Here is a 53,864-nt window from a genome sequence, read left to right on the forward strand (position 1 = left end):
GGCCCGCCGCTTCGCCGACCGCTGCCGGGAGGCGGGCTTCGACCGCGCTCTGGAGGAAGCCGGGGCCGGCCCGCGCCGCCTGAGGGAAGTCTTTCCGCCCCGGCTTCCGCCGGGCCCGCCGGGGGCTCCGCCTCTGGGGCCGGGCACGCTCGAGGCGATCCGGAAGCTTCAGCCGGGGGAGTTCACGGGGGTCGAGGCCGTCCCCGGGAATCTCTTCGCCGTCATCCGTTTGCGGGCGGCGCGGCCGGGCCGTCCGGCGCCCTACGCCGAGGTGCGGGGGGAGGTTTTCGAAAGCCTCCTTTCGGATCCGCCGGCGGAGGACGAGGGGCGCCGCTGGATCGACCGGGAGTTCGCCCGCCTCCGGGTCGAGTACGCGGCCCCGGGAGGGCCCTGAGGGACCCAAATTTTATGTATTTTTTTCATAAACTTTTGGCGCCCCGCATCGTCTATATAGACGGAGGGAGCCGATGACGAGGCTGATCCAGAAGACGATTTCCAAGCCCTGCCATCCCCGGTTCCTCAACGAGGTCCGGGGGCTCCTGAACGAGACCCTCGCGGAAGTGCCCCTCTCGCGCCGCGAAAAGGACCTCCTGATCCTGGCCGTGGACGAGGCGGTCAGCTCCGTCGTTCAGTACGGCCGCGACAAGGGCCTCCAGAATCAGATCACCCTGACCGTGGACATCGACGACGTGCGCTTCAAGGCCACGATCGTGGATTCCGCCAACGTCTTCGAAATGGGCCGGGGCCTCACCGAGACCCAGCTCGCCGAGCGCGTGTCCCGCGAGAAGGGCTACAGCCTCGGCATCTTCCTCATCCGGCAGATCATGGACGAGATCAGCTACGTCTACCGCAAGGGCTTCCAGAACGAGCTGGAACTGATCAAGTTCCTGTAACGCGCCGCTCCCGGAAACCCTCCTCCCTCGACTTGACGTCCCCGCTCCGATAGAATCCTGGCGCCCTTATGGAAATCCTGTGCCTCCTGGCCGGAGCCGCCGCCGGGGCGGCCGGCGCCTGGATCCTCGCCCGCCGGGCCCGCGAGCGCGCCGAGCGGCGCGCCCGCCGGATCCGCGAGCAGGAACAGGCCGCCCTCGTGGGAACCATCGCCAGCGGCATCGCCCACGAGATCCGCAATCCCCTCTCCACCCTCCGCATGAACCTCCAGCTCCTCCGCGAAGACTGGGCGGATCCCATCACCGAGCGCGAGCAGCGCGGCCGCCGGCGCATCGACGTCCTCCTGCGCGAAACCGAACGGCTGGAAAACGTCGTCTCCGACTTCGTCCGCTTCGCCTCCGGACACGCCCTGCGCCTGGAACCCACCAACCTCAACGACCTGGCCGCCGAGCTCCTGGATTTCCTCGCCCCCCAGGCCGAACGCGCCCGCATCCGCCTCCGCCGCGAGTTCGCCCCGGACCTGCCCCGCGTCGAGGTCGACCCCAACCTCATGCGCCAGGCCCTCCTCAACCTCCTCGTCAACGCCCAGCAGGCCATGCCCCACGGAGGCGAGATCACCGTCCGCACGGGATCCAACGGTGAGCACGTCCTCCTCCAGGTCCGCGACACCGGCCCCGGCATCCCTCTCGAGCACCGGGACAAAATCTTCAACCTCTATTTCTCGACCAAACCCGGCGGCACCGGCCTCGGACTCCCCATGGTCAAGAAAATCGTGGAGGAACACCAGGGCACCGTCGAGGTCGACAGCCGCCCGGGCGAAGGAGCCACGTTCACCCTATGCCTGAAAAAGTCCGCGTCCTAGTCGTCGACGACGACCGCGCCCACGCCGAGGCCGCCGCCGAAAGCCTCGAGCGCGCCGGCTACGCCTGCGCCGTGGCCTCCAGCGGCGCCGAAGGCGCCCGCCTCCTCGAGCAGGACAGCTTCGACGTGGTCCTCACCGACCTCGTCATGCGCGACCTCTCCGGCATCGACCTCGTGCGGCGCATCAAAAGCCGCGCCCCCGACACCGAAGTCATCGTCATGACCGGATACCCCTCCTACGAGACGGCCCTCGAGGCCATGGACGAGGGCGCCTACGACTACCTGAACAAGCCGATCGACCTCAACATCCTCCGCGCCAAGATCCGAAAGGCGGTCGAAAAACAGAAGCTCGTCCGCTCCAACGCCGAGCTGCGCCGCCAGCTCGACAAACGCTACGGCCTGGAGGGAATCGTCGGCAACAGCGAGGCCATGCAGACGGTCTTCGAAACCGTCCGGCAGGTGGCCCCCTCCAACGCCACGGTCCTCATCGTCGGCGAAAGCGGCACGGGCAAGGAGCTCGTCGCCCGCGCGATCCACGCGAACTCCCCCCGCCGCGGCAACCACTTCGTGGCCCTCAACTGCGCCGCCCTCTCCGACACGATCCTCGAAAGCGAACTGTTCGGCCACGAGAAAGGCGCCTTCACCGGCGCCATGTACACCCACAAGGGACGCTTCGAGTACGCCCACGGCGGCACGCTCTTCCTGGACGAGATCGGCGACATGCCGCTCACGGTCCAGATCAAGCTCCTGCGCGTCATCGAGTACGGCGAAGTGTTCCGCGTGGGCTCCAACGAACCCATCAAGGTGGACGTCCGCCTCATCGCCGCCACCCACAAGGACCTCCCCTCCCTCATCCGCGAAGGCAAATTCCGCGAAGACCTCTACTACCGCCTCAAGGTCGTGACGATCGAAATGCCCCCCCTGCGCGACCGCCTCGAAGACCTGCCCCTCCTCGTCCAGCACTTCCTGGCCGAGTTCTCCCAGACCTACGGAAAGAAGGCGCCGGAAATCACCCCCCAGGCCATGGAACTCCTCTACGACTACAGCTGGCCCGGCAACGTCCGGGAACTGCGCAATTGCATCGAAAGCATGGTCGTCCTGGACAAGGACGGGAAAATCGACGTCGAGGACGTCCCGCGCTACGTGCGCCACCCCGCTCCTTCCGAGGCCGGCTCCGCCGTCGGCGGGGTCAACCTCGAAGAGGGCGAAAAGGAACGCATCCGCAAGGCGCTCGCCCTCTGCGACGGCAACCGCGAAAAGGCCGCCCGCATGCTCGGCATCGGCGAGCGGACGCTCTACCGGAAGATCAAGCGCTACGGATTCAGCTAGCCGCCCATGCCCCGCTTCGCGATCAGCCGTCACACGGGAGCCCGCGAGGGCGACCACTACGATTTCTTCGTCGAACAGGGCGAGGTCCTCAAGACCTGGCGCCTGGAAACCCCCTCCCTTCAGCATCCCCAGAAAGCCCGCCAGATCCGCGACCACCGCAAGACCTATCTCGACTTCGAAGGCGAGCTCACCGACCGGCGCGGGCGGGTCACGCTCTGGGACTCCGGCGAGTGCGCCGTGGAGGAATGGACCCCCCGCCGGATCCGGCTTGCCCTCCGCGGACGCCGCACCCGCCTGCGCGTGCTCCTCGAGCGCGCCTCCTCCCCCGAAGGCTCCGCCGAGGAGCCGGCCTGGACGGTCGCCGACGCCTCCGCCGACGTGCGCCGCGCCGCCGCCGGCATCCTCGAGGCCGATCCCCTCGGACTGGCTCCGACCCCGGAGCTCGACCTCCTGCGCGAGGCGCTCCTCGGCGAGGAACGCCGGCTCATGGCTCAGGTGGATCTCTTCTCCCGCGGACAGGACCTGGAATGGGAAGCCGTCCGGACCGATCCCGACGTCCGCCGCCGCCTGGACGCCGAGGCCGCGCGATGGCAGCACCCGTGGCTGACGGCCGCCCGCGCCTACGCCGCCGCCCTCGACGGCCTGGCCCGCAAGCTCCTGGACCTGCGCCCCGTTCCCCTCTGACGCCGCCGGATCCTACCGGACGAGCGCCGCAACCGCCTCGCCCTCGACCCCCTCCATCTCGAGCCCCAGCCATCGCGCCACGGTCGGCGCGATGTCGATCAGTCGCATGCGTTCGATCACGGTCCCCGGCGGAATTCCCGGCCCGGCCGCCACGAAGCCCGTGTGAAGCTCCCGACGCCCGGGCCGCTGGCCGTGATTGGCCTTGACGCTGGGCGCCCCCTCGACGAGCGAGCCGGTCAGCGATCCCGAGATCGCCCAGCCGTCCGCCGGCTCCAGGGCCAGCGCGGCCTCCGGGTTGTATCCCAGGGCGTCCAGCTCCGGTCGCTCCAGCACCGTGTAGAGCCGTTCGCCGTCGAGCAGGGCCGACCGGCGGAACGCCTCCGCCACCCGCGGCACGTCCGACGGATCCTTGACGTACACCGCCGCCGAACCGCCGCTCGAACGCACGAGCGCCTTCCACGAACGAAGCTCCCCGCCTTCCACGTCGAGAAAACCCGCCGCGCGCAGAACCGCATTCGGATGAACCTGCCGGCGGACGTCGAGAAATCCGTGATCCCCCGTCACCACGAACGCGGTGCGTCCCTCCGCCCCCGCCTCCCGCACCGCCCCCAGAATCCGCGCCACCTGCGCGTCCTGCCGCCGCACCGCGTCCCGCACGCCCGGGCCGTCCCGCCCCTCCCGGTGCTGCGCCTCGTCCACCTGCAGCAGATGCACGAACTGGAGCGCCGGACGGTACCGGCGAAAGACGTACGCCGCCGCGCCCGAGACGAACGCGTCGATCGCCGACTTGTCCTCGGCGATCTTCTCCCGCGGCACGCCCAGCGCCAGGCAGAGCTCCAGGAGCAGCCCCGGCGTCGCCGCCGCCTGAAGCCGCGCCGCCGTTTCCCGGCCCTCCGGATCCCAGATCTCGCCGAGCACCCAGTCCGCCCGCGCCCCCACGCTCACCGGCCAGTACGTGATCGCGGTGGGCACCCCCTTCTCGCGCGCGGCGTCCCAGAGCGTCCGCGCCCGCAGATCCCGCGCGTGCCAGTGCCAGTCCCGCGTCGAGCCCCGCTCCGTCCAGAGGGTGTTGGCGTAAATCCCGTGCTTCCAGGGACGCACCCCCGTCACGATAGACGCGTGGCTCGGATAGGTCACGCTCGGGAACACCCCCTCCACCCCGCGGGCGTGCGCCCCGCGGCGGACGAGCTCCCGGAGCGTCGGCGCCTCGTACGCCTCGTCGAGATAAAACTCCGGCCGCAGGCCGTCGATCGAGATCAGAACCACCCGCTCGATCCGCCCTCCCGGATCCTGGGACGCCCCTGCCCTCGCCCCGAACGCCAGGGCGGCCGCGGCCAGGAGCCCGAGCCCCCCCGCGCGCCTCACCGCAGCCGCTCCAGAATCTCGTCCGCCCCGCTCACCCATTGCACCTCCGGGAAGGTCCGGAACCACATCGCCTGGTGGCGCGCCAGCCGCATCGTGTTGCGGTTGATCAGCCGCTCCATCTCCGCCGCATCGTATCGGCCTTCAAGGTACCCGATGACCTCCCGGTATCCCACCGCCCGGCGTCCCTCGGCCCCCCACGGCCGCTCCCGAAGCCGACGCACCTCCTCCACGAGCCCCTCTTCGAGCATCCGCCGCGTCCGCGCCGCGATCCGATCCCGCAGGTCCTCCCGCCGGATCGCGAAGACGTCCGCCTCCAGCGTCCGGCGCGCGAACTGCGTCTGGCGGGCGCTGATGGGTTCCCCCGTCTTGCGGTAGACCTCGACGGCGCGCACGAGCCTTTTGAGATCGTTCGGATGAATCCGCGCGGCCGCCGCGGGATCCACCCGCCGCAGTTCCGCATGAAGGGCCGGAGCGCCCAGCGCCACGAGCTCCTCCCGGAGCGCGGGATCGGCCGACGGCCCCTCGAAAAGACCGTACGCGAGCGCCTTGTAGTAAAGCGCCGTGCCGCCCACGAGAAGCGGACGCGGCCCCTCAGCCATCGCGGCCCGGGCATCGCGCACGAAGCGCCCCGCGTTGTAGCTCTCGGAAGGATCGCAGATGTCGATCAGGCGGTATTCCGTCCGGCGCCGGGGCTTGGCCGTCCCGATGTCCATGCCCCGGTAGACCTTCATGGAGTCGATGGAAATCAGCCGGCACCCCAGGCGGTCGGCCACCCGCTCGGCCGCTTCGTGCTTGCCCGAGGCGGTCTGCCCCAGAAGGATGATCGGACGCTCCACCGCCGGCGCATTATAGCAGCGCCCCGGACGGCGTTCAGCGCCGCGGAAGCTCCAGCTCCACCGCCTCGATGCGCGGCGGGCTCGAATCGATCTCGAACGCCGCGGAACGGACCTCGCGGCCGCCCGCCTCGAGGATCACGCGGCAGTCCTTCGCGTCCACGCGCGGCACCGTCCAGGAGAAGCTTCCCGACGCCGGGAGGTCCCGCGCGATCGTTTCCGAGCGGCCGCCCGCGACGAAGGTGAGCGTCGCCTTCGCCGCCGGCTCCCCGGACGTCCAGCGCAGGTCCACCGTGCTTCCGCCCTTGAGCGTCGCCGGCAGTTCCGTCCAAAGGACCGGACCCGCCGCCGCCGGCGGCGGGGCGGACGGCCCCTCGCCCCGCACCCGCACGACCGCCTGCGGCCGCGCCCCCGGCGCGGGCGGATCCCCCTGCAAACCCGCCGTCGTCCGCGCCACGAGGAACAGGCCGTATTCGCCCGGCCGGGAAGGCGCGAATTCCACGGGCTTCGACGGATCGTACGTCTGATGCAGCTTCCACGTGCGTCCGCCGTCCTCGGTGACGTAAAGAAGAAGCTGCTGCGCCGTCGAGACTTCCGACGTGTGAACCTTGTACTCCAGACGCACCGGCGCCGTCCGCTCGCCGGAAGGGACCGTCACTTCCGCCACCGGCCGCAGCGATTCGATCGCGAAGTCCCTCTCCGATTCGTCCGAAATCTCCCGGCCGCCCGCGTCGCGGTAGGTCACCCGCAGGCGGCACCGGCCGCTCGTGACCGACGGAACCGGCCTCCAGAGAAGACCGCCCGCCACGGGAGTGAGCGCCTCCCGCGGCACCGGCTTCCACGTCGCCCCGCCGTCGGCGGAGAACGCCACTTGGAGATCCGAAAGCGGCGCGGCCGTGCGGAGCTGAAGGACCTGCCCCGTGCCCCCCGCCACCACCTCGCCGCCGCGGAAGTTCAGAAGCTTGAGCCCCGCCGCACCTTCCGCAGCGACGACCTTGAGCCTGACGTGCGAAGATTCGTACTCGCGGCCGTCCGGCGCGGTCACCACCGCGCGAAGGACGTACTCCCCGGCCACCGCGGGGGCCAGGAACGTCACGTCCGGCCCCTTGGGCTCGTAGATCGGCCGCCACGACGCGCCGTCCTCCGAGAACTCCAGCCGCACCCCTCGGGCGGAGCGGAACACGGCCTTCGGCTCGATGAGAACCCTCATGAGCTTGCCGGCCTCCACGGAGGGATACGTGATCAGCCGGACCGCCTCGACGCCGGTGACGACCTCGAAGGCCACGTAGTTCGAACTGATCGGGCGGTTGACCGAGTCGCGCGCGGTGACCCGGGCGTGATAGCGCCCCTCCCGGTCGGGCAGCGTCACCCGAAGGGACGACGTGCTCATCGAGGCCCAGAGGCTCCACGTCCGTCCGCCGTCCTTCGAAATCTCAAGCGACGCCTCGCGGATCGTCCGGTCCGCCGACGCCCACACCACCTGGACCTGGGCGCCGAGGGGATACTGGCGCCCGTCCTCCAGACCCCGCAGCGTGAGGCTCGGCGGCGGGATGTCGCCGGGATCGAAGTCCGCCGTCAGATCCTCGCCCTCGTTTCCCGCCTCGTCGATCGCCACGGCGCGCAGCCGATACCGCTTTCCGGGCAGAAGGATCGTCCGCAGGTCGGCTCTTCCGGTGTTCGGATGCCGGGCCGCCGCCACGAACCACGTCCGCCCGCCGTCGGCCGAATACTCCAGCCGCACCGCCAGCCGCTCGGACGGCGAGAACGTGTCCGAGGCGGTCCACTCCACTTCCCAGTTCGCGTTGAGATACGTGCGCGTCCCCTGGGGGAGCGCGAAGCTGCGAAGCTCGATCTTCGGAGCCGTCCGATCGAACCCCACGACAAAATCGGGTTTCGGGACGCGCTCGGGCTCGACCGAAGGATTCCCCGCGCCGTCCACCGCCGCCACGAGGAATCCCCACAGGCCTTCGCCCGGAACCTCGGTCTCGATCGTCCCTTCCGCCACGCGGCTTTCCGCCAGGACCCGGTACGGCCCGCGGTCCGAAAGGGGCTTCCCGTAAAGCGTGACGCGCTCGACGCCCGAGGTGAGATCGGACGCCTTGTACTTGAGGGAAAGCCGGCCCGCGCGGGTGATGCCGGACGGGCGCTCGGGAAGACTCACCGTGGGAGGCTCGGCGTCGATCGTGAACGGCCGCTCGGATTCCGCCTGGGCGCGGTGGCCGAACCGGTCCTGCGCGACGAGCCGGATCTTGTGGCGGGCGCCGCCGATCGAGGGCACGACCCAGCGATAGGCGCCGCGCGCCGGGTCCACATCCGTGACCACGACGTTCCAGGTGCCGCCGCCGTCGGGGCTGTGGAAGATCGAAAGCCCCCGGGTGTCCGGATTGGCCTCGAGCATCCTCCAGATGATGTCCGCCGCGGTTCCGGCCCGCACGTATCCGCCGCCCGCGAAGGTTTCCAGCGTGATCTGAGGAGGCGTCGCGTCGATCGTGAGCACGAGCTGCGGTTCGGTGCCCTCCTCCGGCGGCCGCTGCGCGGGTCCGCCCTGGAGCCCCTGCTCCGTGGCGCACGTGAGGTAGATCGCGTACCGGCCGTCCGCCTTGGCGAAGAGCATCGGCGACTGTGCGTCCGGATCGTCGCCGTACTTGAGCCACTCCTTTACGTTTTCCGGCCGGTAGTAGAGGGTTACCCGCCGGATCGGCGCGGTGCCGCGGTTCTTGATCTCGTACAGGATCTGGACGGAATGGCTTCCCGACCGGTCCGGCCCCACGGCGCGCGCTTCCGGAACCGCGGCGTCCAGACCGAAGCGGTCGCTGACCGCTTCGCCGACGTTGCCGGCGAAGTCGGCGGCGGCCACCTTGAGGCGGTAGGCCGTCCCTTCCGCCTTCGGAGGCACCCAGCGGTAGACGCCTTCGTTGAGCAGTCCGCGGGCGACCTCGCGCCAGGTCTTGCCGTCATCCTCCGAAAGATGCACGGAGACCCCGTTGGCGGGCATGTCGAGGTTGTCCCGGGCCGACCAGCGCACGTCGAGCGGAACGCCCCCCAGATACCCTCCCCCCTGGGGCGAAAGAAGCTTCACCGAGGGCGGCGTTCGATCCAGAACGAGCGTGGCCGCCGGAGGCGTCCCCGGAACGGGGGCCGGCGGGGCGTTTCCCATCCGGTCTTCGCCCACCAGCCGCAGCCCATACACCCCGTCGAGATCCTGGAAGAGAAAGGGCGATTGCAGGTCGTCATCGTCGCCGTAGTGTTTCCAGGTTCGGCCGCCGTCGCGCGTGACGTAAAGACTCACGCGCTTGAGGCCGGCGCCGCCGGCGTCCCCGCCGCTCCACTCCAGGCGCACGGGAACCTCGCGCGCCGCCGCGGGGCCCTCGATCTTGAGGTCCGGAGCCAGGCCGTCGATCGTAAACTCGCGATCCGAAACATCCGCTCCCTCGTGGCCCGCCAGATCGCGCGCCACGACGCGGACGCGGCAGTGCGAGCTGGTGACCATCGGGAGATCCCAGTGGTACGTCCCCGTGTTGGGAAGATCCTTCGCGACGGCCATCCAGGGTCCGCCCGCTTCGGTGGAGACCTCGAGGCGCACGCCGGCCGGGGCGAGATTGGCGTCCCGCGCGGTCCAGCGAACGACCGTGGAACGCCCCGCCCCGAGAATCTCTCCGCCGTTCGGGGCCAGGACCTCGACCACCGGAGGAGCGGTGTCCACGACGACCCCATGTTCGGGGCGGTCGCCCGCCTTGGGAGTGAATTCGCGGCGTCCGTCCGGCCCCACGGGCACGACCAGGAAGCCGTAGCGGCCGTCGGCCGGGGCCTGGAAGGCCGCCGTGGGCCGCGCGGGGTCGATCGCCCCGTGGTTGGTCCAGTTCTGACCCTGGTCCGTGGTATACCAGAGTTCGGCGCTCCGCGCTCCGCCCAGGCGGGCGCGATCCACGGGGACATCGAGAAGGCGGCGGGGGCTGTGGACTTCGCGGCTGTCGGGGGCGGCGGGCGGCTTCTCGGAGGCCGGCGGCGTGTCCTGCGCGGCGGGGGCGGCGGGCGGCGGAGCCTGGGGCGGGGGCGCCGGGGCGGCGCAGGAGGCGCACAGAACCAGGAGCGCCGCGGGCCGGAGCGCGATTCCCCGGGGAAACGTCATAGGAGGTTCCTCTTCACATACTCCCTGGCGTTCAGGAAGAACTTGAGACCGTCGGGCTGGATCTCCAAACCTCTCCTCGTCCACCGCGGATGGTTCACCGCGTCCTGGAAGCGTTCCGGATGGGGCATCAGGCCCAGCACCCGTCCCGTCGGGTCGCACATCCCGGCCACGTGGCCGGCCGAACCGTTGGGGTTCCAGGGATATCCGGCCTCGCGCCCCTCCGGATCGACGTACCGGAGGACCAGCTGACCGGCCCGGTCCCAGCGGTCCAGGAGCGCCGAATCCCGCGGGAGGAACTTCCCCTCGCCATGGGCGACGGGCAGCTCCAGGATTTCTTCCGCTTTAAGGAATTCGGACTTTACGGACGAAACCTTGAGGAAAATCCAGCGGTCCTCGAACTTCCCGGAATCGTTGTTCGCCAGCGTGAGCTGCGAAGAGGAACCGTCGTCGAACGGGTCGGGGAGCAGGCCCGCTTTGACCAGCACCTGGAATCCGTTGCAGACTCCCAGGACCAGCTTCCCGTCCCGGATGAAAGACCGGAACTCCGGCATCAGCTTCGTTTTGAGTTCATTGGCCAGCACCTTTCCCGCGCCGAGGTCGTCCCCATAGGAGAACCCCCCCGGCACGAAGAGGAAATGATAGTCCTTGAGCCGCTCGGGCCGAGCGAAAAGGCGATTGACGTGGACGACGTCCACCTGAAAGCCGACCTTCTCGCAGGCGGCCCTGGATTCCTGGTCGCAGTTGGTGCCCGCGGCGCGCAGAAGAATCGCTTTCGGAGTCGTCATTTCGATTCGGGAGGAGGAAAAGTCTTCCGGTGCAGTTCATAGATCCGCCGGAGCTCGCGGATCGGCTCCGGATGATCGTCCACGCGCAGGTCGCGGTAGCGGTCCGTAAGGCCTCCGTAGCCCGCCCGCTCCCGAACCACCAGGAGCGCCGCCGACTGCTGACCGCGGGCGTCGCCGCCCGCCGCCTGCCCCGCCTCGAGCGCCGCCAGAAGCCGCTCGCCCAGGTCGCCGGCGGTCTCCCGAAACGCCCGGGCCATGGCGCGCACCACCTCTTCTCCGGCGAGAATGTTGCCCAGGCAGGCGAAGCCCTCGCCCGCGGCCGCCCCCGCCCACGGCAGGCATTCCTTGCCCGTATGCACCGCCGCGCGGCCCTGGGCGTCGAGGATCGCCACCTGCCGGCGTTCCCGGCCCGGGTCCTCCTCGAGCAGGCGCGCGAGCGCCGCTTCCGGCGTCTCCCCGCGCGCCAGGAGCTCCAGTCCGCGCGGCCCGAAGGTCGGATTCGCCCACGCCTGGGTGGCCACGGCGCCCACGCCCGCGCGGGCCCACGGCACGACGGCTCCCACCGCCAGGAAGCGGGACTGCACCGCCACGCCCAGCTCGCCCGTGCGCGGATCCCGCGCCACGATCGAGAACGTGGCCACGGGCGGATCCGCCGGGCCGGCCGCCGGCACGGAGCACCCGAGCGCCGCCAGGACGGGAAAAAGGCGCTTCACCATCTCAACGGGGCCTGCCAGGCTTCCTTGAGCGCGGCCACCGGCTCGTCGATCACCGGACGCCCCTTGCGGCCGAAGACGACCAATCGCCGGTCCTCGGTCACTTCCCCGAGCCGTACCGCCGGAACGCCGTCCAGGAGCTTCGAGAACCGGGCGGCGTCCGCCGCGCGAACCTCGACGAGAAACCGCGAGGGCGTTTCCGAGAAGAGCGCCTGATCGTCCCGGGAAACGCCGTCGACGCCGGCCAGATCGATCCGCAGTCCGAGATTTCCCGCGAACGCCATCTCCGCCGCGGCGACGGCCAGGCCTCCTTCGGAAAGGTCGTGACAGGCGCGGAGGAGCCCCTCCCGGATCGCGCGGTGGACGGCGCGGAAGATCTTTTTTCCCAGAGCGGCGTCCACCCGCGGCACCCGGGCTCCGCGATGGCCGTGCAGCCGGTAGTAGTGGGAGCCGCCCAGCTCATCGCGCGTGGGCCCCACGAGGTAGACCAGGTTGCCCGGCTCCTTGGCGTCCATGCTGACGGCGCGGCGGACGTCTTCCAGAAGGGCGATCGCGGAAATGAGCAGGGAATGCGGGATGACGATCCGCCGCCCGCCGGCCCGGAATTCGTTGTTGAGGCTGTCCTTGCCCGAGATGAACGGCGTTCCGTAGGCCACCGCCACGTCGTAGCAGGCGCGCGCGGCCAGGACGAGGGCCCCGAGGTTTTCGGGATCCTCGGGGCTGCCCCACGAAAAATTGTCGAGGATCGCCGTGCGCTCCGGATCCCCGCCCACGGCCACGACATTCCGGACCGCCTCGTCGATCGCGTTGGCGGCCATGTCGTAGGGCGAAAGATCGGAATAGCAGGGATTCATGCCGCAGCCGACGGCGAACCCCTTGTAATGCGTCAGCACCGGCCGGACCACGGCGGCATCGCCGGGTCCGTCGTGAAGAGCCCCGACCAGAGGCTTAAGGACGCTTCCCCCCTGAACCTCGTGGTCGTACTGACGGACGATCCACTCCTTCGAGCAGACGTTCCAGCTCCCCAGGATCCGTTTGAGGTCGTCCCCGTAGGTCTCCTTCTCCGGAAGCGAAGGCTCCGAGAGGGCCGGAGGCGTATAGGACGCGGAGCGCTCGAACCGGGGGATTCCGTCGTGCAGGAACTTCATGTCGAGCTCGCCCACGAGCCTGCCCTCATAGCGGAGGGTGAGCTTTCCGTCGCCCGTGAAGCGGCCGATGACCGTGGCCTCGACGTCTTCGGCGGAGAAGACGGCGCGGAGCTCCTCCAGGCGGTCCGGAGGCACGGCCAGGACCATGCGCTCCTGAGCTTCGCTGATCCAGATTTCCGTATAGGAGAGTCCCTCGTACTTAAGGGGGACTTTTTCAAGGTCGACTTCGGCCCCGAGTTCCGCGCCCATCTCCCCGACGGCGCTCGAGAGTCCGCCGGCGCCGCAGTCGGTGATGGCGGTGTAGAGCCCGCGATCGCGGGCCTGGAGGACGGTATCCAGAACGCGCTTCTCGACGATGGCGTTGCCGATCTGAACGGCGCCGCTGGAGGTCTTCTCGGACGTCTCGTCGAGCTCGGCGGAGGAGAAGGTGGCGCCGTGGATGCCGTCCCGGCCGGTGCGGCCGCCCACGACGACGACCAGATCCCCGGCCCGGGCCGCCTTGAAGGACTTGTCCCGCGGAAGAATGCCGACCGTGCCGCAGTAGACCAGGGGATTGCCGGTGTAGCGTTCGTCGAAGTAGACGGCGCCGTTGACCGTGGGGATGCCCATTCGGTTCCCGTAGTCGCGCACGCCAGCGACCACGCCCTTGAGGAGCCGCCGGGGGTGGATCGTGCCGGGCGGGATCTCGCGGGCGTCCGGGAGGCCCACGCAGAACACGTCGGTGGAGCAGACGGGCTTGGCCCCCAGGCCGCAGCCCAGAATGTCGCGGATCACGCCGCCGAGACCGGTATTGGCGCCGCCGTAAGGCTCGATGGCGCTCGGGTGGTTGTGGGTTTCGACCTTGAAGCACAGATTGTGCCGTTCGTCGAACTCGATGATGCCGGCGTTGTCCTGGAAAACGCTGACACACCAGGGCCGGGCGAGCTCGCGGGTGGCGCGGGCGATCGTGGATTTGAGGAGGTTCCGGATCGTCTCGCCGCCGAAATGGATGTCTCCCGTGAAGGTCTTGTGCTTGCAATGCTCGCTCCAGGTCTGGGCGAGCGTCTCGAGCTCGACGTCCGTGGGTTCCCGCCGGAGATCCCGGAAGTGCCGGCGGATGGCCTGCATTTCGGCGAGATTGAGCGACAGGCCCATCCGGCGGCTGAGGGACAGAAGTTCCTCGTCCGACGCGCCCGTGAGGGGCACTTCGACGCGCCGGAATCGATAGGGGGCCCCGAGCGCGATCCGTTCGAACCGGCGTTCGCCCACCTGCAGCTCGTCGACCGCCTCGTTGGCCAGGACGCGGGCGGCGGCCTCCCGGAGGCGCGCCTCGGAAACCGGTCCGCGGACGAGATAGCGCATCCCGGTCCGGACGCGGGAGGCGGAAAGACCCAGGTCGGCGATCGCCTTGAGGGCGCTGGCCTCCACGGGGTCCATGACGCCGGGGCGCTTGAAGACGAGGACGGCGCGGAGGCCCTCGGGGACCTCGGGCGGCTCGGCGGCCGGGCGCAGGGCGTACGTCTGGGCGACCGGATCGTGGAGAAGTTCGCGGGCGACGCGGTCGGCGGCGGCGCGGTCGAGGTCGCCCTCGAGAAGGTAGACCTGTTCGGCCCGGACGTCCTGAACCTCGGCCAACCCGTACTCGCGGAGCGCGGAAAGGGCCCCCCGGGAGGCGGGATCCACGAGGCCGTCCCGGGTCGCGACGTCCACACGCCAGAGCATTGCCGTGCGGGGACTCTAACACAGCGTCCGGGGGGAGTCAACGGACGGGACCTCCCTGCGGCGGGCGAGGAAAGGGTTCTCCTTGAAATGCCGATCTACCCCGGGGATAATCGGAAATCCCTTCTATGTCCGACGCTTCCAGCGAACGCGATTTCGAGCGGCCGATCATCGAAATCGAGAAGCGCATCGAGGAACTCGAAAGCTTCTCCCGCAAGGCCGGGGTTGACCTCTCGGCGGAAATCGAGAAGCTCCGCGCCCGGGCCAACCAGGAGAAGCGCGAGATTTTCGCGCGCCTGAACGCCTGGCAGCGGGTGCTTCTCTCGCGGGACCCGAATCGGCCCGACCTGGGCGACTATCTCGCCATGGTCTTCGAGGACTTCGTGGAGCTGCACGGGGACCGGGCCGTGGGGGACGACCGCGCGATCGTGACCGGCCTGGCCAAGGTGGGCGGCATCAAGGTGCTTCTCGTGGGCCAGCGCAAGGGAAAGACCACCAAGGAGCGGATGGCCTACAACTTCGGAAGCCCCAATCCGGAAGGCTACCGGAAGGCCATCCTCAAAATGAAGCTGGCCGAGAAATTCCGGCTGCCCGTCGTGACGCTCGTCAACACGCCGGGGGCCTACCCGGGCATCGGAGCCGAAGAGCGCGGCCAGGCCTTCGTCATCGCCCGCAACCTCTACGAGATGTCGCGCCTGCGCACGCCCATCATCTCCGTCGTCATCGGTGAGGGCGGCTCGGGCGGCGCGCTCGGAATCTGCGTGGCGGACAAGCTGGCGATCCTGGAGAACGCTTACCTCTCGGTCATTTCCCCCGAGGGATGCGCGGCGATCCTGTGGCGGGACGCGTCCAAAGCCCCGCTGGCGGCCCAGCTCCTTCGCCTGACGCCTCAGGAACTCAAGCAGCTCGGAATCGTGGACGAGATCGTCCCGGAGCCCCTCGGCGGGGCCCACCGCAATCCCAAGGAGATGGGAGACCTCCTGCGCGCCGCGCTCGTGCGCTACCTGGACGAGGCCCTCGCGACTCCGCTCGACCGCCTGCTCGAGCGCCGCTACGAGAAATACCGCCGCATCGGAGCCTTCCTGGAAAGCGAGCAGCAGAAACTCGTGGCCGGCGGCATTCCCGGTTCCGCCTGAGACGGGCGCGCTCAGGGAGCGTCTCCGAGCAGCCGGGCGACCCGCTCGACGAGATCCGCTCCTTTGAACGGCTTGGTCATGAAATCGTCGGCCCGCGAACGCTCCCTCCAGTACTCCTCCCCTTGGCCCGAATCGCGCGTGGCGGCCGTGAGCATGATCACCCGAATGCCGCGGGTCCTCTCGTTCCCCTTGAGATCCGCGCAGAGATCGAACCCCGACTTGCCCGGCAGCATCGCGTCCAGGATCACCAGATCCGGCTGGAACGCGGCCACCCGCGCCTGGGCGTCCGTCCCGTCCCCCGACGTCTCGACCTCGTATCCCCGCCCCCGCAGAAGATGGGCGATGATCTCACGGATGCTGCGGGTGTCCTCGACGACGAGGATTTTCCGGGGCATTCGGCCGATTATAGGGTCCCCCGCAGGACGGTCAACTCCGGGCCGGCCCAGCGACCTCAAATAATCCCTTGACCGGGCCCCGGCGGCGCCCCTACACTCCGCCGGAACATGACGGGGACGCCCCACCGGACGCCGCTTCACGAGTCCCACGTGCGCCTCGGCGCGCGGATGGTGGACTTCCACGGATGGGAGATGCCGATCCAATACTCCGGCATCGTGGAGGAACATACCGCCGTCCGGACCCGGGCGGGCCTCTTCGACCTCTCCCACATGGGCCGCGTGCGCGTGGCCGGGCCGGCCCGCCGCGCCTTCCTTCAGCGGATCCTCACGATCAACGTGGACAAGGTCGCCCCCGGCCGCTGCAAGTACACCTTCTTCCTCACCGAGCGCGGCACCACGATCGACGACCTCGTCTTCTACGCGGACCCCCAGCGCGATCTGCTGGTCGTCAACGCCTCCAACCGCGAGAAGGATCTCGACTGGCTGCGGCGGCACGCCCCGGCGGAGGGAGTCACCCTTCAAGACGAGACCTTCGACGTCGCGCTCGTGGCCGTCCAGGGGCCCCGATCCGTCGAGATCGTGCGGAAGGCCCTCGGGATCGACCCGTCCGGGCTGCGTTACTACTCCTTCGGCGCGTTCGGGGAATTCCTCGTGTCCCGAACCGGTTACACGGGTGAGGACGGTTTCGAGATTTTCGTCCCCAAGGCGCGCGCGGCGGAGACGTGGGAGCGCCTCTCCGGGGCGGGCGCGCCTCCGGCCGGGCTGGGCGCCCGCGACACCCTGAGGACCGAAGCGGGGATGCCGCTGTACGGAAACGAGCTGGACGAGACGACCACGCCTCTGGAGGCCGGGCTCGATTTCGCCGTGGATCTCAAAAAGCCGGATTTCATCGGAGCCGCGGCGCTCCGGACGCAGGGGCCGCCGTCGCGGCGGCTGGCGGGGCTCGTCCTCGAATCGCGCCGGATCCCCCGGACCGGCTACGAAGTCTTCCGGGAGGGGCGGGCCGTCGGCCGGGTGACGAGCGGCACGTTCGGCCCCACGGTGGGACGCTCCATCGCGATGGCCTACCTGCCGGCGGAACTCGCCCGGCCGGGCGAAGCCGTGGAGATCGACATCCGCGGCCGCCGCGAGCCGGCCCGTGTCGTCGCGCTCCCCTTCTACCGCCGTGAAAAGACTTGACACCTGAGGGACCAGGGGTAATTTAGGCGGCGGACGGACGGCGCGCCGTCCGCCGGGCACCTAGGGAGAGACCGGGATGAGGCCAGACGACTACAAGTACAGCGAAACCCACGAGTGGATCAAATATAACGAGAAGAAGAAGGAAGCCACGATCGGGATCACCGATTACGCCGTCAAGCAGCTCTCCGACCTCGTGCACCTGGAGCTGCCCAAGGTCGGGGACACCCTCGAGCAGGGGGCGCCGTTCGGCGAAATCGAGTCGGTCAAAACCGTGGCGGATCTCGTTTCCCCCCTGAGCGGCAAGGTCATCGAGGTCAATAAGGAGGTCGCCGCCGACCTCGACATCCTCAAGGAGGAGCCGTTCGAGGATGGGTGGCTCATCAAGATCAAGCCCTCCGATCCCAGCGAGCTTGAGTCCCTCATGACCAAGAAAGAGTACGAGGAGTTCCTCGAGTCCGCGGAGGAAGAGGAGGAAGAGGAGTCCGACGACTCCGAGGACGTCGACGAAGACGACTTCGTGTAGGCCGACCGGGTCGCCGCGTCCGGAAAACGCCGGGACCCTTCGCTCTTTCGAAAATCCGGATTTTCGCGAATGGACTACATCCAGAATACGCCCGAGGACGTCGCCGAAATGCTGCGCGCCGTGGGCGCTTCGTCGATCGACGACCTCTTCGCCTCCATCCCCGCCGACCTGCGCCTGACCCGCCCCCTCGACCTGCCGCCCGCGCTTTCCGAACAGGATCTGGTGGCCCACCTCGAAACCCTGGCCGCCCGAAACCGGGTCTTCGAGCCCACCCGGTCGTTCCTGGGCGCCGGGGGCTACAACCACTTCATCCCCTCCGTGGTGGACGCCCTCGCCTCGCGCGGGGAATTCTTCTCGGCCTATACGCCCTACCAGGCCGAAGCCAGCCAGGGCACCCTCCAGCACATCTTCGAATTCCAATCGATGATCTGCGAGCTGACGGGGATGGAGGTCGCCAACGCCTCCCACTACGACGGCGCCACCGCCCTCCAGGAGGCCGTGGCGATGTCGATCGACCACACCGGGCGGCGCAAGATCGTCCTCTCCTCGGCCCTTCACCCCCATGCACGCGCCGTGGTGCGCTCGATTTTCCGGGCCATGGACGTCCAGATCGTGGAGGTGGCCCATGTCCGCGGGGTGACCCCCGTGGCCACCCTCCGGGAGGCGGCCCAGGACGCCGCCTGCGTGGCGATCCAGAATCCCAATTTCCTCGGAGGCGTGGAGGACCTGGCGGGCGTCGCGGAGGCGGCCCATGCGGCCGGCGCGGTGGCGGTGGCGAGCGTTCACCCCCTCGCCCTGGCGATCCTCAAGTCCCCCGGAGAGGCCGGCTGCGACATCGCCGTGGGAGACGCGCAGCCCCTGGGGATTCCTCTCAGCTTCGGCGGTCCCTGGTGCGGCTTCATCGCCGCCCGGCGGGACTTCCTGCGCGAAATGCCCGGCCGCATCGTGGGGGAGACGGTGGACGCCGAGGGGAAGCGCGGTTTCGTCCTCACGCTCCAGACGCGGGAGCAGCACATCCGCCGCGAGAAGGCCTCGTCCAACATCTGCACGAACCAGGCCCTCATGGCGCTCCGCGCCACGATTTACATGGAAGCGCTCGGGCCTTCGGGAATGCGCCGCGCCGCGGAGCTCTGCGCGCGCCGGGCGCACGAACTGGCCGCGAAACTCGCGCGCGTCCCCGGGGTGAAACTCCCCTACTCCGCCCCCTTCTTCCACGAATTCGTCGCCGAAATTCCCCACGCGGCCCAGACGCTCGCGCGCCTCCAGGAACGCGGCTTCCTGGGCGGCCTCTTCCTGCACCCCTTCTACCGGGACCTGCGCGAGCACGTCCTTCTCTGCGCCACGGAACGCCACGCGCCGGAAGATCTGGACGCGTTCGTCGCCGCCCTGGCGGAGTGCCTCCGATGAAGACGATCTTCGAGAAAAGCCGCCCCGGCCGCGCCACCGTCTACTTCCCTCCGCCGGCGCCGGGCGAGCGCCCGATCGAGGAGATCCTGCCGCGGACCGCGCTCCGGGCCCGCCCCCCCGCCCTCCCCGAAGTCGCCGAGCTCGAGGTCGTCCGCCACTTCACCGAGCTTTCCCACCGCACCTTCTCGATCGACGGGAACTTCTACCCCCTGGGCTCCTGCACGATGAAGTACAACCCCCGCGTCAACGAAAAGGTCGCCGCGCTTCCCGGATTCGCCCGGCTTCATCCCTTCCAGCCGGCCGAAACCGTTCAGGGGATGCTGGAACTCCTCTGGCGCCTGGAGCGCATGCTCGCGGAGATCGCCGGAATGGACGCGGTGACCCTCCAGCCCGCCGCCGGCGCCCAGGGGGAGCTCACCGGCATCCTTCTCATCCGCGCCCACCACGTGGAAAACCGCCAAGGCCATCGCACCGAGGTTCTCATTCCCGACAGCGCCCACGGCACCAACCCCGCCACCGCCACCCTCTGCGGCTACCGCACGGTGAGCCTCAAGACGGACCGGCGGGGCGGCGTGGATCTCGAAGACCTCAAGGCGAAACTCTCCGACCGCACCGCCGCCCTCATGATCACCAATCCCTCGACGCTCGGGCTCTTCGAGGAACGGATCCGGACGATCGCCGACCTTGTCCACGGCGCGGGCGGCCTGGTCTACATGGACGGCGCCAACATGAACGCCATCCAGGGGAAGGTCCGCCCCGGCGATTTCGGCGTGGATGTGATGCACTTCAACCTGCACAAGACGTTCTCCACGCCGCACGGGGGCGGCGGCCCCGGCTCCGGACCCGTGGCCTGCACGAAGCTCCTGGAGCCTTACCTCCCCGTCCCGCGCATCGTCCGCGAGGGGGACCGGTTCTCGTTCGACTTCTCGGCCCCCAAATCGATCGGCCGGGTCAAGAGCTTCTGGGGCAACGTGGGGATGCACGTGCGCGCTTACGCCTACCTGCGCGCCCACGGTCCGGAAGGGATCCGCCGCAACGCGGAGCACGCGGTCCTCAACGCCAACTACCTTCTGGCCCGGCTCCGGGGGACCTACAAGGTGGCCTACGACCGTCCCTGCATGCACGAGTTCGTCCTGGACGGTTCCCCCTTCCGCAAATACGGCGTCCGGACGCTCGACATCGCCAAGCGCCTCCTCGACTTCCGGTTCCACCCGCCGACGATCTATTTCCCCCTGATCGTCCACGAGGCGCTCATGATCGAGCCCACCGAGACGGAGAACAAGGAGACGCTCGACGCCTTCGCCGACGCGATGCTCCGGATCGCCGAAGAAGCCCGCACGAACCCCGAGGTCGTCCGCACCGCCCCGCACACGACGGCCGTCAAGCGGCTCAACGAGGTGAAAGCCGCCAAGGAGCCGATCGTGCGCTGCTCGCTGTGCGGATAGAAGGCGGCGTCAGGGGAAGATCGGGAAGGGCAGCGGCGCCACCAGATCCAACCCCACCCGCGTCCCCGTGTAGCGCCACCCCTCCTGGTAATACCGGCGGCTGCGCAGATAGGCCGACCACGGATAGGGCCGGAAATAGGCGGGCCAGAACCAGTCGGGGCGGTAGAAGTAGCCGTCCAGGCGCGCCAGCTGGCGGAGCTGCTCCCGGTGGAATTCCTCCCACTCCTTTTCCCGGCGGCGCCGTTCCTCCTCCCGCCGCCGCGCGCGCTCTTCCTCCTGGCGGCGCCGGCGGTCCTCCGCCTCCTGTCGGCGCGCCCGCAGAAGCTCCGCCTCCGACCGCGTCATCCAGCGCCCGTCCACCTGAACGAACCCCTTGGCCGCCTGAGCTTCCTCGTACGGCAGCCACCGGTCGCCCACCTTCTCGTGTCCGAGCTCCCGATGCGCCCCTTCATGGGCCGGATCGAGCTCCAGAACTTTCCGCGCCAGCTCGTCCAGATACCGCGTCAGTCCGTTCTCGCGGCACCACTGCATGAGGCGGACGTACTCCTGCGGGTCGCGGGAGTCGCCGACCCGGCGGCGGCGCTCTTCATATTCGTGCAGGACCGTCCGGCCCGGACGGACGGACGTGACCTGATCCGCCGGAAGCACGATCCGCCCGTGCGGAACGTCCACGACGATCTTTCCCGGCTGATCGGGGGCCTCGCGCCGCACCCCCGTGATCGTCTTTCCGTTGGTCAGGACGATCTCGTCCGCCGCCGCCGGCAGCGTTCCGGCCGCCAGAACCATCGCCGCCCTGAGCACGATCTTCATGACTCCGTCCTCCGACGACTCCCTCTTAATATTATAGGACGCTCGCCCCCCAGGGTTCTCTGCTTTCGGGATTCCGCGCGGCCGTCGGCGTTACGCCCTCTTCGGGACTCCACTTGCGGCCCCGTCCGGCCGATAAATTTAGGGTAGGAACCGACGTGACTTTCAAAGACCTCCTGCGCCTGCTCCGGCGGCGGTGGCCCACCGCGGTGGCGGCGTTCGCGCTCGTCTTCGCGGGCTTCGTGGTTTTCTCCGCCGTCAAGGAACGCCCCACCTACCGCGCCCGCGCCAGCGTCATCATCGCCACGCCTCCCCTTTTTCTCAACGCCCAGAGCAACCAGTGGATCACCATCGACACCAAGGATCTGCCGACCTGGATCTCCATCATCCGCAGCCGGCGGATCCTGGACCGGGTCAAGGAGCGCCTGCGGCCCCAGGTCCCCGGCTGGCAGGACGCCTGGGCCGACAGCGTCCAGGCCTCCGCCGAGGGCGGCCGACAGATCGTGTGGATCGAGGCGGTCGCCCCCACGGCCGACGTGGCCGCCGCCATCGCCAACGCCGCCGCCGAGGAGGCCGTCCGCTTCGGCCGCGAGGACGCCCGCAACGAACAGCTCCGCGCCATCGAGCGCGCCGGCCGCCGGGCCCAGGACGAACGCCGCCTCCAGCAGCGGGAGATCGACGAGATCCGCCGCCTCCGGGCCGAAGCCCGCGCCCGCTTCGGCTCCGAAAGCGTCGAGGTGGATTTCCGCAAGCTGCAGGAGGACATCCAGGGTCATGAAGTGCGGCTCCGGGAGCTGGAGCGGCGGATCTCCTCCACCCGGCTGCGCCTCGAACGCCTCAGGTCCGACCGCTCCGTCGTCGAACATCTCCAGCGGGAGACCCTCCCCCGCGCCGCCACCGTCCAGGTCCGCATCCAGGAGAATCCCCGCGTGCGCGCCGCCGTCGAGCGCCTGGAGGGCCTGTACCGGACGCTGCACGGCCTGCGCCGCCGGTACACCGACGAGCACCCCTCCGTCATCGCCACGCGCGACGACCTGCGCGAGGCGGAGCTGGAGCTGACGCGCACGCAGTTTCAGGCCCTGGGGCGCGACCTGGACGCCGAGGAACTGTCCCTTCGCGCCGACGCCGAGCTGGCCGCGATCGAGCGGCGCGTCCTGGAGCCGGAGCTGAGGGAGCTCCGCGCCCGCCTGGAAAGCCTGGCGCCCGCCGTCGAGGAGATCCAGCGCCACGAGCGACTGGCCGCCGAGGCCGCCAAACGGGTGGAACAGGTGGAGGCGCTTCGCGTCCAGCTGGAAACCTCGCCGGAGCCGCTGGCGTACGTGACCTCTCTCGACCCCGCCCGCGCGGACGACGCCCAGCCCGTGGAACTTCGCCTGCGCAAGTCCTGGCCGGTGGCGCTTCTGGCGGGCGTGATCGTGGGGCTTTCGTTCGCCTTCCTGATGGATTTCCTGGACACCTCGCTCCGGACCGATTACGACGTCCGGCGCCACCTCGACTGGCCCGTCCTCGCCGTGGTTCCCAAGGTCTCCGAGGCCGAAGTCCTCGGCTTGAGGGCCGTGCCCGCCAGCGCCCTTCCGGAAATCTTCGACACGCTCGCCACCGTGCTTCTGTCCCTCCCGTCCACTCAGCCGCCCCGCGTCTTCCTGGTCACCAGCACCAATCCTCGGGAGGGCAAGACGGCCGCGTCGGTCAACCTGGCCGTCGCCCTGGCCCGCCAGGGGCGGCGGACGCTGCTCCTGGACGGCGATCTGCGCGCCCCCTCGATCCACCGCCTGCTGGCCCTGCCCAACGACGCGGGCGTCAGCGAACTTCTGGCCGGCACGGTCACGCTGGGCGACGCCGGCATCTTCCAGGACGTCCCCGAGGTCCCCAACCTCAAGGTCATCACCAGCGGGGCCAGCCCCGGAAATCCGTACGAGCTTCTGGACGCCGCCCGCGTCGGCGCCCTCATGGCCCCCCTGCGCGACTCCTTCGACGCCGTGGTCCTGGACACGCCGCCGGTCCTGCGCACCGGGGATGCCCTCAAGTTCTCCTCCGCGGCGGACGCGGTGCTTTTCGTCGTCGAATCGGGCCGGACGGACCAGCGGCAGGCCACCTGGGCCAAGCGCCTGCTCGAGAACGTCCAGGCGAAGGTGGCGGGCGTGGTCCTCAACCAGGCGGCCCGCGAGAGCGAGGAGTATTACTACTACTACGGACACCGCAAGGAAACGCGGGCCGTTTAGTACTTCTGCGCCGACTCCTTCAGGCAGTACACGTACCCCGCGGCGTTGGCCACGTAGATGTGATCGTCGGCCGTGTTGGTCAGAATATGCTGGAGGACGCGGGTCGGATAGCGCCCCACGATCTTCCCGCTCTTCTCGTCCATCGCGTAGATTTCGTTCTTGGGGCCCAGGATGTAGATCCGCTCCTTGCCCTTGAAGAGGAACCGCTCCGCGAGGGGCAGCTTCCAGCGGAGGTTGCCGTTGCGCTTCGGGCCGAGCGCCTGGCCGGTCTTGGGGTCGCGATGCAGGGGCAGAATCTCGAACGCGTGAAGCGCCCCGCCCTCGGTGGCCACGTAGACCGTTTCGCCCACGGCCACCGCGGGCGACTTGATCGGCGCCCCGCACTCGTACTTCCAGATGAGACCGCCCGAATTCGCGTCGAGGGCGTAGAAGGCGTTATCCATTCCGCCCACGAAGAGGAACGTCGTCTCCCGCTGGGCCTTGGCCTTGCGCGACTTGTCGTCCCCGGCGGCGGCCGGAGGCGGAGCCATCATCCCCGCGCCCGCGGCGGCGGCCGGAGCGGGCGAAGGGGACGGCGCCACCTCTTCAGGATGACGGTAGACGTGGATGATCGGATCCGCCTTCAGCTCCCGTTCCGTCGCGTACGTCCAGTTGAGGTTCCCGTTTTCGACGTTGTAGGAGTAGACCTTGCCGTCGTGGCAGACGAAGTACAGCGAGGGGGGATAATAGATCGGCCGGTTGAGGACCTGGTTCTCGCGGCTGAAAATCTCCGCCCGGTAGAACGTCTTCTCCAGACCCTTGTTCTCGACATCCAGCGCCCACACGCGCGCCAGGTCCGCGCCCGCGACGAAGACGTAATTCCGGATGGCGTACGGGCGGGCCGAGGGAATGAAGCCCAGGCGGCGCGACCAGACGAGCTTGCCGGACAGGCGATCGACGCAATAGCAGATCTGGCGGGAAATGAAGTAGACGTTGTCGCCGTAGGCCTCCGCCTTCAGAAGCTCCCGCAGGTCCGACCGGCGCTTCTGAAGCTCCTGCGTTTCCTTTCCGGGACCCGTCAGGCGCAGCTGGTCCTCGATCCGCCGGGCCAGAAGCTGCAGCTCCGTCTCCAGCTGCCGCTTGCGCTCCGGCACCCCTTCGGCCACGACCGGAGGCCAGTCCAGCGGGGTGTCCGTCTCCACCGTGAAGATCCACTGAACCCGGCCGGTGAACCGGTCCATGGCCACCACCTGGTTGTCGGGAGTCTCCAGGAACAGCTGGTCCCCCGCCAGGGTCATCCGCACGATGGGCCGGTTGGAAAAGCGGTACTCCCACTCCACATGGCGGAACGGGAGCGAACGGACCTCGTCGAGAACTTCCCTCTCGCCCGGATCGCCCGTGTCCCAAACGACGTCCTGGCGGCCGTCCATTTCGGCGTTGAGCCGCTCTCCGCCGCAGGCGGACAGGGAGGCCAGGAAGATCCCGGCGGCGGCGGCGCGGAGCCGGGCGGCGGGCGTCCTCATGGGGCCTCCTTCCTCTTGAGGTAGTCGGCGAGGTTGACCTTGTGCTTCTTTTCGTATTCGGCGAGCTTCTCGATGCGGGCGATGTCGTCCTGAATCCGGTTGACCAGCTTGAAGATGTAGGGCTTGCCCTTGAGCCGGTCCCGCAGGTCGCCCAGCATGAGCTCCCAGGAGCCGTTGTAGAGCTCGTCCCGCAGCGCCACCAGGGTGCGTTCGTCGGCGGAGAGGGCGGCGGCGAACTTCTCGTGCGGCGATGTCTTGCCGGAGGCCATAGTGAAGGATCGTCCTCCCCGCGCCCGCTCCCTCGGCGGTCGGCAGGATTCTAGGGCCGCTCCCATAGGCTGTCAACAAATTGTCCCCGCGACGCCCCCGGCGGCCTTTCCCCGGGGGGCGGGGACTGCTAAGATAATGGACGAAGGGCGCGGGCCCTCTCCCTGCGTCTTCCGGGAGACTCCGCGCCCCCATTCATGGACGCGCGGCGCAAGGAAATCGAGCACCTCGAATCGGAGATCCGCCGTCTCGAGCAGCAGATCACCCAGGAATGCATCGAGATCGGCCGCCGCGTGGCTTCCCTGGAGCGCCCCTCCGCCCGCCACGAGGAGCTCCTCAAGTACCTTCATTCCGTCGAGGGCCTCCGCCGCTCCATCGACGGTTTCCGCGCCGACGTCGAACGCATCCGAACCCTCTCCCGGCGGATCGAGTCGCTCGCGCGGGAAATCGACGAGAACGCCCGGCGGCGGGATCACCTCCTGCGCGAGCGCCAGACGCGCTTCGTGGAACTCGGGGCGGGGGCCTTCGCCCTCTTCAAGACCCTGCCGGAGCCGGCTCGGGAGCCCTACCGGGCCGTCTTCGAGGAACTTCTGCGGCTCGATCTGGACGTGGAACAGCGGCACGAGGAGCTCAAAGCGCTCGAAGGCGAGGAGGCCTCCAAGGGGTTCTTCGAGCGCCTCAAGCTCAAGGCCCGCAAGGTCGTCCTGCGGGGAGAAATCAGCCGCCTGGACCGGGAGAAGACCGGCGCCTACGAAGTGGCCGGATCCCGCATCGCCGACACGGATTTCTCCCGCTTCGCCGAGGGGCCCCTGCGGCAGCTCTTCGACGCCCTCCAGGAGCGCCGCCGCGAGGCCGAAACCCTGGCCGCCGACAGCGACCGCAAGGTCGAGCAGATCGAAGCCTGCCGCCAGGAGCTCAAGCGCCTGGAGGCCGACGGCCGCCCGGAGGAGCAGATCCGCGACATCGAACGCCGCATCGAGAGCATGACGCGGGAACTGGAGGTGATGTACTGCTGGATCGGCCAGCTCTATCTCGAACGCGACCTCCGGCGGGAGGTGGACGACGCCGCCCTCTCGGCCAAGTACGAGATCGTGGCCGGGCTGCGCGAGTCGATCCGCAAGAAACGCCAGCAGATCGACCGCCTGAAGGCCGAGGCCGAGATCGAGGAGATCCTGCGCCAGGAGAAGGAGAAGCGCGCCCGCCGCCGCCAGCTCGAGGAGGAGATGCGCGTCAAGGAGCGCCAGATCGGGGTGATCGATCTCGAAATCAACATGGGCCTGCGCCGGATCGAGGAACTCAAGCGGGTCCTGGCCGGCGAGGCGCCCTATCTCGACGCGCCGCCGCTTCCGCCGGTTCCGGACCTTTATCCTTCCCCCGCCTCTTCTTCCGGAGACGGCAACACGGCTCAGACCGCGTCCCCGTGACGCGCCAGGTCACGCCTCCCCGTCGGCGCGCCGGACGGCCAGGAACGCCAGGCACAGCGCGAACACGACGACCGCCGCGCCCACCATCCCGGCCGGCGTGGGCAACGCGGGAAGGTCCGCCCCGTAACGGAGCGTCAGAACGAGAACCGCGGCGTTGTTGATCGCGTGGGCCACGATGCCGGCCCACAGGCTCCCGGTGAGCCGGACGACGGTTCCGAAGTAAAGGCCCAAGAGCAGCATGGGCGGGACCTGCACGAGCTTCCAATGGGCGGCGGCGAAGGCGGCCGCCGTGAGCGCGACCGCGCGGACCGCCCCGAACCGGACCGTCAGGCCGCGCAGGAGGATCCCGCGAAAAAGCGTCTCCTCGCTCAGCGGCGAGGCCGCCACGAAAAGCGCCGCGGCGTACACGGTCCCGCGCGCGCCGGCGCGTTCCACGCCGTGCTCGATCCGCCGGCGTTCGACCTCCACGCGCTCGCCCAGACCCAGCGCCCGGAACGCCTCCTCCTGAAGGTCCACCAGCCCCTTGAGAATCCACAGAAGCGCCAGCGACGCCAGGACCACCGCGGCCAGGCGGACCGGATCGATCCGGCGGAAGCCGTTGTCCGCCCAGGGGCGCAGGCCGGTCGCGCGGGCGTAGATCAGGGGAATCGCGAAGAACGCCGCCTGCTGGACCGCCGTGGCCAGATCGGCGGAAAGCCCCGCCCCCGCCAGAAGGGCCGCCAGCGCCATCGCCAGCAACCCCAGAGCCAGGACGCGCGCCGCGTCGACGGCGTCGGGCCGCGCCATCTATTTCTGACCCGGGGCGCCTCCCGGCTTCTTGAGCTCCTCGATGAGCGCCCGGAGCTGCGCCAGGCGGTCCGCCATGAGCTTCTCTTCGAACTCGAGGCTGCGCACCGCGTTGACGCGGGCGACCTCCCCGGCGGCCCGGATCTCCTGGGCCAGCTGCTCGAGGCGCTGCCGGAGTTTCTCCATCTCCTCGAGCTGCCGCTGCACCCGCTGTTCGAGCTTCTGAACGAGGACGTATTCCTCCTTGACGCCCGTCAGCTCCTGCTTGAGCTCGGCCGCCTTGCGCTCATCGTGCGCCAGGAGCTCCGCCCGCACGGTTTCCAGCTCCTGCTTGGAAACCCCGGCGCACCCGGCCGCCGCCGCCGCGATCCCCGCCACCATCCAGCGCTTCATCGCTCCTCCTTGGGCGCCGGCCGAGCCGGCACGTCCTTGGCGCAGCGGAACCCGATCCGCGGCGACCTTTTCGAAGGCAGATACCAGTGCCGGTGCGTCACCCGGGCGTCCCGCTCGGCATCCCCCTCCAGGAGCACCCCGCCCCGGAGAACCCGGTACCGCTCCCCGAAGTGTACATGATCCGCCGTGCCCCAGGGATACTTTCGGAACCAGTCCGCCGTCCATTCGATCGCCCCGCTCCCGAGTCCCTGGATGCCGAGAAAGCTCGGCCCTCCCTCCCGCCGGTACGTCGCGCCCCAGGGATATGCGCGCCGCCCCGCCGGATCGAACCCCGCCGCCCGCTCCCACTCCGCCTCCCGCGGCAGGCGCTTGCCCGCCCAGGCCGCGTAACTGGCCGCGTCCCACCAGTCCACGTCGACGACCGGATCCCCCGGCCGCTCCTGAGGCCACGAATCCGGCACGTGGCTCTTGCCCGCCGGCTCGTCCCGCGGACAGCCGAAGTGGTGCCCCTCCGAGCTTTCCAGCGCTTTCAGAAAAGCCTCATACTCCGCCACGCTCACTTCGCGCGCATCGATGTAGAAAGGCTTCACCTCGACTTCGCCGTCGCCGGGTCCTTCCACGTCCCGTCCGCCCCCCATGCGGAATTTCCCTCCCGGAACGTACACCATCCCCGGCGGCGGCGAAAGGGCCAGCGCCAGCTCCCGCAGCGAGGCTTCGTCCCGGGGAAAGGAGGCGAATCGCGCGTCCGCCGCCTGGTCGAACGCCGCCTTGGCCTCCGCCCAGGCCGCCCGCCGCAGCGCCTGCCGGCCCCGCTCGACGAGCGCGTCGTACTCCTCGCGCAGCCGGCGGGCCGCGGCTTCCGCGGTCCGTTCCACTTCCTCCCGCGCCCGCTTCACCTCGGCTTCGAGCGCCGCCAAGTGGGCTCCCGCCTGCGGAAGCAGCCCCTCGAAGAGCGCCAGCGCCTTCGCCCACTCGCCCCGCGTGCGGGCCACCGTCGCCTCGGCCCAGGTTTCGCAGAACTTCCGGCGGCGCTCCAGGTCGGCCCGCTCGTCCTCTTCGGCGAACGCCAGCGCCCGGCCCCAGTCCGCCGCCGCGCGCGCCCAGTCCCGCCCCTCGTGGGCCTCGGCGGCCCGGCTCCAGCGCCGGAAGGCGGCCCGCCGGTGGAGCCGCTCCAGCCGCTCGTCCCCCGGCAGATACTTCCGCGCGGCCTCGAAATATTCCATCGCCCGCTCGGGATCCGCTTCCGCCTCGCCGCGGCCGAGAAGCTCGTACCCCCGGGCGCGGCGGATCCTGTCCTCGACGTCCTCGGGCGCCCCGAGCGCCCGCGCCTCCTCGAGCCGCGTGTACGCCGTCAGCCATTGGCCCGCCGCGAACGCCTCCAGGCCCTTGCGGAGCGGCTCCTCCCACGCCGGAGGAGGAGCCGGGGGAGGGGGCGGCGGCGGAGGAGGCTCCGGAGCGACGGCCGCTTCGGGCTCCACGCGCGTGGAGCGGACCGCCTGGTGGACGAAATAGCCTCCGGCCGCCACGATCGCCAAGACGCCCGCCAGACTCAGCACCATCGGCCCCGCCCCCGGCCCGCGCGCGGCGGCGGCCGCCGGAGGAGTTCCGGCCGGAAGGGCTTCGCCCCGACCGCCTTTCAGCGTCTGCTCGAAAAGCGACGAACGCTCGTCCGGCTGAACCCCCTCCAGGAGTCCCCGGACCGCCGTCACGAACACCTCCGGCGTGGGAAACCGGTCCTCGGGCTTCTTGGCCAGAAGCTTCAGAATTAGAGCTTCCAGGCGCGGCGGGATCGAGGGGTTGATTTCGCTCGGCGGGCGGGGCGCGCGGTGGACGTGCTGATACATCACCGCCGTGGGACTCTCTCCGGAGAAGGGCGGACGCCCCGTGGCCAGCTCGTAGAGCACCGCGCCCAGGGAGTAAAGGTCGCTGCGGACGTCCACGGCCTCCCCCTGGGCCTGCTCGGGAGACATGTACTTAGCCGTCCCCATGATGACTTCGGACTGCGTGAGATCCGTATCCGGATTCTTGGCCAGCCCGAAATCCATCACCTTGATCTGGCCGTCGCGCGTCACGAGGATGTTGGACGGCTTGATGTCGCGGTGCACGATCCGGTGGCGCCACGCCGCCTGGAGAGCCTTCCCCACGTTGAGGGCGACCTGGAGAATTTCGTCCACCGAGAATTTCTGCCCCCGCTTCAGGCGGGACCCCAGATCCTCCCCCTCCACGTACTCCATCGCGTAGAAGTGGCAGCCGTCCCCCTCCCCCGCCCCGAAGACCTGAACGACATGGGGATCGGTCAGCCGCGCCAGGAGGGCCGCCTCGCGGTGGAAGCGCTTGACGAAATCCGGATTGGCGGTCAGCTCCTGCTTGAGCACCTTGACGGCGGCGGGACGGTCGAGGGAAACCTGGCGACCCCGGTAGACGGCCCCCATGCCGCCCCGTCCCAGGAGGCTGCCGAAGTCGATCTCGAAGTCACCCCAAGTCTTGACGGACATGCCCCTGCTCGCGTTGGGGATGTGCGGCGCCGGGTTTCGGCGTTGCCGGATACCCCCCCTCCTTGTCCGGATTATAAGGGCGCTCCCCGCCGATTCCAAAGGTTAAACGCCGCCCGGGCCGCGCCGGCGGGTCGCCCCCGCCGCAAAGAGCAGTCCTCCCGGAATCGAGACCAGAATCAGGCTGAGCTTGTAGAGCACCGAAAGCGCCACCGCGTAGCCGGGATCCATGCCTCCCAGGCGCCCGAACAGTTCGGCGTAGGCAAGCTCCTGCACCCCCCATCCGCCCACCGAGACGGGCAGCGACGAAACGATGAAAATGATGGGCTCAAAGACGAAGAACTGCCAGAGCGCCGCGTTCTCGATCCGCAGCGCGCGGGCCAGCCCGTACACGATGAGAATCGTGCTCCCTTGCGCCAGCGCCGAAAGCCCCGCGGCCGCCAGGACCAGCCCCCTGCGCTCCTTCACCGACCGGAAAACCCCGTCCAGCTCGCGCAGGACGCCCTCGAGCGGAAGGCGGCGGCGAAGGAATCCCCTCAGCGTCGGGTTGAAATACACCACGTACCCGACGGCCATGGCTCCCGCCAGGCCGTAGATCCACCACCCCACCGCCGATTCCGCAAACCTTCCCAGAAAGGGCGTCAGGCATGCGGCGGCCAGGAGCACCATGACCCCGAACCCGATCAGACGGTCCAGAAGCACCGTCCCCACCACCGCCGCCTTGCGGTCTTCTCCGGAAGCCACGAGCATCATCTTCGTCAGATCCCCGCCCACCGATCCGGGCAGGAAGTTGTTGAAAAAGAAGCCCGCGTAGGTCACCAGAAACGTCCGCCCCGGCCCGACCTCGAAACCGTGCGCCCGAAGAAGAATCCACCAGCGCAGAGCCAGGAAGACAAGCGGGACCAGAAGCGCCGCGAGCATCGCGGCGAACAGGCGCTTGTCGGCGAGCCGGAAAAGCGAGAAGAAGCCGGGACGCAGGACGCGGACTTCGGCCGCCGCGCGCTCGTGCACGCGGCCGTCCGATCCGACGACGCGGACGCGGTCGCCCTCCACGCGCACGTCGCGCGCCCGATCGGGAATCCACGATCCGTCGTCCGCCCGGACGGCGATCTGATCGCGGAAGTCGATCCACCGCCCGACGACGACCAAGGCGGCGGCCGTAACGGCCAGACGCAGGACGCCCACCGCCCGGCGGCGCGCGCTAGGGGACACCCCGCACCCTCGTGCGGGCGTCCCAGACGCCGCGCATCTCCGCCCCGTAGCGATCCAGCAGCGCCTTCGCGAACGCGACGGGATCCACGCCCAGGTCCCGCAGCGCCCGCGTTTCCACCCCCACGCCGGTCGCGCGCTCGACGTTGACGCCGAAATGGATCTTCGAAGACACCGGCGTGAGCGTGGCAATCGAGACGGAAAGCTTCCCCGGACCGAAGAAAAGGTCGTCTCCGTCGCGGCGCACCTCCGGCCCCAGCAGATCCCGCGCCAGAGCCGCAAGGAGGCGCTGCCGGAGCACCGCCTTCTCGAGATCCCGGTCGAAGTGCTCCACGATGAAGTGCAGCATGAGAGGACCGGCGATCCGGGACCGCGCCCGGACGTCCTCGAGGTCCACCATGTGCTCCGGCCGCACCTCGCACGCGCCCAGGAAAGACACGATCGAATCCCCCTGAATGCCGAACGTGCGGTACGCCCAGAGGGAATGAATCTGCGATCCGTCGTAGTCGATCCGGTCCGGAAGGAATTTCGCTTCGATCACGGCAGCGCCTCGAGCCAGGCCTGGCGCGACGGCGGTACGTCCTGCCTTCCGGTAATCTCCTGGAGGCGAAGGTGGGCCATGAGGGACACGCTCGGATCCCGATCCCCCACCGCTTCGGCGAGCGCCCGGCGCACGTCGGGCCGGGCGCCGAAGGCGGCCAGCGCCTTGGCCGCCGTGCGGCGCACCGTGGGATCGGCATCCGTCCGAAGCGTTTCCAGAAGCGCCGGAACCGCTTCCTCGTTCCCGAGCCGTGCCGCCGTCAGGGCCGCGTACTGCCGCACCATGGGATGCGCGGCCTTGAGTTTCGGGACGACGTGCTGCACGAACTCCCGCCGGCCGATGTCCCCCAACGCTTCCAGGGCGCCGACGACGACAAGGAAGTGCGGATCCTCCAGGCGGCGGACGATCTCCGCCACGGACGCCGCTTCCGGGGTTTGGGCCAGCTCTCGAACCGCCAGGTAACGCTCGTACGGCTCCCGGCTGGCCAGATCCGCCTCGGGACCCGCGCACGCCGCCAGAAGAGCAAAGACCCACGCGGTTCCCAACCCCCGGCGAGCGTTCATGTCCGAACCTTGTGCATCCGACGGGCGGTCCCAGGAGCGTCCCCGCGGCCTTGCGTCCTCCTTCCGGAAGCCATTATAAGTCCGGCCGGTGTCCGCGCAACGCTCCCGGGATCAGCGCCTCCGCAGCATCCACTGGCGGGCCGCCTCGGCGATCGCCAGAGCCAGACGCTGCCGGACGGAGGCCCGCGCCAGCTCCCGCTCCGCGGCCGGATTGGAGACGAACTCCAGCTCCACAAGGACGGCCGGGCAGCGCGTCCCCTTGAGGACCCGAAGGTTATGGTCGTCCTTGATCCCCCGGTTCTCGCTCGACCACACCGCCGCCAGCTCGCCCAGGACAAGCTCGGCCATCTGACGGCTGGCCGCTCCGCGGGCGTCCCGCGAGAGGGGTACCCAGACCTCGAATCCGCGGACCGAGGCGTTCCCCACGCCGTTGGCGTGCACGGAGATGAAAAGGTCCGCGCGGCTCCGGTTGACGATGTTGACCCGCGCGGCAAGATCCTCGTCGATGTCCGTGGAAAAGTGCCGATCGTCCGTGCGGGTCATGACGACGCTGGCGCCCCAGGACTCCAGGAGGCGCTGGAGCTCGAGAGCCACGTCCAGGTTGATGTCCTTCTCCAGCAGGAAGCGGCCCTTGTACCCCGTATGGATTCCTCCGTGGCCTGCATCGATGACGATCGTGCAGGGCGGAAGGCGGCGCGCCTCGACGCGGGGGGCGGCCGGCGGGGCGGGAGCCGGTGGAACGGCGGCGGCCGGCGGAAGCTCGCCCGCTCCGTGTTTCTCGACGAGCGCCACGATCTCCGGCGGGACGCGCACGCGCCCTCCCTCGAGCGTCACCGGAGCCGAAAGCCGGGTCAGGCGCCCATTGATGACGGCCGTGTCGAAGCCGGGGACAAACGCCACCACCAGCTTGGGGGCGCGCAAGGTGTGTCGCCCCGTCGCGGCGTCGCACGTCCACTCGAAGACCCAGTGACGCCGGAGATCTTCGAGATCGCCCCCGCCCGACAGAGCGGCCAAGAGCAGAAGCCAGGTCACGTCCCTCCCCCTCTCCTCAAACCGTTCGAACGTCCGAACGGCCGGTCCTCAGTCCTTCTTCAGGGCTTCGTCCTTCGAGGCGGCCCGGATCGAGAAAGCATCCTGAGCGCCTCCCTCCCGGACGAGACTTCCATCCGCGCCATGATAGTACGTTCTCAAGCGACCCCGGTCCCTCCGGACCAGAACCGGATGCACTTCCGAACGGCGGCCGTCCAGATCCAGCGCGTCCAGGGTGCCGACCTCCACGACCTCCACGTCCGCCTCATCCGTAAACGGCGAGAGGGTCCGCAGCAGGTACTTGCCCGGTCCCGCCCGCACCAGCAGGGCCCGCGCCACGTCGGCCACGTCCCCGAGGCAGGTCCCCTCCTCCACGGCGAAGCTCTTCTCCTCCTTGAATCCGTTCAGGTCCCGAGAGGCGGAAACCCGGCCGTTTTCGAGCGACGCGGAGACCCGAAATTGCCAGCGCTCTCCTTTGGGTCCCACCTTCGTCTGCTCGACCTCCAGGCGCTGGGAGCGAAAACCCGGCGCGAAGGACGCGCGCACCAGGGTCTGGTCCCGGCCGCCCTCGCCGAAATCGTTGAGGGTTTCCGCCTCCAGAGCGAACCCGCCCTCGGACTCCGAGAGCCGGACGCGCTGGCGCCCGGTGCGGGCCCGGCCGAGGTGAATCGTGAACCAGCGCTCGCCCAGAAGGTCCTGGGGAATCCGCGCGGACCCCAAGACCTCCCGGCCGCGCTCCTCCGCGGCGCGCTCGGCCGGCCCGGGCGCCCAGGGGCGGATCTCGAAGGTCGCCAGCGAAGCTTCCGCCCGGGAGCGGTAGCGCGAGGCGGCCTCCCCCGGCATGGAAACGTCCAGCAGGTACCATTCGATGTTCGTGCGATGGACGATCGTCTTGATCTGGAGCGTGTCGGCGAACGTAAAGGCGATCCGGTGGGCCGGGCGGCCGGCCAGCGTGAGCGGACGGTCTTCTTCGATCTTGGCCCCCGGGTACTCCCGGCCGATGTACTGCCGGGCCTGTTCGACGAAGGAGGGCAGCGGCGTGGGCGCGAAGGGTTGATAGAGATGGCTGAGGGTAAGCTCGACCGGAGGCTTCAAAGCCTCGGGAGCCGTGAAGCGGGCCACGAAGGGGCCCTTTCCCTCCCGGCGCGTCCAGCCGGCCGGAGGGCGGATCGCCATCTCGTGCTCCTCGCTGTGGAAGGGCGGACCGAGATCCTGGCCGAGCAGGAAAAGAAGGGTCCCCCAGGCTCTCCACATGGCGTTCATGCATAGTCTGGCCCATGGGACCGACCTTGTCAAGGAACGCTCCGGCCCGCGGAATGAAACTCGAAGGGCCCCCCGGACGTTTCATCTACCGAATATGATGACCATTGCTCTGGCGGTGCTTGCGATGCTTCAGGACAAGGGAGCGCCGGCGCCGGACTTCTCCGCGCCCAACCAGGACGGCAAGGTGATCCGCTTCGCCGACTTCAAGGGCAAGAAGAACGTCCTCTTGGCCTTCTACCCCAAGGACAACACCCCCGGCTGAACCCGCGAAGTGCAGATGTTGCGGGACAACATCAAGAAGTTCGAGGCGAAGAATTGCGTCGTCCTCGGCGTCTCCATGGATCCTGCGGAATCGCACAAGAAATTCTGCACCGAGCAGAAGCTTCCCTTCGACCTCCTGGCCGACACGAACAAATCGATCCACAAGGCCTTCGGATTCGAGAAGATGGTCCGCGCGACGTTCCTGATCGACAAGAAGGGCACGGTGGTGTACGCAAACCGGTCCTTCCAGCTCAAGGACGAGGTCTGGCAGGATCTCTTCAAGGCGGTTGAGGCGCTGCCGGACTAAGCGCTCACTTCATCGCGCGGCCCGCCTTCCGGGCCAGGTCCCGAACGGCCTCCACGAGCACGTCTTCGACCCGAGGCGAGAAAATCCCCGGCGTCCCGTAATACGCCCCCCGGGTTTCGTACCCTCCTTCCTCCAGCACCCGGGCGGAAGGAACATACCCGAAGACGTCGTTGCAGTACGCCGCCACCCAGAGCCCCAGCGGTCCCAGCGTCCGCTCCAAGCGCAGCGCGTAGTCCACGACCACCTCCCCCGAAAGGGCCACGAGCGTCAGGTCCGGCCCGAATTGCCAGACGGCTGTAGGTGCCGGGTAGTGATCCGGGAGCTTTTCGCCCCTTTCGAGGATCTGGAGCTGCCGCCGGAAGACCTCGCGCTGATATCCGGGACCCGATTGCGCCGCCTTCCGGAGCTCCTCGGCCGGGCGGGTCGGCTCGAAGGGAAGCGGAACCCGGGCGAACTCGGCCCGCAGCGGACCCCGGATCGGTTGGAGCCGTCCCGACAGGACGCGACCGACCTCCCGGCCCAGCGTGGCGCCGTGCTCCCGCGCCAGGTCCAGCGTGCCCCGGGGGTAGGGATTCGCGTCGCCGCCGCAACCGGCCATGAACATCGCCTGCGCGCCCGGATGGGCGGCTTCGAGATGCTCCTGGGCGTATCCCGCGTAATCCCCGCTGATCTCGTAGATCTGCCCGGTGGCCGTCGTGCAGTGGCAGGCGCACTGGAAAAGAACCGCCCGGAGTTTGCCGGACGGATCGTCCACCCGCAGGACCGGAACGCTGCGGTCCACGGGCCCCCGCGGATTGACGCCCAGAACCACGCCGCGCGCGGTGAATTCGCGCCGATTGACCGGGAAAGAAACCATCCCCCATCCCCACGACAGGCGCGCGGGCTGGAGCTTCCCCAGCGCCTCGACGGTCAGCTCGACGAGACGATCCTGAAGCTTCCGCGTATAGGCCGCGGTCCGGGCGCGGTCTTCTTCCGATCCCGGCCCGCCGATCGATGGATCCGTGCCGAGCGTCGGACCCGTATGCGTGTGGGACGCCGCCAGGAGAATTCGGGCGCGAGGCAGGCCCGTCTTCTCCATGATCCTCTCGAAGATGGGATCCCCCACGGGAGCGGGGAAGCCGATGACGTCCGCCGTCAGGAGAACGGCCCTCCCGCCCTGCGCGTCCTCGAACGCCATGGCCTTGGCGTAGAGGTGGCCCGCGACTCCCTCGGAAGGCTTGTTGCGGGACGCGTACCCCGCCATGAAAACCGGTTCCTCCGGCGTGATGCGGGCCGAAGCCAGACCGATCTTCCATTCCGCGTCGCCGGCCGCCTGCGGGGCGAGCGCCAGGATCCCGAGCAGCGCGTAGAGCATAACCCCTCCCTGCGTCGAAAGTCCTCCCGCCCCCCTTATTGATACGCCCCCGGCCGATCAGCCGGGAAGGAAGCGGTCGAGGATCGCCAGGAGCGCCGCCACCGGCGCGCACAGCACGCGCTGAGCCTCCGGAGACGCGTGGCGGAACGCGAACCGCGTCATGGCCAGGTCCGCCTGGAGAAACTCCTTCACGGTCGCCAGCGCCCGCACCCAAAGGGGTGTATCGGAATCCGGACGATTCACGGCGGTCCGACCTCCTAAGAGAGAGGCGGATTCTTGCAGGCGCCGGCCGTGAATTCAAGGGGCCGTAAGGCGGATCAGAAGTTATCCGCGTCGCGGTACGCCTGGATGAGCGCCAACTCGCCCTCTTTGCCGTCGAGCGACTTGCCGTGCTCCATGCCCACGAGGCCTTTGTACCCCTTCTGGTAGATGTGCCGGAAGACGTTCCGGTAGTTCACTTCGCCGGTGCCGGGCTCCTTGCGGCCGGGGGTATCGCCCGTCTGGATGTAGCCGATCTCGTCGAAGCACTGGTCGAAGTTCCGGATGAGCCGCCCTTCGCTGATCTGCGTGTGATAGAGGTCGAAGAGCATCTTGCACGAGGGGCTCCGGACGGCCTTGACGAGCGCGTACATCTCGTGGTTCTGCCAGATGAAGAAACCGGGATGATTCTCGAGGATGTTGAGCGGCTCGAAGACCATGACCAGCCCATGGGGCTCCAGAATCTCCGCGGCGCGCCGCAGGCAGTCCAGAACATTGGCGAACTGATAGCCGCGCGCCAGGCGCGGGTCGGCGTTGCCGACGAGCGAGGTCATCCACTTGGCTCCGCAGCGCTTGGCGACGTCGATCGATTCGCGGACCTCGGCGAGGAAGGCGTCACGGTCTTCCGGCTTGCCCGTAGTCAGCGCCCCGCCGCCCTTGAAACCGGTCTTCCCGTTCATGACGAAGATGCCCATCGTCATGTTGTGGCGGGCCAGCTCGGCGCCGATCTTTTCCTGCATCTCGGGGGGGCGGCCTTTCATGCCGTTGTCTTCCATGGCGGTGAAGCCCTGATCGGCCGCGAACTTGATTTCGTCCAGGACGCCGCCGGGAGCATGGTGGCGGAACTGGCCGGCGTCGAAGGCGTACCGCAGCTTGAAAGGTTTGCGCTCCTGGGCGCGCGCTTCGGGAACTCCGAAAAGGGCGCCGGCGGCCAGGGCGGCGCTTCCGGCCAGCATCTCGCGTCGGTTCATGGCATCGCTCCTTTCCGTACGCCCGGCGTGGTCCGGGATCCGGCTACTATACGGCCTGCCGGCGCGTCCCGGGAACGATTATCGAGCGCCGGGGAGAGGGGGGCCTGCGCTTCCGGGACCCGCTTCCCTCCCCCAGCCCGACCGCAGGACCAGCTCCCGCACGCGGGTCCGGATTTCCTCGCGGATCTCGCGGACGCGCTCGGGCGGCTGTCCCTTCGGGTCCGGCAGGGGCCAGTCCTCGCGGCGCAGGCCCGGAACGGCCGGGCAGGCCTCGCCGCAGCCCAGGGTCACCAGGAGATGAGCCTCACGGGCGAGCTCGGGAGTGAGTTTCTGCGGCCGGGCGCCGGAGAGATCGATGCCGACCTCCTTCATGGCGTCGACCACTTCGGGATGGACGCGAAGCCCGGGCTCGGTCCCGGCCGAAAGCCCTACCGCCTTGGCGGGATCGGCCAGGGCGTTGAGAAAAGCCGCGGCCATTTGGGAACGCCCGGCGTTGTGGACGCAGGCGAAGAGAACGCGCACCGTCATGATGGGCCCCCTCTCGAAGACCGGTGGCGCGCACCGGGCAGGCGATGTTCCCGGGCGCCGCGAGAAAACGTCGCGGGGCGGAATGGTGGACCCGGGCGGAATCGAACCGCCGTCCCAAGGCGAATCGGCGACCGCTGTCCTACGCGCGTAGTCGACCTTTGATCTCGCCCTCCGGACTCCGATCGACGGGATTCCGTCGGGCCTCCCGGCGATGAACCGTCTCGCCTTCGCGCCCCGCCGGGGAAACGCGTCGGCATAGCCCACCCGTTAACGTCCTCCCGAGCCCCCTTCCCGTGCGGCAAGCCGCGCGGAAAAGGTCGTGGGCGATGGCCCGGGCGACGTGGCTAGCGGTTACGCAGCCAGAGCATATGCCGGTTCGGCATTTGTAGTGTGCGCTCGTTTTTTTACGAGGCCAACGAGCACCCTCGGCGCGCTGCAAGCCGCCTCCTCAACCCGGTCGAAACCAGTTCGGGCCCCCGATGTCACAGAGCGGAGCGCCGCGCGCGCGGCGCCGGCGGGTCACCTCATCATCCGCCGCTGGAGGACGCGCTTGGCCTCGCGCTCCCGGATCGCCTGGCGCTTGTCGTATTGCTTCTTGCCGCGCGCCAGTCCGATCTCCAGCTTGGCGTACCCGTCCTTAAAATACAACGCCAGCGGCACCAGGGTCAATCCCTTCTCCTGCGTCTTGCCGATCAGGCGCTGAATCTCCCGGCGATGAAGCAGAAGCTTGCGCGGCCGCCGCGGCTCGTGATTGTTGTACGGACCCGCCTGCGGATAGGGCGAGACGTCCATCCCCACGACCCAGACTTCGTCCCCGCGCACCTTGCCGTAGGCCTCCTGGATCGAAACTTTGCCGTCCCGGATCGATTTGACTTCCGACCCCTTCAGGACCAGCCCCGCCTCCAGGCGCTCCAGGATTTCGTAGTTGAAAAAGGCCTTCTTGTTGCGCTGAACGACTTTTACTTTTGCTTCCTCCGCCATGGGAACCCCATTATACTCGCGCCCGAAGCCCCATGCATCAGTTCCCTCGAGGCTCCGGGTGGATCGAGGTCATCTCCGGCTCCATGTTCGCCGGCAAGACCCAGGAGCTCATCCGGCGCCTGCGGCTGGCCGCCCTGGCCCGCCAGAAAGTTCAGGTCTTCAAGCACAAGCTCGACGCCCGCTACGCCCGCGAATACCTCGTCTCCCACGACCAGCTCCGCGTGCCGTCCGTGCCCGTCCACCGCGCCGAACAGATCGCCGAGCGCCTGCGGCCGGACACGCAGGTCGTCGGCATCGACGAGGCGCACTTTTTCGACGGAAAGATCGTCGGCGTCTGCCAGCGCCTGGCCGATCAGGGGCGCCGCGTCATCGTGGCGGGGCTCGACCAGGACTACCGCGGCAAACCTTTCGAATCGATGGCCCGCCTCATGGCCGTGGCGGAGTACGTCACCAAGAATCAAGCCATCTGCATGAGGTGCGGCGGCCCGGCCGGCCGCAGCGTCCGCGTCTCCGAGGGCCGCCGCCGCATCGACGTGGGCCACGCGGACAAGTACGAAGCGCGCTGCCGCCGCTGCGCGGCCGCCCCCTGAGGCCCTACCGCGCCCCGAACGCCTCCCCCACGCGCTCCGACAGAAACCGGAGAAATTCCTCGTCCGTCCGCCCCGGAAACCGCGTGAAGGCGTGCCCCAGGTGAGGAAACCGGCGCACTTCGATCCCGTCCGGCCGCGCCCGCTCGAGAAGCTCGGCGTGCGCCGGAGGCACGATCTCGTCCTTGAGGCCCTGCAGGATCACCACCGGCGCCCGCACCCGCTCCAGCGCTTCGACCGGATCCGCGCGGAAGCGGTCCCGCATCCAGCCCACGAACGTCCGGCGCTCCTCCAGGACGAGATAATCCTCCTCCGATCGACGGATCGCGTCGAAGGTCCGCGCCTCCTTGGCCAGAATCGCCGCCGCCGCGTCCTCCCGCGCCCCCTGTTCCCGAAGCGTCCGCTCCAGGGCTTCGAGAAGCAGCCGGTCGAGCGTCCGGCCCGGAGCCGCCAGAAGGAAAACCGCCCGGACGTCGCCCGAGCGCGCCGCCAGCATCGAGGCCAGAAGCCCTCCCTCCCCGTGACCCAGAAGCGCGATCCCCGCCGCATCCGGCCGCGACCGCAGGTACGCCGCGGCCGCCTCGGCGTCGGAGAGCAGATCGGCCAGCCGCGCCGTCGCGAAATCCCCGCCCGTCCTCCCGCAGCCGCGGTCGTCGAAACGAAGCGACGCGACGCCCGCGGAGGCCAGCGCGTAGGCCACGGCCCGGTAGAGCGTGGTGTCCGCCTCCGCCGCGGGGAATCCCGCCGCTTCCGGCCCGCCGGGAGCCCGCCCGTCCCGATCGTGCGGACCGGCATCCGAAAGAATAAGCACGGCGGGCGCCGCTCCCGCCCCCCTGGGACGCGTCCACGCCCCGGCGATGCGAAGCGGACCGTTCGAAAAGGCGACCTCGACCTCCTCGACCCCTTCGGGTTTCCGGGGTCCCCGGACCAGCTCCTCGGGAACGAATCCCTCGAAGCCCTCGAGTTCCGCCAGGATCCCCGTCAGCGGGCTCCAGGCGCGGACCATGCGGCGCTCGGCGTCGAGGTGGGCGGTGACCGTCAGCGGCCCCATCGTCAGGCGGATCTCGCGGACGCGAAGGGTGCGGCCCCCGGGACCCGCCAGCGTCGTCTCTCCGCGCTCGTCGATCTCCGCTTCCAGATCCTGTCCGGCCGGAGGGCTGAACACCTTGACGGTCCGGCGCCCGCCGGGATGGCGCCGCAGAAGAGGAAGGAGCTGGGCGTGAACCCCCGCGTCCAGAAGAAACGCCGCCGCGCTGCGGACCGGCCGGCGCCCTTCCATGGAAACCGTGCCGCGTTCCCACTCGATCTTGAACCGCCGCTCGTCCGCGCCCGACTTATGAAACGCGGCGTACAGCCGGGGCGCAAAGGAGGCGTCCATCGTCAGCACGGTGTCGGAAGCGAACGCCTGGACGCGGCCCTGGACCTCGACTTCGGTGCGGACCCGGGAGAAGAGAACGACAGCGCCGCTTTCGAACTCCTCGAGCCGGTACTCCTCGACCCCCGCCTCCCGGCCGTAGCAGGACAGCCGGTACTTCCCCCGCTCCTCCCCGGCGCCGGAAAGCGCGAGGAGGAAAAGAGCGCCGATCCCCCTCATACCTGTATGTTAGTCCTCCTCCGGCCCCGGCTCAACCACCCTCCCCCAAGAAATTCGGCCGGGCGCGGCCGGACCCTTGACGGCGCTTCCGACAATTTCTTTGTTCCGCGGGCGATCTATGGTAGGTTTCCGCCCATGACCGTATTCCTGCACGAGCGCCGCCGCCGCGCCTCCGAAATCCTCGTCTCGATCCGCGCCATCGGCTGCAACCTCGAGAAACCGTTCAAGCTGACGTCCGGATGGGCCAGCCCGGTCTACGTCGACTGTCGAAAGATCATCTCGTTCGTCCCCGAACGCCGGGAAATCGTCTCCCTGATGGCGGAGGCGGTGCGGGGCGAGGCGTTCGACGTCGTGGCCGGCGGCGAGACGGCCGGCATTCCCTACGGGGCGTGGATCGCCGAAGCGCTCTCGCTTCCCTTCGTCTACGTGCGCAAAAAGCCCAAGGACGTGGGCAAGACCCAGCAGATCGAAGGACATCTCCCGGCCGGGCGGCGCGTTCTTCTCGTGGAAGATCTCGCCACGGACGGCGCCAGCAAGGTGAACTTCCTTCAGGCGCTGCGCGGGGCGGGGGCCCGGTGCGAGCACTCGTCGGTCGTTTTTTTCTACGGCATCTTTCCGCGGGCCCCGCAGATCCTCAAGGACGCCGGCGTCGCCCTCCATGCGCTGACGGACTGGCGCACCACGATCGACGTGGCGGAGGCGACCGGCTACTTCACGCCGGAACAGGTCCGGGAAATCCGCAAGTTCCTGGAGAACCCCGAAGCCTGGTCCCGGGCGCACGGGGGCGCGTAGCATCACTTCCGGCGGCGCGCCCGCAATTCCAGCCGCAGCGGCACCTCGTGGAAAGGAAGAAACTGCCGCATCTTGTCCTCGAGGTAACGCACATAGTCCGGCGCGAAGGCCGCCGGATCGTTGACGAAGACCACGAACCGCGGAGGACGGCCTGCCTTCTGGGTCGCGTAATAGATGCGCGCGATCCGTCCCCTCCGGCCCGACGGGGTTCGGGCCTCCACCGCCGCGCGCAGCGCCCGGTTGAGCTCGGGCGTCGAGACGCGGGCCCCCGCCTGCGCATGGAGCTCCACGCAGAGGTCCACCACCTCCCACACGCGCTCCCCCGTGCGGGCGGAGATCATGGTGATCGGCGCGTACCGCAGCAGCGGCAGCGCCCGCGTCAGGTACCGCGCGAACTCCTCGGGCTGCCGCCCCTCCGGAACAAGGTCGTACTTGTTCAGGACGAGCGCGCAGGGCTTCTTTTCCTCCTCGATCGCCGCCGCGATCCGCTTGTCCACCTCCGTGACCTTCTCCAGGATGTCGAACATGAAGACGACCACGTCGGCCCGCCGGAGGGCTTCCTCCGTGCGCACCCGGCTGAAAAGCTCCACGGAGCTTTCCAACTTCTGCTTCTTGCGCAGCCCCGCCGTGTCCACGATCACGAAGCGGCGCCCGTCCCGCTCGATCACGACGTCCACGGCGTCGCGCGTCGTGCCGGGCTTTTCGCTGACGATCACGCGCTCCTCGCCGGCCAGGGCGTTGACGAAGGTGGACTTGCCCACGTTGCGCTTGCCCACGACGGCGATGGCGATCCCCCGCGCGGGCACCGGCGCGGGCGGCAGGGCCTCGACGATCCGGTCGAGCAGGTCGCGGATATTGCGCCGATGGACGGCCGCCGCCGGGAACGGGTCCCCGAATCCCAGCTCGAAGAACTCCGCCGCGGCCCCCTCCAGCCCCGGGTGGTCCGCCTTGTTGGCGACCAGAAGCACCTTCTTGCCCCGGAACCGCTCCGCGATCCGGCGGTCGAGCGCGGTCACCCCCGCCTGGACGTCCGCCACGAAAAGCACGAGCTCCGCGTCCGCCACCGCCCGCTCGATCTGGCGCTCGACTTCTTCATAGAACTCGTCCCCGGGACGAAGCCCAATCCCCCCCGTGTCCACCAGCTCGAACGCCTTCCCCTTGTGCGCGACCACGGCGCTCACACGGTCGATCGTCGTCCCCGGCGTGGGGTCCACGATCGAAAGCCGCCGGCCCGCCAGAGCGTTCAGGAGAGAGGACTTCCCCACGTTCTGGCGGCCGACGATGGCGACGACGGGCAGCTTCTCCATAAGGAGCGCGGAAATTGTAGATGACGCGGCCCCCGGAGGGAACACCCGACGAAGGCGTTGCGGAATAAAATCTCCAGGGTTAGACTGTCGGCGTCCAAAGATTCAGGATCCATGAGCTGCCTCACGGTCGTCGCCGCCTGGGTTTCGCTCCTGGCGCCTCCTTCGCCCCAGGTGCGCCCCTTGCCGGTCGAAGAAATGGCGCGGGAGGCCGCCGTCGCGGGAGTGGCCACGGTTCAGAGCTCGCGCAGCCGGCACGATCCTCGAACCGGATTCATCTACACGGATCATTCCCTCAGATTCGAGGAGATCTGGAAAGGGTCCCCCGGGAGCCCTTTCCTCCTGACCCAGGCGGGCGGACAGGTGGGCGACCTGCGCGCCGCCGTCGCCGGCCATCATTTCACCTTCCGGCCCGGCGAGAGGATCGTCATCTTCGCCACGCTCTCCCACTTGGGCCATTACACGCTGATCGGAATCCGGCAGGGCCTGTACCGAATCGAAGAGGAAAAACCCAATCCCCGCGTGCGCCGGGACACGGAAGCCCGGAGCTCCATGACGCTGGCCGAGCTGCGCGAGGCGGTGGCCCGGGCGCTCGGGAAGCCTCTCCACAACGCTCCGGAACCGGCCGCCTCGATGTCCCCGCGCCCTTCGGGACCGCCGGCTCCGCCCGCTCCCGAAACCGCGCCCGCCTCCCCGGCCCCCGCGGCGGAACCCCGGACTCCCCCATCCTCATCGGCCTCAAACTCCTGGACGACCGCGCTCGCGGCCGCGGCCGTCCTTCTGGCGGCGGGGGCCGCCCTCGTCCTGGGATTCCGAAAACGGAGCACAAAATAGAACTCGGAGCCGTCCTAAGCGTAGGGAGGGATCATGCGAGGGCGATACGGAGCGGGACGATCCATCCTTCGATGGGTCTGGATTGCGGCCCTGGGTCTGGGGCCTTGGGCGCTCCCTTCCGCCACTTCGGCTTACCTTGAGATCATCCAAGGATCGAGCCTGGTGCGTTGGAAGACGGGTTCGCCCTCGACCCTCTGGAACGACACCGCCCAGACCTTGAGCTGGTCCTTCAACAGCATCAATTTTCCCCAATCGAACTGGCCTTCGATCGAACAGACCGGCGCCGCTCTCCAGAGCGCCTTTCAAAGCTACGAGGACGTGACGGGGTCTTCCATCCGCTTCAACCGGCTTCCGAACACGTCCGGAACCCCCGCCTCCAACGACGGGAAACTCGAGATCGCCTTCGCGCCGAACTCGTTGAGCGACTACTACGGGAACAACATCAGCGGAGCTTATGCGGTCACCTACATGTTGTGGAATATCAGCGGCGCCATGCTGGATGCCGACATCGTCTTCAACGGCGACCCCTCGGATTTCACCTGGTCCACGGCCGATCTTGCCGTTTCGACCACGACGGCCGACGTGGAAGTCACGATGCTTCACGAAGGCCTCCACGCCGTGGGCGGCGGCCACCCCGTCTACTTCTTCGCCGCCGTCTGGCCGACCGGCCGGTTCCCCGAACGGCCTCTGAACGACCGCTGCCTCTCCCCGGACGACCGCATTCTCCTGAGACTCCTCTATCCGGGATCCCCGGCTCTCGGCACGATCAACGGTCAGGTGAATTTCTCGGGGAGCGGGGGAGGGGTCGACCGCGCCATCGTCGTGGCCACGGATGCGAACGGGGTTCCACAGGCCACCCGGGTCACGGACTCCTCCGGCGCCTACTCGATCCAGGTTCCCGCGGGAACCTATTCCCTGACCGCCCACCATCATCGGAACAGCATGTACGGCCCGTCGGATATCGACTTCAGCGGAGCCTCGAACTTCACGACCGCGACGACGGTCAGCGGGGTCAACGTCACTTCCGGGGGAACCTCCACGGCGGCCACGATCGTCGCGACTTCCGGAACGCCGGTCATGGAGCTCACGGGGATCACGACCCTGCCGAACCCTCTTGAAAGCCAGGTTCAGTTCCTCTCCCCTGGATTCTCCGGGACGCTCCGGGTCCGCATTACGGGCGTCGCGCTGGCCACGAGCGATATCTCCTCGGTCGACCTGGGCCCTGGAATCACCGTCGCCGCGGTCAGCACCTCCACATCGGGAACCACGACCTTCCTCAATATCACCATCGCCGTCGCCTCCAACGCGTTCCCCGGACCCCGCACGCTTTCCATCACGCGCACGAACGGGGAGCGCGCGCTCTGGCCGGCGGCGGTCATGGTGCTCGAGGCGGGAACGCTGTCGCTCTCGGCGGGCCCCGACAACCCGGGCGCGGTTTCCGCCGCGCCGGGATCGACCGATGTGCCGCTTCTCCAGGTGCAGCTCCAGGCCGGAGCCGCCGAAGACGTGCGCCTCCGCCGCCTCCAGTTCACGATCACCGGCTCCGGACCTGCGCTCCCGGACGTCCGCCTGTGGAAGGTCGAATCCACCAACGTCCGCGTCTTCAGCGGAGCCGCCTACGCCAATAACCCCGTCTCGGAGACGAAACCGGCGACCCCGGCCGCCACCGTGGTCTTCGACCACGTGGCCTTGACCGCCCCGGCCGGCGGAACCCTGACGCTGCTTCTGACGGCGAATATGCCTTCGTCGGGCACCGGAAGCTATTCGGCCTCCCTGGCGGCCTCGGACATCACCGCCCACGGCATGTTTTACGGTGACGTGATCACCGTGACCGGAGGACCCGTGGCGGGCGGGCCCGTCGCCCTTGGGGCCATCGCCGTCTCGGGCCTGGGCCAGTTCCGCACGACCGCCGGAACCGCGATTCCCGTAGGAGGCTATACCCCGGAAACGCAGGTGACGATCCGGGGCACCGTCACCGCGCAAAGCGGAACCGTCGGACTTGAAGTCGAAGTCAAGCCCCTGGGATCGAGCTTCACCGGAACCGGGACGGTGTCCAGCACGGTCACGTTCCCCAGCGGAACCGAAATCAGCGTCGACGTCACCGGTCTTTCGAACCTCACGGCGTATCATTGGAGAGCCCGGGCCCTGAGCAGCACCTTGTCCCCCTCCGCGTGGGTCAGCTTCGGCGGAAACGCCGAGAGCGAACGGGATTTCTCGGTCGACACGGGAACCACCGCCCCCCCGACCGCGCTCGGTCAGTCGGAACCCGACGGCTCTCCGTCGATCCCCGTGGGCGGAACCGCCCGCGGAGGAATCCGGCTCTCGGCGACGAACGGCGCCAATTCCGACGGCCAGCAGGTCCGCCTGGAGATCGAAGTCCGCCCCGCGGGCGCGCCCTTCACGAACACGCCGACCCTCGTCAGCCCGTTCGTTCCCGGCGGCACGGCCGGGTCGGAGACCTTCTCGGGTCCCTTAGGGGACTATCATTGGCAGGCCCGCACCGTGGCCTTCTTCGGGTCCGAGTCCTCCTGGGTGGCTTTTGACCCGGCGCCCGTCCATTTCCGTCTGGAGCCGGTCGAATCCATCGAGGCCTCGGGCGGATGCGCCGGAAGCGCGGCCGCGCAATCCGGCTCCTTCGGCGCCGCCGTCGCGTTCCTTCTGGCGGCGGTCCTCGGGAGGACGGCGTTCCGGCGCCGCCGCCGCTCGGGCGCCGTGTTCGCGCTCCTCCTGGCCCTTCCGTCCGCCGCCTCCGCGGCCGACCCGCCCGACCTGCCGCGGTCGCTCTCCGAACCGGAACCTCCGACGGTCCGCGCCGGGCCCGACGCCCCCTGGGGCTCCTTCGCGCTCTACCTGGGCGCCGCGTTCCGGGATACGGAATTCCAGGCCACCGGAACGGACTCCATCGAGCGCGAAGTAGACGGCCTGGGCGCGGCGACGCTCGGCCTGGAGGCGCTGGTCAACCTTCACGAAGACTGGCGGATCGGCCTGGCGGCGGAAGCGGGATGGGGCGGAGACCTGAGGTTCGCCGGCGCCGGCCCCGCCGTCACCTGGACCTTCGCGCGTTCCCAGCCGAGGAAGTCCGGCGGCGCCTCCGACTTCGAACACCTTCTGAAACTCGGCGTCCTCTTTCAGACGCTCGAGGTGGATAAGAGCGACTTCGGCGACTTCAAACCCGCCTTCGAGGCGCGCGCGGGTTATGAACTGCGGATCCTGATGACCTCCGGATGGTGGGCGACCCTCGGACTCGAAGCCCGGTACGCCGTCTGGGACTACGACGAATCGATTCTGACCGGCGACGACGAACTGGGCGGCTTCGGCGTGTTCATCTCCGCGGGCGTCGCCTTCACCCCTTGAGCTGGACGTCCGGCGCCCCGGAGGGTAGGATCGCTCGCGCATGAGCGCCCCCGAGCGCCCGCCCGATCCCCCGCGGCTTCCGCGCCGCATCGTCCTGGGACTCGCGGCGGGCGCGGCGGCCGGACTCCTGGCCCACGCCTTTTTCCCGGAAGGAGACGCGCGGCTGGCCCGCTTCGTGCGCTACGTCGCCGAACCGGTCGGCCAGATCTTCCTCCGGCTGATCTTCATGGTGGTCCTGCCCCTGGTCTTCTCGGCGCTGGCCCTCGGGGTGGCGGGCCTGGGAGACCTCCGGCGGCTGGGACGAATCGGCGCCCGAACGCTTCTTTTCACCCTCCTCCTTTCGGGGGCCTCGGTCGCGATCGGCCTGACGCTGGCCAACCTTGTGCGCCCCGGAGAGCGGCTGCCGGAAGAGCGGCGCCGGGCGCTCCGCGACCAGATCCGGGACGAAGCACCGTCCGCCGTCGAGCAGGCCCGGCGCGCCAAGCCGCTGCGCGACGTCCTTCTCGATCTCATTCCCAAAAACCCCATTCAGGAGATGGTCGGCGCTCTCGACGGCAGTTCCCCCGGCGGGGGCATGCTCGCCGTGATGACCTTCGCCTTCTTCTTCGGCGTCGGCCTGGCGCTCGCCCCGGCCCGCGCGGGCCCGCTTGTCGCCGCCCTCGAGGGCCTCTACGACGTCTCCATGGCCGTCATCGGACTGGCGATGAAACTCGCCCCCCTGGGGGTCGCCGCGCTCATTTTTTCCCTCACCTCCACGCTGGGGCTGGGGATCCTGGCGACGCTGGCCCTTTACGTGGGCACCGTGGTGGCCGGCCTGGCGATCCACACCTTCGCGGTCTATCCCCTCGTGCTGGCCCTTGTGGCGCGGCGCAGCCCCCGCGCGTTCTTCCGCGGCGCCGCGGAAGCGATGCTGACCGCCTTCGGAACGTCCTCCTCGAGCGCCACCCTGCCCACCTCGCTCCGCGCCGCCGAGGGCCCCCTGGGAATCACCCCGCAGGTGGCGCGCTTCGTCCTGACCGTGGGGGCCACGGCGAACCAGAACGGCACCGCCCTCTACGAGGGGGTCACCGTCCTCTTCCTGGCGCAGGTGTTCGGCGTCGATCTTTCCCCCGCGCAGCAGGGAACCGTCCTTCTCATGTCCGTCCTGGCGGGCGTCGGCACCGCGGGCGTCCCCGGGGGATCGCTGCCGCTCGTGGCGGCGGTCCTGCTGGCGGTAGGCGTCCCGGCGGAGGGCATCGGCATCATCCTCGGGGTGGACCGCCTCCTCGACATGTGCCGCACGGCGGTCAACGTGACCGGGGATCTGGCCATCGCCGCGTGCGTCGATCGCGGCGCGGCGCCGGCCGCTCCGGCGCCTACCCGGGCGTGAAGAGGATCGAAAGGTTGTCGATCCGGCACCGGCTGTCGCTGTAGAAGAGAAGCTGCCCCTCGCCGTACTCGCCGTCCTCCCCCTCGCACACAAGCGCTCCGTCCGCGTAAAGCGCCAGGCGCGCCCCCTCGCGGACGACTCTCAGACGCGTCGTGCGCCCGCGCTCCGGCCGCCACGCTCCCGCCCCCGGGCCCAGCCTCCGCGAAAGCCACCCCACCCAGCCCGCCGCCTCCCGCCAGCGCGCCTTCTCCACGCTCACCGGAAACTTCAGAAGAACGGTCCGCGGCATCCCGTGGCGGTCCTCCGCCGTGTCGTCCGAGTCTCCCTCCGACCGGCCCACCCAGTCGAAGCCCAGAATCACCGCGTAGTGCGACGCGTGCCCCCGCCGGTAGTAGAGGTCCAGCGCGACGTTCTGCGCCTCCTCCACGGGCACGAGGTCGTACTCCACCGTCACGTCGCCTTTCACCGGAAACTTCCAGATCGCCACGGAGGCGCCCGGGCCGGATTCGAACGCCCCGTCCTCGATCTTCCACGTTCCCGGGAACCGCCGGCCGCCTTCCGACCCCGGAACTTCGAAGGCGTCTCCCTGCTCGCGGCCCCCGAAGTCGTAGAAGACCCGAAGGCGCTCCGCCCCACGCCGCTCCACCCGGCCCCGGTACCGGGCCCCGAGCTTTCGCTCCTCCTCGGTCCCCTCGGCGATCTCGTACAGCATCCGCTCCAGGGCCGGCCGGCGCTCGCGCACGAACGGATGATCCGGATGCTCGAGGATCTCTCCGATGAGTTTGCGCGCCGTCTCCCGCTCCCCCTTGCGGAAGCAGTCCTCCGCGGCGCCGAACTTCACCTCCAGACGCCTCCTCAGGTCCTCCCGGGCCGCTTCCACCGCGCCGGCCAGGTACGGATCCAGCCCCCGCACGCCCCCCTCGCGGGCGCGGATCAGGTGCCGAAACGCCTCGCCCCGCCGCGCGACCCCCGAGTAATAGAGAAAGATCCCCGCGCGGGCGTGAGCCGCGGCGTCCGGCGGACGCCCGCGGAACGCCAGCGCCGCCAGATCCTCCGCGCCCAGCGGCCGCTCCGAGGCGTCCACCGGCCCGCCCCCCTCCGGGATGAAGACCGTGCCCCCCTCGCGCCGTTCGAACCGTCCCGTTCCCAGCCCCGGAAGCTCCACCCGCTCCCCGGAGGCCACGAGGGCGCGGTAGGCTTCCTCCGCCTCCCGGAGGAAAAGCGCCGTCCACGCGGCGCTCCGCAGATCGAGAATCGCGGCGTGCGCCGTCTCCAAGTCGCCCGCGTCGCGCGCGTCGGGAACCGCGGCCTCGCAGATCGCGGCCACCTCCGCGGGATCCCACGCCTCGAGGGCGCGGCGCAGCTTTTCGTAATCGACCCCCTCCGCGCGGACGAAGGGGCGCTCGGCCTCGGTCCACGGTGCGAAAAGGAACCCGGCCACCGCGCGCGCCGCCCGCCTCGGGTCGCGCCGCGCCATCGCCTCCCGGAACGCCTCCTCGACCCTTGTGAGGTACGCGTCCCCGACCTCGCGGCGCGCCCGCGCCCGGGCGGCCCGGCGCTCGAGATCCTCCCGGATCCGATCCGCCTCCGGCGAGCGGACCGCCTCCGGGCGCGCGGGTTCCCGCGGCGGCTCCTCCGGACCCCGAGGCCCGGACGCCGGGGGCGCGGCCGGCGGAGCGGCGGTCCGAACGAGCGACACGAGAAACCCCACGCCCGCCGCCGCGGCGACGAGCGCCGTCAGAATCGGGCGGCGGCGCAGGACGCCGAGCGGAGACTCCGCGGACATCTTCACTTCGGAGTGAGCTTGAAGTAGCGGTTCTTCTTGCCGACCCGGAGGAGCGCTCCCTCCTTCACCTTGAGGACCGCCTTCGGGTCGGTGACCCGCACGCCGTCCACCTCCACGCCGCCCTGCTCCACGAGCCGGCGCGCCTCGCTCTTGGAAGGAGGAATCCGGGTGAGCATGAGCAGATCCACCACGCCCGCCTCGGCCGGAACCTCGAGGCGCGGGACCTCGGTGGGCGTCTCCTTGCGGGCCACGACCTTGTCCCATTCCGCGGCGGCCGCGTCGGCCTGATCGCGACCGTGATAGGCGGCCGTGATTTCCCGGCCCAGGCGGTCCTTGGCCGATTTCGGATGCGTCTTGGCCGGATCGCACATCCGGTCGATCTCGTCGACGGGAAGGGAGGTCAGCAGCGTATACCATTCCTTCATCGCCGCGTCCGGGATGCTCATCACGCGCGAGTACATTTCGAAGGGTTCCATCGCCACGCCGATGTAGTTGCCGAGGGATTTGGACATCCGCTCCCGGCCGTCCGTGCCCGTCAGGATCGGCGTGGTCATGGCCACCTGGGGCTCCATCCCCAGGTCCCTCATGAGGTCGCGCCCGACCATGAGGTTGAAGAGCTGGTCCGTCCCCCCCAGTTCCACGTCCGCCCGCACCACCACCGAGTCGTAGGCCTGCATGACCAGGTACAGGAACTCGTGCAGGCCGATGGGCACCCCCTCGCGGTAACGCTTGGAAAAGTCGTCGCGCTCGAGAAAGCGCGCCACCGTCATTTTGGAAGCCAGCTTGACCAGCTCGTAGAAGGGCAACGGCTTCAGCCACGCGCTGTTGCGGACCACTTCGAGGCGCGACGCGTCCAGAACCCGGCCGACCTGCTCCACGTACGTCTTCGCGTGCGCCTCGACTTCGGCGGGCGAAAGCTGCGGGCGGGTCTTGCTGCGACCCGTGGGATCGCCCACGAGCGCCGTGAAATCCCCGATGATGAGGACCGCCTGGTGGCCGAGATCCTGGAACTGGCGGAGCTTGCGGAGGACCACGGTGTGGCCCAGATGAATGTCGGGCGCGGTGGGATCGACCCCCAGCTTGACGCGCAGGGGGGTTCCCCGTTCCAGCTTCCGCAGAAGCTCCTCCTGCGTATGCACCGTCACGGTGCCGCGGAGAAGGTCGCGGAGCTGCTCGCGGGCGGATTTCATTTCGCCTTCTTTCCCCGGTGACGCCCGTCGCGCCACTCGGCCCATTTGCGCGGATCGGGACCCAGGCGCTCCCCCGTCAGGTGCAGGAGAATCCAGCTCAGCGCCTCCCGGTAGCCCGGATTATTGGTCCTCTCCATCGCCCGGATCAAGAGTTCGAGGGCCGGTTCCTTCTCGTCCTCGGACAGCAGCTGGGCGCACAGGTACGTTTCCTGCGCGGGCCGGGAATCGATCGTCTTGCCGAGCCATTCCAGCGGATTCTCCAGAAAATGCCCGAACGCGGCCGGCACCACCCGCACGATCGCCGGTTCGAACTGGATCCTCCGGGTGATGTCGCGCCCGTCGGCCTCGAGCTTGAGCGGCTGAATCCACGCGTTCACCGTGAAGACCGCGATCTCGGCGGGCGGGGCGGGCTCGAACGACGTGTCCAGCGTGAACCGCTTCTCCCACTGGGCCCCCGGAGCGATGGGAATCTCCGCTTCGAAGCGCACTTCCTGATGACGGGTCAGAATCGTGGACTCGTTCTGCAGACCCGTCACGCGGATCTCCACCTCCACGACGGCCAGTCCGCCGGCCGGCTCGGCGGCCGTTCCGGGATCGAACCGCACCGTGAGAGGCCCCTTGAAGAGATTCCTCAGCCGCAACGCCAGCTCGACCGGCTCGCCCGCCCGCCACGCCCGGCGATCCTGGACCACCTTCGCTTCCAGGAGCGTCGTCTGGGTCACCATGTGTTCGCAGTAGCGCCGCAGCCGGCGGACCTTCTCGGCGGCGGCGACCTTCGGTTCCAGCGTCTCCAGCGCCCGCGCCATGTCGTACCCGCGCTGGTAGTGGCCCTTGAGGGCGTACGCGGCCGCCTCGTGATACTTGGCGTTCACGTACCGGTCCACCGCATCTTTCTCCAGCTTGGGAGCGTCCTTGGGCGGATCGAGCTCGGGCGCCTCCCGCGTAAAGGCGTAGGGATCCGGCGCCGGCGCGCCCGCTCCCGCGATCTCCCGCAGAATCTGGACCAGATCCAGAACTCCCTTCTCCTTCAGGCGCTCCTCCACCGCCGGAATCGCCGCCCGGCCCAGCTCCAGAAGCCGGCGCCGCCCGATCGCGCGCAGCTCCGGATCCGCGTCCAGCACCCATCCGGCCGCCCGGCGGGCCTCCTCCCCGGCGTCCGGGCCCTGCGGGGCCATCCCCAGAAGAAGAAGCCACCCTGCCGCTCTCATGACGCACTCCTTCCCGACCACCGTTCACTCGACGGTGACGCTTTTGGCGAGATTGCGGGGACGGTCCACGTCGCGTCCGAGGGCCACCGCCGCGTGGTAGGCCAGAAGCTGCAGCGGAATCACCGCCAGGATCGGCGAGAAGATCTCCTCGCAGGGCGGAATCTCCA

Annotated in this window: 45 protein-coding genes, 1 other RNA gene and 1 pseudogene; 18 read left to right on the top strand and 29 right to left on the bottom strand. The window is 69.2% G+C overall.

Annotation, left to right across the window (positions count from 1 at the left end; genetic code table 11):
- The 5 genes from VNO22_10465 to VNO22_10485 all read left to right on the top strand — a co-directional run.
- Window positions 1–394, top strand: a 394-nt coding sequence (locus VNO22_10465) for a hypothetical protein (protein ID HXG61790.1), incomplete at its 5' end; no start/stop codon positions are given.
- 73 nt (window positions 395–467) lie between these two features.
- On the top strand, window positions 468–893 hold the full coding sequence (locus tag VNO22_10470) for an ATP-binding protein (protein ID HXG61791.1): 426 nt from the start codon (window positions 468–470) through the stop codon (window positions 891–893).
- Between the two features lie 68 nt (window positions 894–961).
- Window positions 962–1,753, top strand: a complete 792-nt coding sequence (locus VNO22_10475; protein HXG61792.1) for an ATP-binding protein — start codon at window positions 962–964, stop codon at window positions 1,751–1,753.
- Window positions 1,729–3,081, top strand: coding sequence for a sigma-54 dependent transcriptional regulator (locus VNO22_10480; protein HXG61793.1), 1,353 nt, complete (start codon window positions 1,729–1,731; stop codon window positions 3,079–3,081). Before VNO22_10475 ends, VNO22_10480 begins: the two co-directional genes overlap by 25 nt.
- Window positions 3,082–3,087: 6 nt before the next feature.
- A complete protein-coding gene (locus tag VNO22_10485; GenBank protein HXG61794.1) occupies window positions 3,088–3,765 on the top strand; it encodes a DNA polymerase ligase N-terminal domain-containing protein in 678 nt (225 codons plus the stop codon).
- A gap of 12 nt (window positions 3,766–3,777) precedes the next feature.
- Here VNO22_10485 and VNO22_10490 read toward each other — a convergent pair whose 3' ends face one another.
- From VNO22_10490 to purL, 6 genes and pseudogenes are all read right to left on the bottom strand, one after another.
- Window positions 3,778–5,130 (bottom strand): ectonucleotide pyrophosphatase/phosphodiesterase, encoded by a 1,353-nt coding sequence (locus tag VNO22_10490; GenBank protein ID HXG61795.1) that lies wholly within the window; start codon window positions 5,128–5,130, stop codon window positions 3,778–3,780.
- Window positions 5,127–5,966, bottom strand: a complete 840-nt coding sequence (gene miaA / locus VNO22_10495; protein HXG61796.1) for a tRNA (adenosine(37)-N6)-dimethylallyltransferase MiaA — start codon at window positions 5,964–5,966, stop codon at window positions 5,127–5,129. Before miaA ends, VNO22_10490 begins: the two co-directional genes overlap by 4 nt.
- A 34-nt stretch (window positions 5,967–6,000) precedes the next feature.
- Window positions 6,001–10,092 (bottom strand): hypothetical protein, encoded by a 4,092-nt coding sequence (locus VNO22_10500; GenBank protein ID HXG61797.1) that lies wholly within the window; start codon window positions 10,090–10,092, stop codon window positions 6,001–6,003.
- Window positions 10,089–10,877, bottom strand: coding sequence for a phosphoribosylformylglycinamidine synthase I (gene purQ, locus VNO22_10505; protein ID HXG61798.1), 789 nt, complete (start codon window positions 10,875–10,877; stop codon window positions 10,089–10,091). Before purQ ends, VNO22_10500 begins: the two co-directional genes overlap by 4 nt.
- Window positions 10,878–10,912: 35 nt before the next feature.
- Window positions 10,913–11,593, bottom strand: a pseudogene (locus VNO22_10510) (DUF1028 domain-containing protein).
- Window positions 11,587–14,427 carry a phosphoribosylformylglycinamidine synthase subunit PurL gene (gene purL / locus VNO22_10515; protein ID HXG61799.1) on the bottom strand — a complete coding sequence of 947 codons (2,841 nt, stop codon included), beginning with the start codon at window positions 14,425–14,427 and terminating at the stop codon, window positions 11,587–11,589. The pseudogene VNO22_10510 and the gene purL overlap by 7 nt, the downstream one beginning before the upstream one ends.
- A 137-nt stretch (window positions 14,428–14,564) precedes the next feature.
- On the opposite strand from purL, the gene VNO22_10520 reads away from it, so the two are divergent.
- Window positions 14,565–15,572, top strand: coding sequence for an acetyl-CoA carboxylase carboxyltransferase subunit alpha (locus tag VNO22_10520; protein HXG61800.1), 1,008 nt, complete (start codon window positions 14,565–14,567; stop codon window positions 15,570–15,572).
- An 11-nt stretch (window positions 15,573–15,583) separates the two neighbouring features.
- On the opposite strand, the gene VNO22_10525 is transcribed toward VNO22_10520, so the two are convergent.
- Window positions 15,584–15,967 carry a response regulator gene (locus tag VNO22_10525; protein ID HXG61801.1) on the bottom strand — a complete coding sequence of 128 codons (384 nt, stop codon included), beginning with the start codon at window positions 15,965–15,967 and terminating at the stop codon, window positions 15,584–15,586.
- A gap of 108 nt (window positions 15,968–16,075) precedes the next feature.
- On the opposite strand from VNO22_10525, the gene gcvT reads away from it, so the two are divergent.
- The 4 genes from gcvT (at window position 16,076) to gcvPB (ending at window position 20,521) form a co-directional block, all read left to right on the top strand.
- On the top strand, window positions 16,076–17,146 hold the full coding sequence (gcvT, locus tag VNO22_10530; protein ID HXG61802.1) for a glycine cleavage system aminomethyltransferase GcvT: 1,071 nt from the start codon (window positions 16,076–16,078) through the stop codon (window positions 17,144–17,146).
- 76 nt (window positions 17,147–17,222) lie between these two features.
- Window positions 17,223–17,669 (top strand): glycine cleavage system protein GcvH, encoded by a 447-nt coding sequence (gene gcvH, locus VNO22_10535; GenBank protein ID HXG61803.1) that lies wholly within the window; start codon window positions 17,223–17,225, stop codon window positions 17,667–17,669.
- Window positions 17,670–17,738: 69 nt separating this feature from the next.
- On the top strand, window positions 17,739–19,076 hold the full coding sequence (gene gcvPA, locus VNO22_10540) for an aminomethyl-transferring glycine dehydrogenase subunit GcvPA (protein HXG61804.1): 1,338 nt from the start codon (window positions 17,739–17,741) through the stop codon (window positions 19,074–19,076).
- A complete protein-coding gene (gene gcvPB / locus VNO22_10545) occupies window positions 19,073–20,521 on the top strand; it encodes an aminomethyl-transferring glycine dehydrogenase subunit GcvPB (protein HXG61805.1) in 1,449 nt (482 codons plus the stop codon). Before gcvPA ends, gcvPB begins: the two co-directional genes overlap by 4 nt.
- 9 nt (window positions 20,522–20,530) lie before the next feature.
- Here gcvPB and VNO22_10550 read toward each other — a convergent pair whose 3' ends face one another.
- Complete coding sequence (locus VNO22_10550) at window positions 20,531–21,331, bottom strand: hypothetical protein (protein HXG61806.1); 801 nt, start codon at window positions 21,329–21,331, stop codon at window positions 20,531–20,533.
- Between the two features lie 155 nt (window positions 21,332–21,486).
- Between VNO22_10550 and VNO22_10555 the strand changes: the two genes are divergently transcribed.
- Window positions 21,487–23,550: a polysaccharide biosynthesis tyrosine autokinase gene (locus VNO22_10555; protein HXG61807.1), complete on the top strand. Its 2,064-nt coding sequence runs from the start codon at window positions 21,487–21,489 to the stop codon at window positions 23,548–23,550.
- Here the strand turns inward: VNO22_10555 and VNO22_10560 are convergent.
- Together VNO22_10560 and VNO22_10565 are read right to left on the bottom strand one after the other, a co-directional pair.
- A complete protein-coding gene (locus VNO22_10560) occupies window positions 23,547–25,052 on the bottom strand; it encodes a PQQ-binding-like beta-propeller repeat protein (protein ID HXG61808.1) in 1,506 nt (501 codons plus the stop codon). The two genes, VNO22_10555 and VNO22_10560, sit on opposite strands and share 4 nt — an antisense overlap.
- A complete protein-coding gene (locus VNO22_10565; GenBank protein ID HXG61809.1) occupies window positions 25,049–25,321 on the bottom strand; it encodes a hypothetical protein in 273 nt (90 codons plus the stop codon). The genes VNO22_10560 and VNO22_10565 overlap by 4 nt, the downstream gene beginning before the upstream one ends.
- A gap of 195 nt (window positions 25,322–25,516) precedes the next feature.
- Between VNO22_10565 and VNO22_10570 the strand changes: the two genes are divergently transcribed.
- Window positions 25,517–26,743: a hypothetical protein gene (locus VNO22_10570; GenBank protein ID HXG61810.1), complete on the top strand. Its 1,227-nt coding sequence runs from the start codon at window positions 25,517–25,519 to the stop codon at window positions 26,741–26,743.
- Window positions 26,744–26,752: 9 nt separating this feature from the next.
- On the opposite strand, the gene VNO22_10575 is transcribed toward VNO22_10570, so the two are convergent.
- The 8 genes from VNO22_10575 to VNO22_10610 all read right to left on the bottom strand — a co-directional run bounded on the left by VNO22_10575 (window position 26,753) and on the right by VNO22_10610 (window position 35,010).
- Entirely contained in the window at window positions 26,753–27,529 is a 777-nt protein-coding gene (locus tag VNO22_10575) for a CPBP family intramembrane glutamic endopeptidase (protein ID HXG61811.1), read from the bottom strand.
- A complete protein-coding gene (locus tag VNO22_10580; protein ID HXG61812.1) occupies window positions 27,530–27,922 on the bottom strand; it encodes a hypothetical protein in 393 nt (130 codons plus the stop codon).
- Complete coding sequence (locus VNO22_10585) at window positions 27,919–30,417, bottom strand: SUMF1/EgtB/PvdO family nonheme iron enzyme (protein HXG61813.1); 2,499 nt, start codon at window positions 30,415–30,417, stop codon at window positions 27,919–27,921. Before VNO22_10585 ends, VNO22_10580 begins: the two co-directional genes overlap by 4 nt.
- 102 nt (window positions 30,418–30,519) lie before the next feature.
- Complete coding sequence (locus VNO22_10590) at window positions 30,520–31,626, bottom strand: lysylphosphatidylglycerol synthase transmembrane domain-containing protein (GenBank protein ID HXG61814.1); 1,107 nt, start codon at window positions 31,624–31,626, stop codon at window positions 30,520–30,522.
- Entirely contained in the window at window positions 31,616–32,164 is a 549-nt protein-coding gene (locus tag VNO22_10595) for a DUF366 family protein (protein ID HXG61815.1), read from the bottom strand. The genes VNO22_10590 and VNO22_10595 overlap by 11 nt, the downstream gene beginning before the upstream one ends.
- Complete coding sequence (locus VNO22_10600; protein HXG61816.1) at window positions 32,161–32,727, bottom strand: HEAT repeat domain-containing protein; 567 nt, start codon at window positions 32,725–32,727, stop codon at window positions 32,161–32,163. Before VNO22_10600 ends, VNO22_10595 begins: the two co-directional genes overlap by 4 nt.
- Before the next feature lie 111 nt (window positions 32,728–32,838).
- A complete protein-coding gene (locus VNO22_10605; GenBank protein HXG61817.1) occupies window positions 32,839–33,759 on the bottom strand; it encodes an N-acetylmuramoyl-L-alanine amidase in 921 nt (306 codons plus the stop codon).
- Between the two features lie 48 nt (window positions 33,760–33,807).
- Window positions 33,808–35,010 carry a hypothetical protein gene (locus VNO22_10610; GenBank protein ID HXG61818.1) on the bottom strand — a complete coding sequence of 401 codons (1,203 nt, stop codon included), beginning with the start codon at window positions 35,008–35,010 and terminating at the stop codon, window positions 33,808–33,810.
- Window positions 35,011–35,143: 133 nt separating this feature from the next.
- Here VNO22_10610 and VNO22_10615 point away from each other — a divergent pair, with 133 nt between their 5' ends.
- Entirely contained in the window at window positions 35,144–35,587 is a 444-nt protein-coding gene (locus tag VNO22_10615) for a peroxiredoxin (protein ID HXG61819.1), read from the top strand.
- A 4-nt stretch (window positions 35,588–35,591) separates the two neighbouring features.
- Here the strand turns inward: VNO22_10615 and VNO22_10620 are convergent, their stop codons facing one another.
- From VNO22_10620 to smpB, 6 genes are all read right to left on the bottom strand, one after another.
- The gene (locus VNO22_10620) at window positions 35,592–36,941 is read right to left on the bottom strand and encodes a neutral/alkaline non-lysosomal ceramidase N-terminal domain-containing protein (GenBank protein ID HXG61820.1); all 1,350 of its coding nucleotides are present in this window, start codon (window positions 36,939–36,941) and stop codon (window positions 35,592–35,594) included.
- A 57-nt stretch (window positions 36,942–36,998) separates the two neighbouring features.
- Window positions 36,999–37,184: a hypothetical protein gene (locus VNO22_10625; protein ID HXG61821.1), complete on the bottom strand. Its 186-nt coding sequence runs from the start codon at window positions 37,182–37,184 to the stop codon at window positions 36,999–37,001.
- Window positions 37,185–37,258: 74 nt separating this feature from the next.
- On the bottom strand, window positions 37,259–38,170 hold the full coding sequence (locus tag VNO22_10630; GenBank protein HXG61822.1) for a TIM barrel protein: 912 nt from the start codon (window positions 38,168–38,170) through the stop codon (window positions 37,259–37,261).
- A gap of 78 nt (window positions 38,171–38,248) precedes the next feature.
- The gene (locus tag VNO22_10635; protein ID HXG61823.1) at window positions 38,249–38,698 is read right to left on the bottom strand and encodes an arsenate reductase ArsC; all 450 of its coding nucleotides are present in this window, start codon (window positions 38,696–38,698) and stop codon (window positions 38,249–38,251) included.
- An 83-nt stretch (window positions 38,699–38,781) separates the two neighbouring features.
- Window positions 38,782–39,174: a transfer-messenger RNA gene (gene ssrA, locus VNO22_10640) on the bottom strand.
- Window positions 39,175–39,217: 43 nt separating this feature from the next.
- Window positions 39,218–39,679: an SsrA-binding protein SmpB gene (smpB, locus tag VNO22_10645; GenBank protein ID HXG61824.1), complete on the bottom strand. Its 462-nt coding sequence runs from the start codon at window positions 39,677–39,679 to the stop codon at window positions 39,218–39,220.
- Window positions 39,680–39,711: 32 nt separating this feature from the next.
- On the opposite strand from smpB, the gene VNO22_10650 reads away from it, so the two are divergent.
- Window positions 39,712–40,269, top strand: a complete 558-nt coding sequence (locus tag VNO22_10650; protein HXG61825.1) for a thymidine kinase — start codon at window positions 39,712–39,714, stop codon at window positions 40,267–40,269.
- A gap of 4 nt (window positions 40,270–40,273) precedes the next feature.
- On the opposite strand, the gene VNO22_10655 is transcribed toward VNO22_10650, so the two are convergent.
- Window positions 40,274–41,860, bottom strand: a complete 1,587-nt coding sequence (locus VNO22_10655; protein HXG61826.1) for an alpha/beta fold hydrolase — start codon at window positions 41,858–41,860, stop codon at window positions 40,274–40,276.
- Between the two features lie 135 nt (window positions 41,861–41,995).
- Between VNO22_10655 and VNO22_10660 the strand changes: the two genes are divergently transcribed.
- Window positions 41,996–42,652 carry an orotate phosphoribosyltransferase gene (locus tag VNO22_10660; GenBank protein HXG61827.1) on the top strand — a complete coding sequence of 219 codons (657 nt, stop codon included), beginning with the start codon at window positions 41,996–41,998 and terminating at the stop codon, window positions 42,650–42,652.
- A 2-nt stretch (window positions 42,653–42,654) separates the two neighbouring features.
- On the opposite strand, the gene der is transcribed toward VNO22_10660, so the two are convergent.
- Window positions 42,655–43,959 carry a ribosome biogenesis GTPase Der gene (gene der, locus VNO22_10665; protein HXG61828.1) on the bottom strand — a complete coding sequence of 435 codons (1,305 nt, stop codon included), beginning with the start codon at window positions 43,957–43,959 and terminating at the stop codon, window positions 42,655–42,657.
- Window positions 43,960–44,070: 111 nt separating this feature from the next.
- Between der and VNO22_10670 the strand changes: the two genes are divergently transcribed.
- The 3 genes from VNO22_10670 (at window position 44,071) to VNO22_10680 (ending at window position 49,513) form a co-directional block, all read left to right on the top strand.
- Window positions 44,071–44,790: a hypothetical protein gene (locus tag VNO22_10670; GenBank protein ID HXG61829.1), complete on the top strand. Its 720-nt coding sequence runs from the start codon at window positions 44,071–44,073 to the stop codon at window positions 44,788–44,790.
- A gap of 162 nt (window positions 44,791–44,952) precedes the next feature.
- Window positions 44,953–48,144, top strand: a complete 3,192-nt coding sequence (locus tag VNO22_10675; protein HXG61830.1) for a hypothetical protein — start codon at window positions 44,953–44,955, stop codon at window positions 48,142–48,144.
- 40 nt (window positions 48,145–48,184) lie between these two features.
- Entirely contained in the window at window positions 48,185–49,513 is a 1,329-nt protein-coding gene (locus VNO22_10680) for a dicarboxylate/amino acid:cation symporter (protein HXG61831.1), read from the top strand.
- Here the strand turns inward: VNO22_10680 and VNO22_10685 are convergent.
- From VNO22_10685 to VNO22_10695, 3 genes are read right to left on the bottom strand one after another with little or no spacing between them, the layout of a single operon-like run.
- Window positions 49,500–51,299, bottom strand: a complete 1,800-nt coding sequence (locus VNO22_10685; GenBank protein ID HXG61832.1) for a hypothetical protein — start codon at window positions 51,297–51,299, stop codon at window positions 49,500–49,502. The genes VNO22_10680 and VNO22_10685 overlap by 14 nt on opposite strands.
- 2 nt (window positions 51,300–51,301) lie before the next feature.
- Complete coding sequence (tyrS, locus tag VNO22_10690) at window positions 51,302–52,489, bottom strand: tyrosine--tRNA ligase (GenBank protein HXG61833.1); 1,188 nt, start codon at window positions 52,487–52,489, stop codon at window positions 51,302–51,304.
- Entirely contained in the window at window positions 52,486–53,697 is a 1,212-nt protein-coding gene (locus tag VNO22_10695) for a hypothetical protein (GenBank protein ID HXG61834.1), read from the bottom strand. Before VNO22_10695 ends, tyrS begins: the two co-directional genes overlap by 4 nt.
- Between the last annotated feature and the right edge of the window lie 167 nt (window positions 53,698–53,864).

The sequence above is a fragment of the Planctomycetota bacterium genome (assembly GCA_035574235.1).
GTDB lineage: Bacteria > Planctomycetota > MHYJ01 > MHYJ01 > JACPRB01 > DATLZA01.

Coding starts and splice junctions, on each gene's coding strand:
- purQ (HXG61798.1), bottom strand. CDS start 10,877: ATGACGACTCCGAAAGCGATTCTTCTGCGCGCCGCGGGCACCAACTGC.
- VNO22_10470 (HXG61791.1), top strand. CDS start 468: ATGACGAGGCTGATCCAGAAGACGATTTCCAAGCCCTGCCATCCCCGG.
- VNO22_10680 (HXG61831.1), top strand. CDS start 48,185: ATGAGCGCCCCCGAGCGCCCGCCCGATCCCCCGCGGCTTCCGCGCCGC.
- VNO22_10685 (HXG61832.1), bottom strand. CDS start 51,299: ATGTCCGCGGAGTCTCCGCTCGGCGTCCTGCGCCGCCGCCCGATTCTG.
- gcvPA (HXG61804.1), top strand. CDS start 17,739: ATGGACTACATCCAGAATACGCCCGAGGACGTCGCCGAAATGCTGCGC.
- VNO22_10485 (HXG61794.1), top strand. CDS start 3,088: ATGCCCCGCTTCGCGATCAGCCGTCACACGGGAGCCCGCGAGGGCGAC.
- VNO22_10500 (HXG61797.1), bottom strand. CDS start 10,092: ATGACGTTTCCCCGGGGAATCGCGCTCCGGCCCGCGGCGCTCCTGGTT.
- VNO22_10525 (HXG61801.1), bottom strand. CDS start 15,967: ATGCCCCGGAAAATCCTCGTCGTCGAGGACACCCGCAGCATCCGTGAG.
- VNO22_10550 (HXG61806.1), bottom strand. CDS start 21,331: ATGAAGATCGTGCTCAGGGCGGCGATGGTTCTGGCGGCCGGAACGCTG.
- VNO22_10570 (HXG61810.1), top strand. CDS start 25,517: ATGGACGCGCGGCGCAAGGAAATCGAGCACCTCGAATCGGAGATCCGC.
- VNO22_10635 (HXG61823.1), bottom strand. CDS start 38,698: ATGACGGTGCGCGTTCTCTTCGCCTGCGTCCACAACGCCGGGCGTTCC.
- VNO22_10480 (HXG61793.1), top strand. CDS start 1,729: ATGCCTGAAAAAGTCCGCGTCCTAGTCGTCGACGACGACCGCGCCCAC.
- VNO22_10560 (HXG61808.1), bottom strand. CDS start 25,052: ATGAGGACGCCCGCCGCCCGGCTCCGCGCCGCCGCCGCCGGGATCTTC.
- VNO22_10620 (HXG61820.1), bottom strand. CDS start 36,941: ATGCTCTACGCGCTGCTCGGGATCCTGGCGCTCGCCCCGCAGGCGGCC.
- VNO22_10600 (HXG61816.1), bottom strand. CDS start 32,727: ATGAACGCTCGCCGGGGGTTGGGAACCGCGTGGGTCTTTGCTCTTCTG.
- VNO22_10650 (HXG61825.1), top strand. CDS start 39,712: ATGCATCAGTTCCCTCGAGGCTCCGGGTGGATCGAGGTCATCTCCGGC.
- VNO22_10655 (HXG61826.1), bottom strand. CDS start 41,860: ATGAGGGGGATCGGCGCTCTTTTCCTCCTCGCGCTTTCCGGCGCCGGG.
- VNO22_10610 (HXG61818.1), bottom strand. CDS start 35,010: ATGTGGAGAGCCTGGGGGACCCTTCTTTTCCTGCTCGGCCAGGATCTC.
- VNO22_10660 (HXG61827.1), top strand. CDS start 41,996: ATGACCGTATTCCTGCACGAGCGCCGCCGCCGCGCCTCCGAAATCCTC.
- VNO22_10475 (HXG61792.1), top strand. CDS start 962: ATGGAAATCCTGTGCCTCCTGGCCGGAGCCGCCGCCGGGGCGGCCGGC.
- gcvH (HXG61803.1), top strand. CDS start 17,223: ATGAGGCCAGACGACTACAAGTACAGCGAAACCCACGAGTGGATCAAA.
- VNO22_10585 (HXG61813.1), bottom strand. CDS start 30,417: ATGTCCGTCAAGACTTGGGGTGACTTCGAGATCGACTTCGGCAGCCTC.
- VNO22_10565 (HXG61809.1), bottom strand. CDS start 25,321: ATGGCCTCCGGCAAGACATCGCCGCACGAGAAGTTCGCCGCCGCCCTC.
- VNO22_10520 (HXG61800.1), top strand. CDS start 14,565: ATGTCCGACGCTTCCAGCGAACGCGATTTCGAGCGGCCGATCATCGAA.
- smpB (HXG61824.1), bottom strand. CDS start 39,679: ATGGCGGAGGAAGCAAAAGTAAAAGTCGTTCAGCGCAACAAGAAGGCC.
- tyrS (HXG61833.1), bottom strand. CDS start 52,489: ATGAAATCCGCCCGCGAGCAGCTCCGCGACCTTCTCCGCGGCACCGTG.
- gcvPB (HXG61805.1), top strand. CDS start 19,073: ATGAAGACGATCTTCGAGAAAAGCCGCCCCGGCCGCGCCACCGTCTAC.
- der (HXG61828.1), bottom strand. CDS start 43,959: ATGGAGAAGCTGCCCGTCGTCGCCATCGTCGGCCGCCAGAACGTGGGG.
- VNO22_10580 (HXG61812.1), bottom strand. CDS start 27,922: ATGAAGCGCTGGATGGTGGCGGGGATCGCGGCGGCGGCGGCCGGGTGC.
- gcvT (HXG61802.1), top strand. CDS start 16,076: ATGACGGGGACGCCCCACCGGACGCCGCTTCACGAGTCCCACGTGCGC.
- VNO22_10695 (HXG61834.1), bottom strand. CDS start 53,697: ATGAGAGCGGCAGGGTGGCTTCTTCTTCTGGGGATGGCCCCGCAGGGC.
- VNO22_10630 (HXG61822.1), bottom strand. CDS start 38,170: ATGAACCGACGCGAGATGCTGGCCGGAAGCGCCGCCCTGGCCGCCGGC.
- VNO22_10670 (HXG61829.1), top strand. CDS start 44,071: ATGAGCTGCCTCACGGTCGTCGCCGCCTGGGTTTCGCTCCTGGCGCCT.
- VNO22_10575 (HXG61811.1), bottom strand. CDS start 27,529: ATGGCGCGGCCCGACGCCGTCGACGCGGCGCGCGTCCTGGCTCTGGGG.